Raw genomic sequence first — 57,671 nt, forward strand, 5'->3', positions numbered from 1 at the left:
TCATAAAACCGTAGTTATGAATATTGATTCCCACTCCGGCAGACCAGAAAGGAGCAAACTTCTTATCCTTACCAAAATCAGAAGAACCGTCAAAACGACAAGACGCATCCAACAAATAAATATTATTATACGTGTAGTTCAACCCGGCAAAGAAACCTATCATCCGGTTCAATTGCTCAGTAACTTTCGGCTTCTCGTAAATTTTCTCCGCATAATTAATGGAATTCAATTTCCCCGACGGGAATCCCCTGTACTCGCTGGAAAAACTCTCTGTCTTGTTCCCCAACATGTTCATCCCCGCTGTCAGATTTATATTGTGATTATTAATCAACTGATTATAGGCCAAAAAGATATTGGTATTCCATTTTAAATCCTCCGACTTACCTAAATTATACGAACCGGATGACATATTACCCGTAGACAACATTTCACTCGCATCATTTTGTAAAGACTTCGGATCAATAAACCGCTCCGTGGTCGAGAAACGCCGGGTCACGCTGAACTGCCCTTTCAACAGGAAATGTTCGGCAAATGTCCAATTTACCCCAAAATTATCAATTAACTCCTCGTATTTCGAACCACTGAAATTATTCAAAGTCGACTCGTACAACGGGTTTCTCCGTCCTAAATCTTCATTAGTCACTCCAGAGCTAGAATGCCAACTCGGTAAACTTGAAGCAATCACGCCATCATCATTCTTATACTGATCATAAGGTAACGCCAGCGCGTAATCAGAGAACGCCCCATAAGGAGAATCTTCTGATTTCATCACATTGTAAGAAATCGTATTACTGATGGATATCCCTTTCACCTGATAATTAACGGAAAATCCACCCGCAATTCTCTTACGGAAAGACTCTTTCATTACACCACCGTCATTCCGATAACTGAAATCTATCCCGTACCGGATCCCTTGAGCCCCACCTTGAACATACAAACTATGCTGCGTGTTAAACTCCGTCCGTAAAGGTTGTGACAACCAATATGTGTTCACCCCTTTCGTAATATTCGCTTCCTTAGCCAACAACTCTTCCCGCTTGGAATACAACTCGGCAAAAGTCTTTGCCTCATAAAAACCGGCGGCAATCTCCGTATCCAACAATTCCCGGGCATTCATCAAATTATAGCCACTCAAATCCGGAGTTGAAACAGATCCCGTGAGACTGTACGTCACGGATAATTGTCCCGCCTTCGGGGCCACCGTCGTAATCACCACCACCCCGTTTGCCGCACGAGAACCGTAAATAGCCGTGGCGGCCGCATCCTTCAATATCGTGATATTCTGAATCCGGTTAGGATCAAAATCATACAATTTCTCCGCAGAAATCTCAAACCCGTCCATGATAAACGTCGGCAAATTGGAATTATTCTTCAAATTGGATTTATCCAGCGGATCGGCATCCAACGCCTTCACCCCCGTACTTGAAGTACCGCGGATATTCACCTCCGGCAAAGCATTCGGGTCAGATCCCCACTTGTTGTTCTCCCGGATCCGGAACGAGGGATCAAACACCTGCAAAGCCTGCATCACGTTGGTTTTCGACACCTTCAACAATTCTTCCTTGCTCACACTGATAGCGTTCCCGGTAAAACTCTTTTTATCAATATTACCGTATCCTGTTACAACAACCCCTTCCAAGTCACTTGACATCACTTTCAACTTCACGTTAATCTTCTCGTCACCTTTCACCGTAACCTCTCGTGTTTCGTAACCGATAAACGAAATCAACAGAATCACCGTATCTCTTTCCGGCAAAACTAACGTGAAATTCCCCTGTTCGTTAGTAGTCATACCGATTCTCGTTCCTTTCAGAATAATCGTCGCTCCCGGCAAGGGTTCCCCGTTCTCATCCTTCACGGATCCCGTCACGATTCTCTCTTTCTTATCAGGAACAACTTCTTCCTTCTTCTCGGAAATAATATACACCCCATCCACTTCCTTATACATATAACCGGTTCCCTGCAAGCACCGATCCAGTATCTCCGGGAGAGATTTATCATTCATCACCACGCTAATTTTCAACGACTTATTAATTCGTTCATGATTATACAAAATCTTTCCCCCTGTCTGTTTACTCAAATAGCTTAAAGCTTCTAAAAGAGAAACATGCTCAAATTTCACACTTAATTGCTTTGACTGGGCCGAGACTTCTTCCCTCAGGATTGTCCCGTAAGCCAGTACAAGCATCACGAAAACCGTAAGGATTCTTCGTAATTGAACTACAACTTTTTTCATCATAAGCTCTTGGTTTTGTTAAATAAGATTAAGACACATTTGTATATAGTATTCCCCATTATTGAACATTTACGCTCAATATCAACTCATTTCACACTAAAAATTTCTATTCTTTCTTTTGCGAGATAACCACCTTCCCTTTTTCCAAAGAAAAATCAAGATGAGTTGCAAATTCCAACATATCAAACACTTTTTTGATATCGGTATATTTCGGGACGTTCCCCGTAAAATGCAACTCCTGAATACCCGGATGAGCATAACAAACCTCCATGCCATACCAACGGGATATCCGTTTCATAATAGATTCCAGCTTTTCATTAAAGAAATAAAGACGGTCTTCCATCCAAGACGTGTAAGGTAATATATTGACTTCTTTCACGACCAACGTTTTTTCTCGTATCATAGCCTGTTCGCCGGGAGTCAGTATTCGTTTTTCCTCTCCCAAGGTCACTTCAATCTTCCCGGAAGCAAGTGTTGCCAAAGCGTATTCATCATCATCATAACAACTCACGTCAAAAGAAGTACCCAACGCTTTCACCGAAAAATCGTCACACTTCACGATAAACGGTTTAGTCGTATCCCTCGCCACATCAAAAAAAGCTTCTCCTTCCAAATATACCTCCCGACAATCACCCACGAAATGAACCGGATACCGCAATTTGGACGTTGCCGCCAACCACACTTTCGTCCCGTCCCCCAACGTCAGGCAATACTCGGCCCGGGTAGGAATACTCAACGTATTGTAAATTAACTCATCCGACGTATTATTCTGGTTTTCGTAAACAATCTGATCCCGTCCCCCGTTCATCACGATCTTCATCCCGTTACTCTCCAGCATCCCGGTCGTATCGAGTTGGCTGATATTCACCTTCTCCCCGTTCGACAGGTAAAGCACTATATTATCTTCATTAGCGGCAACAATCACCTTCTGCCCCGCATCCCCCGTGTTCAGCAACCACCAGGCAACCATCGCCACGAAAGGAAGCATCACGGCCGCATACCGCATAAACCTCCGTCGCATGAAACGCACCCGGTCGTGTTTGCTTGTTTCATTCAACACCTTATTCCATACCCCTTTCCGATCGAATGACTCTTTTATATAAAGATCTCGGGCTGCACGGGTCAGGGCCTCCTCGTATAACCGCTGGTGTTCCCCCGACTCATCGAGCCATTTCAGAAACAACGTATCGTTATGAGGACGTTTCCCGTGTAAAACCTCTTTCAGAATATCCATATTTAATCTCTTTTCGTCCATTTTCTAATAGCCTTTCATGAACAAGTCACATCAACTTGAAAAAAGTATTACTCGGATTTCAAAAAAATCAAGAAAAAAATAAATAATTGCTCTCTCGTCAATTTTTCCCGCAAAATCCGATACGCTTTACTCACCTGCACTTTAACCGTATTTACCGACAGATCATACTTTTGCGCTATTTCAAGATAGCTATGCTCCTCCACACACGCCTCCAAGAAAATAATCCTACACTTTTCTGGTAAAGAATCAAGGGCCGAACGAATCTTCTCGCTCAATTCGGCTTGCTCCATTTCACGTTCTATACTAAAGGTATCTTCTAACTCCTCGGATAACTCCGTATTCCTGTATTTTGTCCTCACGGCATTTAAAGAAGCGTAATGTATGGCCGAAAAGCAATAATAACGAAAAGACTTATAAATGGATAACTTCTCCCTATTTACCCACAATTTCACGAAAAAATCCTGAACTATGTCCTCTGCCATACTTTTATTACCGGTAATCCGGTACGCCACGACATACAAATCAGGAGAATATTCATTGAAAATATTCTCAAAACAAGAGCGATCTCCCTGTCTTAATCCCTCGACATCATTCATATCCAACACCATAACGGATTGTATTTATACATTTACATCTTCCACCTAGAAAGAATCGTTTTATATGCCCACCACGCATATAAGCTCACAAAAATCTCAATAGACGATCGTTTAATGATCGGGACGAATTGGAAAATTGATAAAAGAATAATTGTCTGATAATTAGGGAAGAAAAAAATTGAAGGTGTGTCAATAAGTTGTAATTATTAAACGATCCTTTAATCAACACAAAAATAAGAATAATTTATTATATCGAGAGATTTATAAACATTTTAGTATCATTCTAGATATCCGTTCTCCGACCTCGAACAAAATCCCTATTTACAGGGCTTAGAGGAATCCCTCTCTTAGCGTTTAACCCATTTTATGGCATCAGCAACAATTTCTTGTGGCAAACAACCGTACTTTGTTTCAAATTTATCTTTTCTATCCTTATCGCACAATGTAACCTTCGCATCCCCTGAAAAACGATATATCCCAAGAGAAATCCACCCGACCTCATTCCCGCCCACGGAAGCGACAACTTCATGTTCCGCCCTTCCGTCATAAACCGTGTAATGAAATTCTTGTTTAGGGTCCACTATCACATTGCGAGGTTGCGAGTGATAAAAAAACACCTCATACTCTCCCGCTTGAGGCAGTACTACATTCCATTCCACTTTCTGCCTACCAGAACCAGCCCTTTTATAAAACGCACTTTGTACGGGAGTACCGTAAAAATCCTTATCAATAACAGGTACCCAAGTCTCCGGTTCACTGGATCTGGTTTGATATTTTTTATCATTTTTTTCATCCCGAAATAAAGCCACAAGATTAAAACCTTTCGCTTTTACTACTCTAAAACCGGAATCCTCATTATCAACAACAATCTCATTATTATTCTGAAAGAATATAACCGAATCTAACTCAAAAAAACCGGTTGTCGTATCAACAGGCATTCCACCCGGATTCTCCAATCTCATGATAACCTCAGCCGGAAGATTCCGGGCTAAAGGCATTTCCAAAGAGTATATATTCGTCATACACAATACATCTTTTCGATTACGCACCTTGATCTCCCTTCCCTCGCGAGGGGGGATCACCCATCCCTGCATATCACTCGTCATGATAAGCCCCGGTATATCACTCCGGTTAAATACTTTAAAACGACAGAATATATCGGTAGCAGCAAATCGATCCGCTTGTTCCAATTGGAACGCATGGGCATCACGTATATCAAATTGCGGTACCCCCTTGGTGTAGTACCAATCCGCCACAAGCGTATCAAGGCTGAAACCAAATGATTGCCTAAATTTCCGATAGTATTCTTCCAAAGGTATCTCCGTAAAATAATCCTTCGCGATGGAATCCATATAAAATTTATGGAATACTTCCCTTTTCATATTCAACATCATATACATATATAACTCCACACTTTTCTTGCGAACAATATTACGCACTTCTTCCTGAGACAAAGAATTATCATACAAAGCATCCTTCAAACTATGATTCTTTAAATACAGCACGGCTTGTAAATCATCCGTTTTCACCCCGGAATAATGATCTCTATGTACCATATCGAGCAATACGTCATGCATAATAGGATACTCCTCGGAATGAATAAACAACGTCTTACCGAGAAACGTTGGTCTTATGCTGCAACTCCCCTGTCCCAGTATTAAATTAATATCAATTTCCAATTTAGATTGCAGTTTTTTGTTTTCTTCACTCCGGGAATCCTTGTAATGATATTTCTCGATCGAATGCAACTTTTCCGGAATAAACACGATCCCCGCTTGCTCCCTTTCCCCCGTTAACTGTGACAAATTGGGAAAACAATGAAAATCACAAGGTGTCTCCAAAAGCGTTAGCCGCCGATACGGGTAATGTCGAGTCGGATCAAAACCTCTTTTTGCCAGTACCTCTCTCATTAATGCCGCAACATCCAGTGTTCCGTCATTCATGGCATAGACGACATCCTTCTCTTCTTCTGTCAAGCTTTGAGGCAAAACAACACACTCGTGCATCTCGAAGGTACTTTTGGCCTCTACCAATCTTTTGATTAATAGGGTCTCAAGCATATCATACGGTTTCAGAAGGTACTCATGACAAGGCAAATAATATAACTCCAAATGAGTGGTATCATCCGGGATCTTCGAAAATACGGTAATTTCCCGTTTTTTATATTCACCAACACATAAACTTATCCCTGGCATATCATGCGTGAAAGTAAACAACGTTTTTCCTTCCTTCTTATACTCTACATTTCCCTGAGAAATAGCCGTCAAATTAGATGCATGTTCAACAGTCAACGCATATCGAGTGAAATTCACACCCCGATACCTGAACGGACTATATGGTGGTACACACACCGGATACCATATACATTCGGGTGTAAGTAACGTATATTTCTTCCCACAATAAGCAGGCGTGTACCCGAAATGATATATTCCGACACGATTTACATCGGGAGAATCATATTTTCCATTCTCTTGTTCTAAAAAACATATATCTGTTTCAACTGTACCCGCATAACCAATAGAGACATGACACCTCTCCCCCGGTATCAATTCCTTGTTCGGGATAACCGCCTGTCTCTCTCTCTGGAATGAAACCGCTTTCCCATTTATCTCAATGGTACTTATCTTCAATCCCGGATTCAGATACACGATGAGTGGAATCACTTCGGAATTTTTATTCTCAATTTCCATAAGGCTCTCCATCGCTAGTTTCCCATCCTCCAATATCTTCACCTGCAACTCGTTCCGGACAACTCTTGCCGTAGGACGTTTACTATTTTCACGATATACTTGCCGATACAGTTCCCTGTTATGATCAATTGCCACATAATGATTTAAGTACGTAAACGCCAACAAACCCGCAAGAACAAAAAATAAACAAGCAATCCCCAACCACTTTTTCCCCACGAAAGTATGATTCGGAATTCTAGGGTAAGAAATCACAGACAGCAGAAGGCATCCCGTTCCGAACAACAACACGTACCCTCTTTGCAATAAATAATTCTCCAGATTCACGTGCCCCATGAAATCCGAGAACATATTAGGTATATAGCGGGCACAAGGATCCAACAAACCGTGTGCAAAACAAGCTCCTCCAAAAGTCAATCCTCCTAAAAACAGCAATAATAGAATCATACAGATTCCTTGATTACGCACGTAACGAATCACGAATCCGGAAAATCCAAGGAAACAGACTAATGCGGGAAACGTGAGAGTAATCCAATAAAAAAAATAGTACGACAGTTCGAAAGAATTAAAATACAATACCAGATTGAAAAAAATTGAGATCGCAAATGTAATCCAGTTCAATAAAGTCAGGGTTAAAAATTTACCCAGAAAATTCCCGATCACGATATCCTCGTTACATTGCGAATGAGCATACAAAGCCTCTTTCGTACTTACCTTATAGCTTCTCAAATCGTTTACAATCAAGCATACTACAAGTAATAATTGGATAAAATTGAAATAATAAGCACTCTTGAACGGAATGGACGAAGCCAATGCCTGTGATGGCCAATCCATGTAAAATTGTAACAAATTATTTATCGAAACACTTCCCTCCCCCTTCGACAAAAAAGAATACTGGTATACGACAAGCCCAAAAATCGCCAGAATAGCAAATATGCGGAACAACACACTCCTACGCACTCGCTTGAACTCATACCTAGATTCGATAAAAATATTGTCCTTATCCATAACACAATACTTTGATTTTTTATTAATACAATTAGACTCGTGTATCCAAATTCTTTACTATTTCCATTGAAAAATAAAACTAAAAGTATCGTTTATAGACCACTTCACGATCTAAATACTTTCGTTGATTAATTCACTGTCTACTATAAAAAAGTAGACAGTGTAATTACTCTATTTTATAATATTCGTTAGTTTACATGTCATTTACCCTTCGGAATTACGACTAAAGTAAAAGCGGCAAAAACATTACCACGATTATTAAATATTTCTACAAGATAATCTCCCTCATCTGACACTTTTATATCAGACATCGTAATTATTACTTTGCTTTCTCTTACCCAAAGAGAATAATCTCTTTCGACACGTCTTATTCCCTCATCCGTATCCCTTACCAATACAGCATTAGCTTGTGATTCTGAAGCAAAAGTTACCCACACTTCTAAGGTATTTCCCTCATGAATTATAATCTCAGCAGGTGGTTGTGTCAAAATTACGGGCGGAGTATTAACAGAACCTGCCAGTTCTACTAATTTTTCTGTATTTTCTCTAATCTTTTGATCATAATCTACAGTAAAAGACATCAATCCGATCAAAGAGATTAATGCAAAAACTAATAAAAATGTTTTTTTCACAATTCATTTTTTGTAAGTTAATAATATGATTATAACAAATATGAGCTGTTACATTTTTTGTTTATTCTAATGAGCTCTCATATACAAGTCACATCAACTCAAAAAAAGTATTATTCGAATCCCCAAAAAATCCGATATTATTCCCAGTGCACAGAAGTTTCTCCAAGTAGTCACCCATAAAATCCCAAAAGCGATTCCAAAGATTTGACAAAATCGGAGATATTCCTGCAATTATTATGCTCAACCATCATAATGTTCTTTGCGCATACTCTCTCTCCCCATCTCGTACATTTACCCGATTTAATAGGATTATCCCATCGTTTTCCCAAGATTTAACTACTTCATCCCTGCTACCCCTCGCTTACAATTCCGTTTTCACATCGCAATGCCGCATCGGGATAAGGAAAGTGCTAGCGACCCGTGGCAAATACGAAGTAATTAAACTCCAGTATAACCCTTAGTGTAGTTTTAGCTATGACTTCCCCGCCCCTGCCCTATATTCCATATATATCCCACAATGATCCTACTGGGAGTTCATTATCACCATAAAGCATTCATCCTGCATTCATAGAGCATTCAACAACCATTAGAATGCATCAGCAATCATCTTCATATCACGCATACCCTATTCATCGTGATACTAGACAGATTGCAGGATAAATATTAGCTAATAGCACATTATAGCTCATCCCCAGTGATATACCGGAGATACCCCGGACTTACTTCTTCAATGAATCAAACGAAAAAGGCAATAATTGACTGGCTTTTATTACCACGGTTTGCTTTTTTCCCATCATGATCACGTCGAAATCAGCCCCGTACCGACGAATGACTTCGGCCATAACCTGCCGACACGCCCCGCAAGGAGTGACATATTCATCTACCTCCACCCCATGATCACGAGCCGCAATGGCGAGCGCCTTAATCCCGGTCCCCGGGTAAGTCGAGGTGGCATAAAATAAAGCCGTACGCTCGGCACATAAACCGGAAGGATAAGCGATATTCTCCTGATTTGAACCGCAAACAATTTCTCCGGTATCCATCAACACGGCTGCACCCACGGCAAAACCGGAATACGCGCAATAGGCATTTTCCGTGATTTTCAGTGCTGCACGACACAAATCCTCGTACCCCTCCGGGTAAGATTCCTCGTAAACCATGTAATCTATCTTCAATTCCGCTTTTTCCATTCTAATTTTTTTCGTAATTTTACCGCCAATATAAAACATTATCCGAAACTATGAACAAGATTTACGTTATTTTATTTTTGAGTTTTATATGTATCAACATATGTGGTGCCTCGAATGACAGTCGCAAAGCGTTCATCAAAAAATATAAAAGTATCGCCATAGAAGAAATGGATCGCACAGGTATCCCCGCCAGTATCAAACTGGCTCAAGGGATGTTGGAATCCGGATGCGGGACCTCAAAACTGGCTATAAACGCGAATAATCACTTCGGGATCAAATGCCACAACTGGAACGGGGCCAGTTTCACCATGGATGACGATCGACGGAACGAATGCTTCCGGAAATACCGGAACCCGGAAGAATCGTGGGTAGACCATAGCGAATTCCTATGCTCTCGTCCCCGCTACGCTTTCTTGTTCGACTTACCCAAAACAGACTACAAGGGGTGGGCCAAGGGATTAAAGAAAGCGGGGTACGCGACAGCTCCCGACTATGCCCAGAAATTAATTAAAATCATCGAGGAAGAAGAACTGTATCAATTCGACCGGCCGGGTAAAAAACTTCGTCCCATCCCCAACGAATTGAATTATAAACTCAGCGAGAGCAAAAACTACCAAAATCAAGTGGTATACATCAATAACGTCCCCTGCATCAAAGCCAAGGATGGCGACACGTTCGAAAGCATCGCCGCGTATTTCAATATCCCGTTGAATAAATTATTGAAATACAACGATAAAAACGAACTCTCTATTCGCACGGGGATGCACATCTTCTTGAAGAAGAAAAAGAATAAAGCCCCCAAAGGCTACACGTTCCACAAGACGAAAGCGGGCGACACGATGTACATGATATCCCAGATTTACGGGATCAAGTACGCCAAATTATTACAATACAATTACATGGACAACGGCGAGCAACCGCAAGTCGGCGAAATGATCTCCTTAAGGGGACCTGCCCAACTATATTAAAGGAGAAAAATAAATGGAAAAAACAAACGAGTCATTTTTTAAGCAAAATTCCCTATTCGGTTGCCTGATCGGGGCCGCATTCATCTTTGCTTCCCTTATTTTCATTTCGGCAGGTAAAGGCGTTGTCGTGAACCCGCAATTCCACAATATCATCATGATGCTAACCATCTTCGGGGTATTCATCGGGATACGTAAATACAGGGACGAACAACTGGAGGGAATCATCACTTACGGGAAAGCCCTGAAAACGGGGATATACATCCTTAGTATCGCCTCTCTGTGTTACGCGATATACACGTTCTTCCTCTACACGTTTAGTGCTGACCTGTTGGAAGAATTCAAAAAAATGACTCTCACCACGATAAAAGTGGCAGGCCAGAACTCCCCGCTCTTCAAAATGATCGAGGAGAATGCCGATCTATATTTCTTCCCCATCAGCATCGCTTTCGGGGAACTATTCAACCGGATTCTGATCGGTGCGGCATTCACGCTATTTATTGCTGGATTAGTGAAGAGAAGCAAGTTACCGTTTAACCCCCAACAGTTTTAATCATGGATATTTCAGTAGTCGTTCCGTTATACAATGAAGAAGAATCGTTACCCGAACTCACGGCGTGGATTGAACGGGTGATGACAACGAACAACTTTACCTACGAAATAATCTTGGTGGACGATGGCAGTAACGATTCCTCGTGGAAAGTCATCGAGCAGTTGTCGGAGAAAAATAACAACATCCGGGGAATTAAATTCAGAAGAAACTACGGGAAATCCGCCGCCCTGCATTGCGGGTTCGAGGATGCGGAAGGTGACGTGGTGATCACCATGGACGCGGATTTGCAGGACAGCCCGGATGAAATTCCCGAACTCTACCGGATGATAACGGCTGAAGATTACGATCTTGTATCCGGTTGGAAAAAGAAAAGATACGACCCGATTTCCAAAACGATCCCCACGAAACTCTTTAATGCCACGGCCCGGAAGTTCTCCGGGATAGAACTGCACGATTTTAATTGCGGGCTGAAAGCATACCGGGGTACCGTGGTTAAAAACATCGAAGTCTACGGTGAAATGCACCGTTATATACCAATTTTGGCCAAACAGGCCGGCTTTACCCGCATCGGGGAAAAGGTGGTACATCACCAGGCCCGGAAATACGGGGTCACGAAATTCGGTATCAGTCGCTTTATCAACGGCTTCCTCGACCTACTTTCCGTGACTTTTATCACCCGGTTTGCCAAAAAACCCATGCACTTGTTCGGGGCTTTGGGGACCTTATTATTCGTCATCGGTTTCTGCTCGGCGGCATGGATCGGGATCGAGAAATTAATCGCCCTCGCCCACGAAATGCGAGCCCCGCTCGTGACGAATAACCCTTATTTTTACATCGCGTTGGCCTGTATGATTATCGGCACACAACTCTTTCTAGCGGGCTTTCTCGCAGAATTGGTGTCCAGAAGCGCCAGCGACAGGAATGTGTATAGAATTGAGAAAAAAATCTAAAGATTTTCCATATTTTATTTTACCTTTGAGCGTTTGTGTGCAAATTCAAATTTTTTAAATAAATCATTATGGTCGAAAAAATTCAACAAACCCTTCGAGACTCGGCAGCCATGCGCTGGATGGTTCTCTTACTTCTAGCTTTTGCCATGTTCTGTTCTTATATCTTTATGGACATACTCTCGCCCATTAAAGATTTAATGCAGTCCACCCGGGGTTGGGACTCCACAGCATTTGGAACAATGCAAGGATCAGAAACATTTCTCAATGTCTTTATCTTTTTCCTCATTTTCGCGGGAATTATCCTTGACAAAATGGGGGTTCGCTTCACGGCAATCCTTTCCGGAGTCGTGATGTTAGTCGGCGCAACCATCAACTGGTACGCGGTGACCGACAGCTTCCAAGGTAGCGGGTTAGAGGCTTGGTTTAACAACAACTTGAACTACATCCCCGGTTTTGATGAATTGGGTATTTCTCCTTTCTATAAAGGCATGCCTGCATCAGCCAAATTCGCGGCGGTAGGCTTCATGATTTTCGGATGCGGTGTTGAAATGGCAGGTATCACGGTTTCCCGTGGAATCGTGAAATGGTTTAAAGGCCGTGAAATGGCTTTAGCCATGGGATCGGAAATGGCACTAGCTCGTTTGGGCGTTGCCTCTTGCATGATCTTTTCGCCGGTATTCGCCAAACTGGGTGGCAATATAGATGTTTCCCGTTCAGTAGCTTTCGGTGTTATCTTGCTACTCGTGGCTCTTATCATGTTCATCGTCTATTTCTTCATGGACAAGAGACTCGATGCACAAACCGGAGAAGCGGAAGAAAAAGATGATCCGTTCAAGATCAGCGATTTGGGTAAAATTTTATCCAGTATGGGATTCTGGTTAGTAGCTTTACTTTGCGTACTCTACTACTCTGCCATCTTCCCCTTCCAGAAATATGCCGTAAACATGTTACAATGTAACTTGACTTTCAACCCGGTAGATCCCAATTCATTCTGGGCAACCAACACGGTAACTGTCATCCAGTATTGTATCATGCTTGTCGTTGCTGCAGCCGCTTTTGCCAGCAACTTCTCAAAAACCAAAGGCATGAGATACGGGTTACTGGCGTTAGCTGTCGTGTCACTGATCGTATTCTGCTACATGGGTTACATGCGTCAAAGTGCAGAAACCATATTTGCCGTATTCCCGTTGTTGGCCGTGGGCATCACGCCTATCTTGGGTAATTACGTGGATCACAAAGGGAAAGCCGCTTCCATGCTTGTCATCGGCTCCATATTGCTTATCCTTTGTCACCTCACTTTTGCTTTCGTTTTGCCCGTGTTCAAAGGAGATGCCATCGGAGGTGTCATCGTTGCCTATGTCACGATTCTCGTCCTCGGTGCTAGTTTCTCGTTGGTACCTGCCTCGTTGTGGCCTAGTGTACCGAAATTAGTGGATGCCAAAATTATCGGTAGTGCCTACGCATTGATCTTCTGGGTACAAAATATCGGACTGTGGTTATTCCCTCTACTTATCGGTAAGGTATTGGATAAAACTAATCCTCAACTGGTAGCCGATTTGAAAAGCGGAATCATTACCCCCGAAGAAGCCGCCATTTCTTACGACTACACCGCTCCCCTCGTGATGCTTGCTTGTCTTGGTGGAGCCGCTCTTATCCTCGGTTTCGTGCTGAAAGCCGTAGACAAGAAAAAAGGTCTCGGACTGGAGTTGCCGAATATCCAGAAATAAACGAATTATTTCAGAACATACAGAGAGCCTTCGTTGTATCGCGAAGGCTCTTCTTATCTAATATTCAAACACAAGATACGCTATACCATAGTAAAAGTGCTTTCCCCGGGAAGCACTTTTTGCACGAAAATGCTTTCCATAGAAAGCATTTTTCGTACATTTGTTGCAAAAGCAAAAGATATGGAAAACAGGATAACAAAACTTTTCAATATAAAATACCCGGTCATTCAAGGGGGTATGGTATGGTGTAGTGGCTGGCGTCTGGCTTCAGCCGTGAGTAACAATGGCGGGTTAGGATTATTGGGGGCCGGATCCATGCACCCGGAAACCCTGGTGGAACACATCCACAAGACGCAACAGGCAACGAATAAACCTTGGGGTATTAACGTTCCCCTACTCTACCCGGAAATTGACCGTCTCATGGATATCATTATTCAAGAAGGGGTGAAAATCGTATTCACCTCTGCCGGGAGTCCCAAGAAATGGACTCCCACGCTCAAAGCCCACGGGATCACAGTCGTACACGTGATCAGCAGCTCGCTGTTCGCCAAGAAATGCGAAGAAGCCGGGGTAGATGCTGTCGTGGCGGAAGGTTTCGAGGCAGGGGGACACAACGGACGGGAGGAGACAACCACGTTGACCCTGATCCCGAACGTCGTTGAAAGCTGTTCCCTTCCCGTAATAGCGGCAGGGGGCATCTCGTCGGGTAAATCCATGTTCGCCGTGATGGCTTTAGGCGCAGAAGGCGTGCAGATCGGAACCCGTTTTGCAGTAGCCACGGAATCATCCGCACACCCGGCTTTCAAACAACGCGTGCTTGACACCGAAGAAGGCGGAACCATGCTGGCATTAAAAAAATTGGCTCCTACCCGTTTAATCAAGAACAAGTTTTACGAGCAAGTAAAATCTCTGGAAGATACCGGGGCCGACGCCGCAAAACTGACCGAACTTCTAGGTAAAGGAAGAGCCAAAAAAGGCATATTCGAAGGAAACATGGAAGAAGGAGAACTAGAGATCGGGCAAATCGCCTCCATGCTTCACCGGGAAGAAACGGTGGCCGAAATCTTCGAAGATATTATTACCGACTTCAACAAAGCCGCTAAAAAAAGCATTGGTTGGGAAATGTAAACATCCATACACATGATAAAATATACTCGACATATACTAGATAATGGCCTAACCGTCATTTGCAACACAGATACCAGTACCCCATTCGTGTCCGTGAACATCCTTTACAAAGTCGGGGCTCGGGATGAAGATCCCAACCGCACGGGATTCGCCCATTTATTCGAACACCTCATGTTCGGGGGCTCCCGTCATATTGCCGACTACGATTACCACGTGCAGAAAGCAGGCGGGGATAGCAACGCTTTCACGAATAACGACTACACAAACTATTACATCACGATCCCGGCACCCAATATCGAAACCGCCTTATGGCTTGAATCGGACCGGATGTTAGCCCTTGATTTCTCCCAGAAATCACTCGACGTGCAACGCAATGTCGTGATCGAAGAGTTCAAGCAACGCTATTTCAACAATCCTTACGGGGATATCTGGTTAAAACTACGTCCCCTGGCCTACAAGGTACATCCCTACCAGTGGCCGACGATCGGGAAGAATATAGATCACATCGCCGGAGCCTCGCTTGAAGAAGTGGAAGACTTCTTCCATCGTTTCTATGCCCCGGATAATGCCATACTCAGTATCAGCGGGAATATCACGGACGAAAAAGCGTTGGAACTCGTGAAGAAATGGTTCGGGGATATACCGCCCGCCAACTATCAACGAAAAGCGATTCCCGCGGAACCGAAACAAACAGAAGAACGCCGACTGGTATGCGAACACAACAAGGTCCCGGCTGATGCCATATACAAGGTGTATCACATGGGAGACCGCGCCTCGGACGAGTTCTACACGTGCGACACGATATCGGACATTCTCTCTAACGGTCAATCCTCCCGCCTGTACATCAACCTCATCAAGAACGGGAAACTATTCTCGGAAGTGGATGCATATATCACGGGAGACATGGACCCGGGACTTTTCATCTTCTCCGGGAAACTATCCGAAGGCGTGGCAATCGAAGAGGCCGAAGCCGCTATCCAAAACGAGATCAACCATTTTATCGAGGACCCGATTTCCGAACGGGAACTTCAAAAAGTCATCAACAAAACAGATGCCCGAATCTCGTACAGCGAGATCAATTATCAAGGGAAATCGGCCAACCTGGCCTTCTTCGAATACTTGGGTAACATCGACCTAATTAATTCCGAAAGTGCCCGGTACGCGCAAGTATCCCTCGATTCGATAAAACGAACCGCACGAGAACTGTTTGCTCCCGAGAATTGCAGCACGTTATGGTATCTTAAAGACAAATAATTGACCACAAGTTATGAATAGAAATATAGAACCACCTATTACCGAAATATCACGTCCCTCGCTGTGGGAACACCAACGCATCACGCTCCCGAACGGGATAGAGGTCGTGTACCTGCACGACCCCAACCAGGAAGTCTTCAAAATGGACGTGGTACTTCCCGCCGGGGCTTACGACCAACCCCGACCGGTGATTGCCTCAAGCATGCTTAACATGCTTAACGAGGGAACCCGCCAACACACTTCCACCGAAATTGCCGAGTTATTCGACTATCACGGGGCATACGTGGATTTCAACTGCGGAATGCATAAATCGGAATTAAACCTGATCTCGCTGAACAAATACGCATCGCAAACCATCCGGATGCTGGCCGAAATGACGCTCGAAAGCACCTTCCCGCACAAGGAGCTGGAAACCTACATCCGCAACCGGAAACAACAACATCTGGTCAATATCGAAAAGACTTCTTACCTGGCCCGCATGGAATTCATCTACCGCATGTATGGAGAAGAACATCCTTACGCCAACCGCTTCACCCCGGAGGATTTTGATCAGGTCACGCCGGAACTATTAATTGATTTTTACCGGGAAAGGATACAGTCCTCACAATGCCGCATCATGATTTGCGGCAACGTCAGCGATTCCGTCCTAGAGGAAGTCAGCCAGGCCTTCGCTCCCATGAGCAACGCACCACTCCCACCGGAAAAGAGGTTCACGATACACCCCTCGACTCCCGGCAGGTACAACGTGCCCAAACCGGATGCCGTGCAAACCAGTATCCGCATCGGAAAAACCGGTGTGCCATTGCTGCATGAAGATTACACGTATTTCCAACTCCTGAACACGATTCTCGGCGGTTATTTCGGTTCCCGCCTCATGTCGAACATCCGGGAAGAAAAGGGATACACGTACGGGATCGGTTCATACAACGTGACCATGCCGCTGGCCTCCCACTGGATGATCGCCACGGATGTCAACGCGGATAAGGCCGAAGCCACCATCGAGGAGTGCATGAAAGAGATTCGTCGCATGCAGGAAGAACCGGTAGCCGAGGAAGAACTGGGACTCGTGAAAAGCTATTTCAACGGGGAACTGTTACGGGAACTGGACGGTGTTTTCGCTCAATCGGATGCCTTGAAACACAAACTCAACTACGGGCAGGACAATACGTTCTATTTACGTGCCATTGACCGAATCCGTAGTTGTACACCCGATGATATCATGCGTTTAGCCCGGAAGTATTTAAAACCGGAAGAAATGTACGTTATTACAGCCGGGAAATAAGGGGAGGATATGGATGTGTCTAACAAGTCCTTTTTCTAAAAATAACTACCCCCTCCAACTCCCCCTTACACAGGGGGAGTGTTGATTACCAAGCGGTTTCCCCTCCTGTGTAAGGAGGAGAGATTAATGGCAGTGTACAACACTAGTCTCTCACCCGTGTTCCAAGTGACTTTCTCTAGTGCCTCGCTAGTAAGTTAATTGAAAGTTAACTGAAAGTTGATTGAAAGTTAATTGGCTCGAGCGGGAACTTCTGCCTAATTTTGTCCCAACATCTGATCCAGAAACTAACGAGACCGTAGTGAGACACGCTAACGATATACCCGAGTCTCACCTGTAACACGGTTCATGCCACTCCCTTTCTGTTCCGCATGAAACAGACGTATGTATTAAATTTCAAGCTATTATTGTAACTGGAAATTAATCGGCACCGTGTATGAAACGCTCACGGGTTTTCCCCTCTGCGTCCCCGGTTTCCAGTTCGGCATCAATTGCAGGACACGTATAGCTTCCCGATCCAACAAAGGATGCACGCTTTTAATTACTTTAAAATCTTTCGCTTCCCCGGTTTTAGAGATTATAAACTGAACAAACACTTTCCCTTGTATTTTGCTCTTTTGAGCTTCTTGGGGATAACGAATTCTCTTGGCTAGAAATTTCATCACATTTCCATCCTCTCCCATGAACTGGGGCATATCCTCAACCACCATGAAAACATCTGCCTCTTCTGCATCACCACTATACCCGACAACAACTAACTCGTCTAAAACAACATTTTCAGTTAACATTTTCACGTGTAACTTTTTAGCATCCTTCACGGGAATAAACTGGTTGGCTTTCCCCACGTAGGAGAAGATCAACGTTTCCCCCGTTTTCACCTTGATAGCAAATTCCCCTTTCCCGTCTGTAGAAACCCCGACGTTCGTGCCTTTCACGATAACGGTTGCCCCATCCAAAGGTACATCGTTCGAGTCCACAACAACGCCTTTAACTAAAACAGAATCCTGCCCCGCAAGCAACATCGTGCCATTATCCTGATGCACGATTGCCTGAACGTTACTGGACAAGACCAACAATCCCAGTACCGGGACAAGTAGCGCGTACTTGATCAATCCCATCCTGGAAGTTCTTTTTTTATTCATCATCATAATACGTTTTTTTAATGGTGTTACATTAAATTTATTCACTATTTGAGCTGCAGCCAAAGGATGAGACAGGCGAAGAAGGTGGTACTGATAGGCTCTCCGGTCAAACCCGGAATGCACCACTCGCTTGTCTGCCAAGAATTCAAGATTACGACGAATCTCCCGTTTCAACAACCACGCGGCGGGATTCATCCAAAAGAAAGAACATAATACCTCGGAAACCATCACATCCAACGAATGGTACTGGTCGGCATGAGTTTTCTCGTGTACCATGATTTCCTGCAAATCACGGGTATCATATCCTGACGGGTTCACGAATATCCATTTAAAGAATGAGAACGGGGTTACCTGACCGGGTAAAACGATCACGGGCACGGAACAACAAAACGCCCGCTCCCCTTTTCGAACTAATCGCACGATAGAATATATTTGAATGACGATTCGAGCAAGCAGCAGGCATACAATCGTGCAATATCCCCACCTGACGATATCCCACCCGGTAATGGCAACGGACTGTCCTTCCGGGGTAACCTTCACCTCCGGTAGCAAATTTACCGCGTACCGGACCACGGTCTGCTGTATCGCCTCCTTTTGTTCTTCCCCGAAAGAAAATAAAATCAAAGGATAAATAAACGACATTCCCAGAATCATCCACAAGCATCCCCGGCGGATCATGAAAAAAGTATCCCGACTGAAAAGTAACCGGTAGAAAAGATAAAACACGACTAGCGCGATATTTACCTTCATCAAATAAATGAACGCCTCCCCCAGAATCATGGCTTCTATTTCTATTGTTTTTCGATCAATTTAATAATCTCTTGCAGCTCTTCGGCTGATATTTTCTGTTCCTTGACAAAGAAGGTCACCATTTCCTTGTAAGAGTTTTCAAAATAATCACGAACCACACCCGACATGAATTTCGCTTTATATTCACTCTCGTCAATGATCGGAATGTACTCGTATATGTTTCCATGCTTTTTGCTGGACAGGAATCCCTTTTTCTCCAGATTCTTCACGATGGAAGCGACTGTCGTGTAAGGAGGCTTGGGTTCTCCCATGCGATTTAAAAAATCTTTAATCACACCACTTTTTACCTGCCAGATGATCAACATTACCTCTTCTTCCTGATGTGTCAATTTCTCCATACCAATAATTATTTACGATTCTTTCGCAAATCTACGAAAATTTCGTAAATATCCAAATTATTTCATGATATATTTATCCGAGAACATTTTCCGTCACGGAAACGTATATCCAATCAAATTTGTACATCATGAAGAAGATTATTTGGATTTGCATGATCGGGGGTTTGTTATCAACAATAGCTTCCCCGGTCAACGCACAGAAGAGAGTAGCCCGTTTCGAGAAAGAATTTCAGAAAACACTGGCATTAGTAAACAGTGATCAATTTACCGTGAAGTTTTACATTGCCACGCCAACCGTACAAACCCTTTTCACCCCTCCCGGAGCGGGAGCCAATATCGACATAAACCCACAAGCCTGTTATCTAAGCATGAACGATTCACTCGTGACAAGCAAGTTACCCTATTTCGGACGAGCCGCGTGGACATCTAAATCCCAGTTGGATTCCATTTCTATCAACAACGTATTATTCAGCCGCACGGTGAAGATTTACCAAGACGGGAAGAAACAAGCAATCGCTTACCAAATAACCGTACGCACGGGTGAAGACATCTACTATCTCAACATGGATATTCAATACGACGGGACCTGCTACTTGTATTTTAGCGATCGCAAACGGGCTCCGATCAGTTATGTCGGACAAATAACTAAAAGGGACTGACGAGACTTTACCTCGTCAGCCCCCTGACCACACGCTTAATTCACACCTAGCATCCGTTTAACGGAGAATAACATGGCCTGATAATGTACTTTATCAGTCGCATTTGCCGTTGGTATTCGTTTTTCAAGCAAAGCTTTTATTTTCAAAGCGGCATCATAATAATACGTGGTTGATTCATCAATCGCGTCACAGGCCACCACGTTCTGCCACCCGTAACCGTAGCCGAACCCGGACAATTTCATCTGTTCCGTCATATACTCTTTTCCTTCCCGGGCTTCAATCTCTTCCAATTCCCGGGCATAACGGTCAATCGTTCCGGATTCATCCAACCCATAGAGGCAGATTTCCCGAATCGAGGGAGCGTAAGCGATATCTGAAGATATCCGACTGGCATTTGTCAACCCGAATTTATTTCCCCCGATTACCGTCAAGGATTTTGACATCATATCGACCATCGCTTTTTGCAGGAGCTTATCCCCGGAGGTGAGTTTACGCCCGTTTAAAGCACTATCCCAAACACCCGTGTAGAAATCGTTGAAGAACTCGCCCACCGTGTAAGGGTTTTTCTCGGCCACGTAGGAAGAGAGGGTCACGTTCATATAAATCTGGGACAACAAACCCGCAACCGCACGATTGACCGTGGCCGACGCTTTGGTATGTAACCCGAACTTGGAACAAACTTCCCGATTATCTAACCAGTCGTTATTCCGGATTTGGCGAATCACCCAGTTCACGGCCGCCTTCTGTTTTGCCTTGGGCACGGCGACAAACCTTTTGGCCGGAGTCCCGTCCTTGGCTTCCGTCAAATAAATACCCCCGACACAGTACACCACATTTTGCAGGTAACGGCTGTATTGATTCACGATTTGGTTATAAAACCCTTGACGATGTTCCGCCGTCTCGTCATCCAGAATCCACTTGTTCAGATTGGAGAGTATATATTTCAAATTCTTGATCCCATAATCTCCTGCCTTCATGGGGTCATCTCCCAAATCTTCTTCCAAGGCACTCGGATCATACCGACTGGCCATCTGTTGTTTTCCATAACGGTACATGGGATCGCCCGCCTTGGCATCCACCCAGGATTCAAGCTCTTTCGCCTCTTCCCGCATGGAATTCATCCCGGGAAAATACGAATATAACCACTTGATCACGAATTCATCGTACACCCCCAAGTCCGGAGGGGTCAGTTTTACTCCCTTATCCCCGGGTTGCGCCACATAATTAAAACGGGCATAATCCATGATAGAAGGAGTTGTTCCGTATTTTCGCATGAATTTCGCGGAACGCAAGGAGTCCACGGGTATAGCCGCAGAAGCCGCCATATTGTGCATCAGTCCCAAGCAATGTCCCATTTCATGAGAAACCACGTAAGCCAAAGATTCCTTTAAAAGTTCATCGGACAATTGTTTCGACCTGATCCGGGGATCAAGTTGAGCCGTTTGCACGAAGCGCCAGTTGATCAGCATTTTCACGATATCATTGTATACCAAAATGGAAGCATTCAGAATCTCCCCGGTGACCGGATCAACCCACGAAGGTCCCATAGCATTTTGTACCGTGGAAGGTACATACCGGATACAAGAATATTTCAAGTTATCGGGATCAAAATCCGGATCATCCGTCGGGAAATCCAACACCTGTACCACGTTCTTAAAACCAATTTTCTCGAAAGCTTTATTCCAACGCACAAGTCCTTCACGAAGCGGTTGTTTCCATAATTCCGGGAACAGGTCATCCAAATAGAACACGATCGGTTTCACGGGTTCCACCAACTCCCCCCGTTTAAACGCCTCGACATCCTTGGGTTCCAATCGCCAACGATTGGCCAGAGTATAAGTCTGCAAACGATCCTCCTCGCCAGAGATATGTTGTTTGTACGTGAGGAATACCCCAAGCCGGGAATCCGACAAGCGGGGACGCATTCGATCTTCCGGTAATAACAACAACGTGCGGGTAGCCTTGATCGTCAAAGGACGATTGTCATAAAGCATTCTCGTTAATAACTTGGCACTCACTTTATATGATAAAGAAGATTTCACGGAGACATTATCTTCAAAAGCTTTAATCTCTTCCAAAGACGAAAGTGAACGATTGAGCGAAGCCTTGTAAGTCAAGGGATACGATCCTTCGGAAATCGGGGAGACAGACTCATCCCCTCCCGTGAATAAAGCGGTCATTTCAAATACCACGGCAGAACTATCCGGCGTGTAGGCCAACACCTTATAGGCTTCTAGGATCGGGTTGATAAAATTCTGCCCGACCACTTGTTGCACGCGAGAATCTGTCGCGTCGTAACTAATCCGGGCATTCACCTGTCGCATGTGCACGGTACTGTCTGCCAACGTGAAACAGATATGCATCGGCGTTTTAGGCTTGTAACCGTTAATTGCCACCGAATTATCACTTGTCTCCGTGGTCGTGGAAGCTAACAGCATTTCTCGGCCCATCATCTTCACGGGTAGTTCAAAATAGAGTTTCCCATCCACCTTATGCAAGGTCATAAAACCTCCCTTTGCCGTCTCGTGCGATTTACCTTTAAACAGTCGCTCGTACTTACCAAGCTTTTTCACGGGAGTACGAACTACCGGTTCCTCCTTTTTCACTGTTTTTTTCTTCTTCTTCTCATCGGCACACACCGTTTGAAAACAAAAGTTTACCATCATAACAGTGACCAACAATATCATCCATCTTTTCATATTATCGTATTTTTATATATTTCCTTCCAATATTTTATTTGCCATCATAAGCATCGCCCGGTAATGGGGACGATCTTCTGCCGGAGCCAGAAGAACTCTCTCTTCCAACATTTCCCGACACTCCCGCATGAACTTGTAAAAATAGATTCCTTCATTCTCAAGTACCCGGGTTGAAACCACTTCCTGCCACCCGTATCCGGTTCCGAAAGCGGAGAGATTTACCGGGTCTGCCAACAAGGTATTAGCCGACGTGAATTGTTTCCCTCCCATCATCTCCAACCGGAAACGGGATACATCCATCCAATCCACCTGCATCATTCGATCAATCGGGGACAACTTCTCCCCGTTCAAGACGGCTTTCCATACTTCTCGATACACATCTTCCATAAATTCGGCCATCGGGTAGGGTTCATCCGCCAGATGAGCGGAAAGAGCCACGTAAGATTTCCGGGACAACAAGCGGGAAACCACCTTTGAACGAATTCGCCATGATTCCGGCAGACTCAACGAGAATTTATCCAGTAAATCCCGATCGTCCAACCACTCACTTTCCCGCAACTGGCGTAACACCCATTGAGCGGAAGCTTTCTGTATCTCCCGGGGTACCGGACGGAAGCGATCAACAGGAGTTCCGTCTTTGGCCTCGTTCAAGTAGATTCCCCCGACATTAGCGATCGCATTGTTCAAAAGACGTTCGTATTGCTGAGTTATTCCCTCGTACAACGCCCGGCGTTGTTCGGCAGTCGCATCTCGATCTATCCAATCTTTCATCCGGGGAACGATATATTTTAAATTCGCAATACCATAATCTCCCGCTTTCAGGGCATCGTCACCCAAATCCTCGTCTAACGCCGAAGGATCATAAGCACTCATCCACTGCCGTTTCCCGTACCGATAGAGCGAATTGTCGACCTTCTCGTCTACCCAAGATTCCAGCATCCGGGCTTCTTCCTGAACAGAAGCAACCTCCGGTAGTAACGAGTAAAGCCATTTGATCACGAACTCATCATAAACTCCCAAATCCGGGGGTGTCAACACCACCCCTTTATCTTCCGGCTGAGCCACATAATTATAACGCACCTTATCCATGATAGAAGGTGTTATACCATATTTCCGGGTAAATGTCACGGAGCGTAACGAATCCACGGGGAAAGCATGGGAAGCCGCCATGTTATTCATTAATCCCAGACAATTTCCCATCGCTTGCGCCGCCATTTGCTCCAAAGACTCTTCAACGATCGCATCCGGCATTTTCCTAGCCCGCACGGAAGGATCAATTTGAGCCGTCTGAACAAAACGCCAAGTATTTATGGCCTTCACTACATCGTTAAAAATCAATATCCGGGCATTTAATATCTCCCCCGACGAGGGATCAACCCAAAACGGGCCAACACTCTCCTCCAAAGTAAAAGGGAGGTAACGGACACAGGAATATTTCAGATTATCAGGATCAAAAGAAGGATCGTCGGTCGGGAAATCCCGCACTTGTATCACGTTTTTGAAACCAATTTTCTCGAACGCACGGTTCCACCGTAATATTCCCTTCTTGATCGGGGCCTTCCAATTTTCAGGGAAATGATCATCCACGTACATCACGATCGGTTTCACGGGTTCTGTCAATTCACCCCGCCGATAAGCCTCCATATCCAGAGGTTCTATTTTCCAACGACGCACAATTGAATAAGGCTGTATCTCTTTCCCATCCGCGGGAATGTGCTTTTTCTCGGTCAAGAAAACACCCAAACGGGAATCCGACAAACGAGGGCGCATCTTTTCCTCGGGCAACATCATCAACGTACGGGTAACTTCCACCGACACGGGCACTTGCTTCATCACTTGAAAAACAAAGAAATAAGCATTTACCGAATAAGATAAAGATGAGCCGATCGTGACATTATTCTCGAAAGCCTTGATATCTCCCAGTAAAGAAAGCGAGGGATTCATACTTCCCTTGATCCGGTATTGCCCGGAAGCCGGGACAATCGGCGATAGAGTGGCAACATCGGAAGTGAACAGTGAAGTAACTTCAAAAACGATAGCCGAACTATCTCGGTTGTAAGCCAACACTTTATATCCATACAAAACCGGGTCATCATATCCCTGTTCCACCACCTGACGCATTCGCTCGTTTTCCTGATCCACGGTGACAGAAGCCGCAACCTGCCTCATCTGTATCGTACTATCTTGCAAAACGAAACGAAAATGTATCCCCGCACTCGGTGAATAGCCGCACACGGCAGCCAGGTTATCACTCGTTTTCGTGACCGTAGAGGCCAGTAACATCTCTTTCCCTAGCCATTTCAACGGGAGTTCGAAATACAATTTCCCGTCCATCTTGTGCAACGTCATAAAACGGCTTGAAACGGTCGTGCAACTCTTATTTTGAAACAACTTCTCGTACTTTCCCGGTTGCACGGTCTCTTTTTTGTCTTTTCGCTTTTTTCTCCCGACCGATGAAGCCGAAAGGTCGAAACATCCCAACAAAAAGACAAGAACCAGATTATATATTATCCATTTTCGCATAATCAATTCTTTTGTGCCTGTTTACCCAAAACTTGTTTCACGGCGAAAAGCATCGCCTGATAATGAGGCTGATCTTCCCCGACAAAAGTTTCCATTCGGGATTCCAACAAGTCCTTTATTTTCATCAACATCTCCAAATAATAAGCCGGAGCCTCTTCCATGGCTTGCGTGTCCAAGACCCGTTGCCAACCGTACCCGGAACCGAAACCTGTTAAACTCTCTTCCCGCTCCACGGCTCTCAAAGAACCGATATACCGGTCCGTCATTCCAGTCGGGTCCAACCCGTAACAATATATATCCGCCAGGGATAATCCCACCCGTTTACCCCCGATCGTTTTTACTTGCTCGCTTAAAGGAGCCAGCGATTGAGACTGTAATATCATATCAATCGTGGTCAATCGCCTGTTTTGAATTGCACTTTCCCACACATCCCGGTAGAGATCATCGAGATACTCCTCCACGGTATAAGGGTCATCAGAGAGGGAAGCCGAGAGTGTTACCTGCTTGTAAAGTAAGAATAACTGTTTCCCCAATGTCTCCGCAAGCGTTACCGAAGGTGTCATCCCTAAAGGCAATTTTCGCAATACCTCCGGATCATCTATCCAGGTCGAATTCTTTAGTTGAGACAACACCCACGCGACAGAAGCTTTCTGTATTTCCCTAGACACGGATTGATGTCGCTTATACCGGGAATCTTCCTTTGCATCAGAAAGATATACCCCCCCGATATTATACATCACGTTCCGTATATAACGATAATATTGACTCACCATCTGATCATACAATTGTCGGCGATACTCTGCTGTCGGATCATCCGTGATCCATTCGTTCAACCGGGAAAGGATGTATTTCAAATTCTGTATCCCGTATTCTCCCGCTTTCAGAGGATCATCTCCCAAATCCTCCTCTAAAGCCGAAGGATCGTAACGCCCCATGACTTGTTGACGACCGTAACGATACATCGGGTCATTTGCCTTTTCATCCACCCACGCTTCCAGAGTTCGAGCTTCATCCCATATCGTCGCGGAGGTCTCAAAAGAGGTGTATAACCAACGAATCACAAACTCATCATAAACCCCAAAATCGGGAGGAGTCAACTTCACCCCTTGATCCCCCGGTTGTGCCACGTAATTAAAACGAGCGTAATCCATAATCGAGGGGGTTGTCCCATATTTCCGGGTAAAACTCGCAGAACGTAACGAATCTACCGGATAGGCAGCAGAAGCCGCCATGTTGTGCATCAGACCGAGACAGTGCCCGATTTCATGAGAAACCACATAACTCAATGACTCGTTCAATATCGCCACCGGGAGTTCTTTTCCCCTCACGGAGGGGTCCACTTGTGCCGTCTGAACAAAACGCCAGTTCCGGATCATCTTGATCACGTCATTATATATCAACACGCTGGCATTCAAAATCTCTCCCGTTGAAGGATCAACCCACGAAGGTCCCATAGCATTTGCCACGGCCGTCGGCACGTAGCGGATACAGGAATATTTCAAGTTATCCGGATCAAAGGAACGATCATCCGTGGGAAAATCCCTCACCTGCATCACATTTTTAAATCCAATCTTCTCGAAAGCCTTATTCCACTTTAACACCCCTTCCCGTATCGGATTTTTCCACGCTTCCGGGAAAAGTGGATCAATATAAAAAACGATCGGTTTCACGGGTTCCGTCAATTCGCCAGATAAATACGCCTCCTCGTCTTTCGGCTCCAAACGCCAGCGATTGGCGTACGAATATTTTCCAATGGCTTCCCCACTCTCAGACAAATAACGTTTTATGGTTAAAAACGTTCCTATCCTTGAATCGGATAAACGAGGTTTCATTTTCTGTTCCGGCAGCAAAAGCAATGTCCGGGTAACCTCCACGGTCAACGGTTGATCTTTCACAAGAGCCAACCGATCACGGGCTACCGTGTAAGTATAATTCAATTGTGACTTCACGGACATATTGTCCTTAAACGCTTTCACCTCTTTAATCGAAGACAAATTACTCGTATAAGCTGCAGTCACCCTCATCACCCCGCTTTCTTGCGGGATCGGGGATAGCTGAGGTTCTTCATTCAGGAATATCCCCGTCATCTCGAATACCACGGCAAGGCTATCCGGCGTGTAGGCCAATATCTTGTAAGTGGCAATCACTGGATCATTAAAATTCTGCCGTATAGCCTGACGAACTTCCGCTTTATCCGATTCGGTCTCATACAAAGCGTTGACTTTCCTTAACTGTATGGAACCGTCCTTTAAGGTAAACCGGATATGCAACGGGGTATTTTCCTTGAACCCATTCGTACACACCGTATGATCCGTGGAAGAGGTTGTTGTCGATGCCAACAGTAACTCCCGCCCAAGCAATCTTAACGGGTATTCGATATACAATTTCCCATCCATTTTATGAACAGCCACGAATTCCCCAACCGCACTTTCATACCTTTTCCCCTTGAATAATTTATCGTATTCGCTTAATTCAACTTTCTCCTCTTTAGGCACACGCTTCTTCTTTTCCCGAACTGCCCCTTCAAGGGTGCAAGGAAAAGAGAGGACACCTACCAAGAGGACACACCATACAATCCATTTTTTCATACATACTATTTTATATTTATCGTAACAAACATCCCTCTCTACGACACAAAGATTCCTATTTTCAAGGTGTTATCACGAGGATAACACCTTGAAAAACACATCACATCAATAAATCCACCACTATTTTAACCGGGCTTTCATATCCGCCACCACTTTCTTCATCAAATCAAATTTCCTCAACACGTAAGGATAATTTTTATACTTTTCTTTAAAAGCAACATCGTCATTCATGTAGACTTCGGTCACGTAATCCATTACGTCTCGCTTTTCAGATACAGTCATACAAGAGTATGCATTATTCATTTCAAGTCGATTTATAGACAAAAAACCGTAATTCTCAACCGGAGCCATTTTAGGTACTGATGATGCAGTTAATCTAAAATTATATGTCGAACTATTGGGATTAATCTCTTTCCGACACACGTTATAAAAATTCTCCAATTCCACTCTACAACTATCTGCTAAATAGGATCCAATTTGTTCACCCACGACCTCCATAGCTAATCGACGTAATTGCAATTCATCCATATTCTTCAATTTTTCCACGTGGGAAACAAGTGTTGTCATCATTCCTTGAAAACAATTTGCCTCATACGAAGAAACATTCGACCGTGTTAACTTATTCACAAGTAGGAAACAACGCGGATACATCAAAGGAGAAATCAATTCAGGAATGATCCGATCCTGTATAAATCTCACTCCTATTAATAAATCCTCACGCTGATCACTCAACTCATAAGTTGACACACGAAACATAGATGTTATCGTGTAGTCGGGATGAAGCACTTCATGATAAATGACCGGATCTCCAAAAGCATCTACACCCCGATTCTGACTTCCAATAGTATCATTATAAAAAATCGGGATACCGGTTTCTTTGTATATCAAATATCTCTGGTGATCCAAAGGATCGTCCGAATCCTGAAGAACATACCAGTTCTCATCAAAATATGACTGCTTTAATTCACTCTCATGATAACACCCTCCCAAGAAGAATATCATGACTATATATCCTAAATATAATATTTTCGTTTTCATATTCTACCTATTAATCGTTTCCAAGACCTATCTTTCCGGACGAACATTATTTACCAACGCTCCTTCATTTGCAATAATAGCATCCGCAGGGAAAGGCATCAACCACCCTCCATCACCGGGATACTCATCAAGCACATACGTTTTAACAAGTGTTGCACTTCCAGTCCATTCGTAATAAGGATGCTCAATCTTCGTTTTCTGCGGATATTTTGAATGGACGGCATAGCGCTTCAAATCAAACCAACGTTGTCCCGTGAAACAAAGTTCTCGACGGCGTTCATCCCGGATAAATTTCATTAAATCCTCTCCTGTTAAATTAATCGTTCCCACATCACTCATTCGCTTTTCACGTAATTTTTGTAACACTTCAATAGCTTCATTAGGTTTATCTAACATCGCTAGAGCCTCTGCCTTATTCAAATACACCTCCGGAAGTAATAGACTAATTGTATGTACTTCATTATTCCCAGCCTTTACCTGACCAAAGTAATTTCCCAAATAGTATTTGAAGAAATGCGAATCTTTTCCCGTGTTGAAACGTAAATCATTAATTGCGTCATAACAGGCCAATAGCCCTGAAGAAGCCGCTATAGATTCTTGTGAATACTGAAATACTGTCGGCCCATAACTATTAGTAAAAATACATTCGCTTGATGTTTGCTTACGTTGTAAAGTAGCATAAGCACTAATAGCTATCGTGTTCAAATCAATCAAAACCAAATCTCCCGGTGCTTCTAGGATAGAATCACACTGCTCCACGACTAATTGATTTTCACCCATACATAAATAAGTCTTAGCTAGTAAAGCCCGAGCGGCATTCTGATTGGCTCTCCGGGTCGACGGTTGCACAACTCCTTCCAAACAAGCAATAGCTTCCTTAGCATCCTTAGCTATTTGTTCATAACATTCCTTTACGCTATTCCGATGAAAACCCTTATCTTCTATGTAATCTGTTAATTTAATTGGTACACCCAAATCTGTTGAAGCCGTAGCAATATTATAGGGATGCCCCCAAATACTAACTAAATAAAAATAGTAAAAACCTCTTAGGAATAAAGCCTCTCCTTTTATCCGGTTATATTCTTTTTCACCCTTAAATCGATCAATTTCACCCAAGATGACATTAACAATTGCTATACACTCATAGATCCTAGCCCACCCCTTAGATCCATCATAAAAATTAGGTCGATCATCATTAAAAGGATAAGAACTCCATTTATAAAATTCTCTTGTACTATTGAACATTACCGTCGCAAACTCCGACGGTGCTTTTGATAAAAAATGCGTTACATCATCATCCATCACGTCTAACCAAGCAAAACGATATGGATCTCCTGTTCTCTGTTTTTGCAAGTATCCATTTCCAATCAGTAATTCATCAAAATCTTGCGTGGACTCAACATAAGTCAAATTCTGAGAAGCTTCTTCCAAAAAATCCCCACAAGACGAGACTACTAAAAGTAAAGCAATCACGTATAAATATATCTTATTCATATTCCAATTCTTTAAAATGAAACATTCAAACTAAACGAATAAGTCGGACGTATCGACATTGAAATCGTAGAAGCACTTCCCGATTGCGTGGTCGGATCCTGACCTTTTAACTTCTTATTACAGAAGGTATGCAAATTCGTTCCGACCAGAGAAACATAAGCAGACCTCATCCGAACTTTTTTACAAATAGCCTCTGGTAAATTATAACGTAACGAGATATTCTGAATTTTCAAATAATCTCCACTTACTACCCGAATATCCGAGTAATCATACATCTGCCAAATATTCTCAGCTATTATCTTTCGATTCACCGTTTCATTATAAGCAGATTTTTTCCACCAAGGGAATGAACCAACCGTAAGCATAAACTCAGAATTATCCAATATTCCTGGAATTTTCGTATTTAGTTCATCTCCAGGCTTCCTCCAACGATCCAAAAACTCATTACGAGCGTTTTCCATCGGACTAGGGGCTAATGTCGAATTACTCCCAGAAACATTCGGATATAATTTTAATAATCTAATTTTAGAACCAATACTATATGACAAATTGATTGAAAGGGTAAAACGATTATACGAAAAACTATTTAATATACCTCCTTGCAAAAAAGGAACCCGTGTCCCGGAATACTTCATAACAGACATATAACGCTCTTCATTAGTCATTAATTTAAACTGTTCTCCATAGTCAACGGCATCATCACCTTCACCAATCACTTGTTCTAAATTAGGAAACATCGGCCGACCATCTTTCGGGTCTAGCCCTAAAAAACGATAAGAGTAAAAACCGTTCAAAGAACGTTTTACAGTCTGTACCGTACCATTCAAATAATCAGAATAAGTGATATCATCATCATCCCGAACGGATTTATCTTTAGTTTTCACAGCTTTATCAATTAATTTATTCATCACTTGTCCTAGCTGAGGATCAAAACGCCATCTAAAGCCTTTACCATCAGCACCCATTGTATTGATTGGCGTAAAATTCAATGAAATTTCAACACCTTGATTTGTGATTGTTCCTTGGTTTACGATGTATCCCTTGACTCCATTCACCTCCGAAACACTTTTTTGCATGTATGCATCCGTTGTTTTTCTATAATAATAAGATACTGATCCATTTACTTTTCTTTTCAACAACGAGAAATCAACACTTACGTTCGTATTCGAAGTTTTCTCCCATTTCAAGTCTGGGTTCGGGAATTGAACAACAGAAGAATACAACTCATTGAAAAGACTACTCGTACCCGCTCTCTTAATCACTAATCTAGGTGACACCTGGGGCACATTCCCCTGATATCCAAAAGAAGCCCGTATAGAAAGATCATTAATCCATGATACGTTTTTCAACACATTCTCCGACAAATTCCAACGTCCTGAAATTGCCCATATCGGGAAGAACTTCTCTTTCGCCCGACTTCCAAATTCATTTGAAAAATCGGCACGAGCGTTAAAACTGAAATTATAAATATTTTTATAACTGTATCCGGTGGTCAAAAACACAGAAACATCACGAGAGGTCTGAGTTATATATTGGCCCAAAGCAGCCGTCGTCCTCATCCACTCTAAATATGCTGGATATTCGGCAAAATCAACAGACGCAACGATCATACTTCTATCTTTCATATAGCCTCGTGTTGTTTTAGCATACGTATTATACTTATTGGATTTAATCTCACCTCCCGCATTTACATTAAAAATATGATTTTCATCCCTATCTAACGCTTCTTTATACTCGACTTGCCCCCGCACCGTATAGGCATTACGATCCGTACGACTTTCTTTCATTTCTCCCCCTATAGGCAAAACACTATATTTCTTAAAATTAGCTTCCGTATTACCGTAAGACTTGGCTAAACTTCTCACATAATAAGAATTCTCTCCATGCCAGGTTGCATTTGTCGAATTCGAAAAAGCATACGACAATAGTACACCGACCTTTAAAGTCGGAAAAATCTGATAATCTACAGTCGTCTGGAAGGTTAAACCATTCTGGTTAATTTCCTGAGAAGCGTTATCCCGATCTTCCAGCATATTCACTGGAAAATATGTCGGTAATTCAGACTCATCAATAACTTTTTCTTTAGAATAATACCAGTAACTTCCATCCGGATTATAGGCAGGAACGGCTCTACTTGTATTATACGCAAATTCAGTAATCCCTACATCATTTGGAGTATATTTCTTCTTTGAAACATTTCCTTGCAAACCAAAAGTCACCGTGAATTTATCGAAATTACCAGAAATATTAACACTAGTCGTATACCCTCGATTCAACTCTCCCCGGACATTACCTTCTGTACTATTTAAGCCCAAAGAAGCATAATAACGTAAAGAAGAAGAACCTCCAGAGAGACTCAATGTATGTTTATGAGAAAAAGCATCCTTCATCAAAATATCAAACCAATCTGTATTTAATGTCTCATAATATCCAACCTTTTGCTCAAATTCATCATAACTAAGCCGACCATTCATATAGTCCCTGTAGGCCGCTTCATATCCTACCCATGTATCAACCGACGGGAAACCCATACGTTTCTCGATCATCTCCCGAGAAAGATCAATTCTTTGCTTAGAATTCATCATATTCACGCTCTTGTCATTATAACTCGGACGTTGAATAAATGAACCGGAAAGCGAATAGGTAACTGTCGGCGGGCCTTGTCTTCCTTTCTTGGTCGTGATCACGATAACACCGTTAGCCGCCTCCTTGCCATAAATCGCCGTGGCTGAAGCATCTTTCAGAACGTCTATCTGCTCGATATCTTCAGGATTCAAACCAGAAATAGCATTACCCAATAAATTCACAAAATCCAAATCATTGATATCTTTCGGATCCACATTTACCGGATCCTGCACCACAACTCCATCCACCACCCAAAGCGGTTCCTGAGATCCCAACACCGTAGAAGTACCACGAATTCTCAAACGAGGGGCAGCACCGATCTGTCCGGTATTTTGCATAAAGATCATACCCGGCACGTATCCTTCCAACATCTGGTCGATCGTCTGCAAACCGGGAGTAATAATATCCTCGGCCTTGATCGTGGTGATAGCGCTCGTACTCTTGCGGGCATCAATCTTCTGGTAACCGGTATTAATCACCACCTCTTCCAGCATCGCCACAGATTCCTTCAACACCACATCAATCGTATCTTTCCCCGTGTATTTAATCTCTTGTGACTCCATCCCGATAAAAGAATAGACTAATATCATATCCCTATCCGTTTCTAAGAAACGAATCGCGTATTTCCCATCCTTATCCGTAGCCGTACCCATTTGCAAACCTTTCAATTGCACAGTAACCCCGGGTAGCGGGTGTTTCTTCTCGTCCGTCACCTGTCCTACCACCCGAATCTCCTTTCTTGCCTGATCGGCCTCCTTTGCCGGACGTACGATAATCAAATCTTTATTAAATTCATATACGAATCCCGTGTTAGCGAAAATTCGCTTTAACACACTCTCCAGATTCTCATCTTTTGCTTTCACCGTAAACAAACCCAACTTTTGTGTTTGTTCCGCACTAAACACAAAATAAAGATCGGTCTGTCGTTGTATCTCCTCAAATAAAGTTTTGATAGATACATCTTTTAAATTCAAATTCACCTTTTCCTGTTGAGCCCGCACGTTAGCAGTCAACGTAAAAGTAAAAAAGAACAATAGAGATAAACATAACTTCATAACCAGAAAAATTTTTCGTCCTATCCTTGGAAACAGATGAGGACATAATCGACTTTTTTCCATATATTTGTAAATTAATCATTAGTATTCGCCTTCGGGATTGGTGGAACAATACCAAGGCATTCTAGAATAACGGGAAGTGGTGGAACACTTTCCGTTTTTCATTTCATCACCGTAATTGTTTTATCTTTAATAATAAAATTCACCTCCATAATTTTACTTATTGCATCCAATATTGTATTTATATTCTCGTATTTCTTCATGTGTCCCGTGAACTTGTGTGCTTTCAGCTTTTCGCTGGCATAAAACACGTCAACATCATACCACAACGACAATGTACTCATGATTTGTTCCAGACTCTCGTTCTCGAAAATAAATTGTCCGTCTCTCCAAGCTATATAAGGCAAGACATTCACCTTTTCCTGACGAATAAATTTCCCATCAGACGTGAATTCAACCAATTCAGAAGGAGCCACTTTATAAAGCCCGGATTCATTTCCCTTTACCCCGATTTTCCCGGAAATCAAAACAGTTTGAACCTGATTATTATAGTGCGTGTTTACATTAAAAGACGTACCGTAAACCTCAATCTTAACAGCATCTATCACCACGTAGAACGGACGTTTGGAATCCTTTGCCACTTCAAAATAAGCTTCCCCCGAGAGATAAACCTCCCGGCAGTCCTTATCAAACACGACCGGATATTTCAAATCGGATGCGGCATTCAAATATACTTTAGTCCCATCCGAAAGCGTCACGTTATACTCTCCCCCACGAGGAGTTTTCAATCGGTTAAAACTCGTTATCCCGGATGTGTTAATCGTATCGGTATAAACAATCCCGTTCATCGTGTTACGAATTCGGGCCCCGGATTGTGAAATTGAAAATCCTTCATCACCTACACGATTTAACGGAATCCCTGCCCCATCCTCCAACGTCAAGGTCGCTTGCATACGCCCCGGTTGAATAGCCACGGGGGCTTCATGCAAAACTTTCTCCTCATCATTCAACCATTGCCAAGATAAAACAGCCAAAAGCGGAATCATGACAACAGCAGCATACTTTACCAAACGACGTACGATTACCCTTCTCTGATAACCGATTTTTTTCTCAAAATGATTTAAAGCCTGCTGCTTGTTCGTCTGCTTCCAAACCCGTTCCCGATCTTCCAAGTTCTCGCCTTGACGAATGGCATCGAATATCTCTTGATGTCGGTGAGAACCAGCCAACCACTCTCTCAACTCTTGCTCTTCCCCCGGAGTAAGGTCATCGGCAAAATATCGCTGTATTAATTTTACTATCTTATAATCGAAATCGTACATAGTTCCTCTTTTTATAAATGAGACGACATCCATTATAAAAAGGGGGATTGACAATCACTTTATTTAACTTTTTTAAACAACCTATTCTTTAGAAACCTAGACTCCCAACATGAACGAAACCGCATAAAAAGCATTCCCTAGCCGCATTTTGAAATATCGGACAGACTCTTTCTTAGCAGTCTTAACCGTTTCTACCGATATACGTAATAATCTGGCAATCTCCTCGTTCTTTTTCCCCTGCAAATGTAACTTAAAAATTATTTTACGCCGTTCCGGCAACTCTTCCAGTATTTTCAAAAACAAACGATAAATCTCTTCTTCTGTAATCCTTGTCTCCAATTCCTCTTCCGATTCGGGATGCTCCAAGGTATAAGAAATATATTTTCCTTCCACGCTCTTATGTTTCAAATAATCCAATGCGGCATTTCTTACCGAAGTATAAAGAAACGTCTTGAAACTAGTAAACGAAGCATATTGCGTTTTGCTTTCCCACACGTTCGTAAAAAGCTCTTGTACCAAATCCTCCGCAATCTCCATCCTTTCCACGTAGCGCATACCGAAATAAACCAATGAATTATAAAACTCGTTGAACACCTCTCGAAAAGCCGCCGGCTGTTTCGAATTAATCAGCTTTATAAACTGCTCATCCCTATTTTGCACCAAGTACAATCATTAATTATTTGACTTAACAATTATAATACAAAAAAGCCACTTATATAGTGAAATCTACAATGATTTTATTTCGATTTACGCAAAAAAGATATATGCCATCACCAAGGCAGCTATCACCCCGGCCAAATCAGCAATCAACCCGCAAGGAATTGCGTAGCGTGTATTTTTTATTCCTACCGCACCAAAGTACACGGCTATAATATAAAATGTCGTATCCGTGGCTCCTTGGAATGTACATGCCAACCTTCCGGCAAAGGAATCTGCCCCGAACGAGTTCATCGTATCAATCATCAAGCCCCGGGCACCACTCCCGCTAAGAGGTTTCATCAACGCTGTCGGCAGGGCAGGTATAAAATCGGCATCCAGACCGCAAGCCAGGCACAAACGTTCCAACCCGTTCATCAACATATCCATGGCACCCGCGGCCCGGAATACACCAACAGCCACGAGAATCGCCACCAAGTAAGGGATAATCTTGATCGCTATCGAGAAGCCTTCTTTCGCCCCATCAATAAAAGCGTCGTACACGTTTATCTTACGCCAAGCCCCCATGCCGATAAAGGCTACAATAATAGAAAAAAGGATCACGTTACTAGCCACAGTTGAAACCGTTGTAATGGTCTCTTTATCCAGCCCGGAGAAATACCAGATCAGGCCACCCACGGCCAATGTTCCCCCTATCAAATAAGCCATCACGACCCGGTTGAACAAATTCAACCGTTGATAAATAGCCACGGCAATCAACCCGACCAACGTGGAAACATAAGTAGCTAATAATATAGGTATAAATATATCCGCTGGATTTGCTGCCCCCATCTGCGCCCGGTAAACCATAACGGAAACCGGAATGATTGTCAACCCCGAGGTATTCAATACCAAAAACATGATTTGTGCATTCGAAGCCCGATCTTTGTGCGGGTTCACTTCTTGCATTTGTTGCATGGCCCTTAACCCAACGGGAGTAGCGGCGTTATCCAACCCCAGCATGTTAGCGGCAATATTCATCATGATAGAGCCATATGCCGGACTATCCGGAGGTAATTCCGGAAATAATTTCCGAAAAAAAGGACTAATCAACCACGACATCACTTTCACGGCCCCTCCTCGCTCTCCAATCTTCATGATTCCCATCCATAACGTCAATACTCCTGTCAATCCTAACGAAATCTCGAATCCCGTTTTTGACATATCGAAAGTAGCCTTCACGATGGCCGAAAAGACCTCCGTATCCCCCATGAAGAGCAATTTACAAAGAGCAACCAAGAATGCCGCCCCGAAAAAGAATATCCAGATATAATTAAGAACCATGAATCAATTGAAAAGGCAAAATTGAGAATTGAAAATTAAAAATAAAAGATCATTTCTCATTTTCAATTTTCAACTCTCAATTTTCAATTATTAATGTTTGGCTTTACAAGCCTTTATCGTGTTTTGTAACAGACTCACGATAGTCATCGGTCCCACACCACCGGGCACCGGAGTAATATATGAACATTTAGGCGCCACGTGATCATAATCCACGTCACCCACTAGCTTCCAACCATTCTTTGTTGTCTCGGAAGGAATACGGTGAATTCCCACATCCACAACAACAGCCCCCTCTTTCACCATATCTTCTTTCAGGAAAAGCGGAACTCCTATCGCCACGACTAAAATATCAGCCAAACGAGTGATCTCCTTCAAGTTCTCGGTTCTACTATGACACAACGTCACGGTACAGTTGGCATTTTTAGCCTTCCGGGACATCAGTACTGCCATGGGAGTCCCCACGATATTACTTCTACCGATCACAACGCAATGTTTACCTTCTGTCGGGATATTATAACGTGTCAACAATTCAACAATACCCGCTGGAGTTGCCGGCAAATAGGTCGGCAAACCGAGTACCATCCGCCCCACATTACAAGGATGAAAACCATCAACATCCTTATCCGGATGGATACGGTTCAAAACTTTCTCTTCGGAAATATGCTTTGGGAGAGGCAATTGCACGATAAACCCATCCACATCAGGATCCTCGTTCAACTTGTCAATAACTTCCAGTAATTGCTCTTCCGTAATATCATTACCATAACGCAATTCCGAGCTTTTCATCCCTACTGCCTGACAGGCTTTCACTTTACTAGCGACATATGTCTCGCTAGCCCCGTCATTTCCGACAAGTACAGCAACCAAATGAGGCACTTTCTTCCCCTCTGCCACGAAACGAGCCACCTCGTCCGCAAGTTCTTGCTTTACTTGTGTTGAAATTTTTTTACCGTCAATAATTTCCATCTAATTAATTTTAAATTATTTGATTCTGAGATTGGCGATTCAATGATTCAGTGATTAGAATCATCAATCACAAAATCGTCAATCACCCAATCACTGAATTTCTAAATTCTTAGCGTCTTCTCATCGGAGCATTACCCATCATCTTACCACCTTTGGACAACATCCGCATCATCTTCTTGGATTCCTCGAACTGTTTCAACAAGCGATTCACATCTTGAATAGTGGTTCCGCTACCAGTTGCTATACGTTTGCGGCGAGAACCGTTAATTAAATCCGGATTCTCCCTTTCCGCAGGTGTCATCGAATAAATAATAGCCTCGACACCCTTGAATGCATCGTCATCAATATCCACGTCTTTCAACGCTTTACCGACACCGGGAATCATAGACGCCAAGTCTTTAATATTACCCATCTTCTTGATTTGCTGAATCTGGCTCAGGAAGTCATTAAAATTAAATTGATTCTTGGCTATCTTTTTCTGTAACTTCTTTGCCTCTTCCGCATCAAACTGCTCTTGTGCTTTTTCCACCAAAGACACGATATCACCCATACCCAAGATACGATCGGCCATACGATCCGGGTGGAACACATCCAGCGCTTCCAGTTTCTCTCCCGTTCCGACAAACTTGATCGGCTTGCTCACCACCGTACGGATTGATAAGGCAGCACCACCACGGGTATCACCATCCAACTTCGTTAGAATCACCCCGTCAAAATTCAAACGATCATTAAACTCTTTCGCCGTGTTCACCGCATCCTGTCCGGTCATGGCATCCACCACGAAAAGCGTCTCTTCCGGATCAATCGCTTTCTTGATCGCAGCGATCTCGTTCATCATCTGTTCGTCAATAGCCAAACGTCCTGCCGTATCGACAATCACCACGTCCTTTCCCGTGGCCCGGGCTTCCTTCACCGCATTCAAGGCAATCTTCACGGGATCATTATTCCCTTCTTCACTATACACGGGTACCCCGATCTGCTCCCCAAGCACTTTCAATTGTTCGATTGCAGCCGGACGATACACATCACACGCAACCAACAGGGGATGCTTGCCTCGCTTCGTTTTCAGCAAATTAGCTAGCTTACCGGAAAACGTCGTCTTACCGGAACCTTGAAGACCCGACATCAAAATAACTGCCGGATTACCTTTTATATTAATATCAACATGACTTCCTCCCATCAACTGGATCAACTCATCGTGAACGATTTTCACCATCATTTGACCCGGCTTCACGGCTGTCAGCACGTTCATACCCAAAGCTCTTTCCTTGACCGTATTCGTAAACTCTTTCGCAATCTTGTAGTTTACGTCGGCATCCAACAATGAACGTCTCACCTCTTTAAGCGTCTCCGCCACGTTGATCTCGGTGATCTTTCCCTGTCCTTTTAAAATCTTAAACGATTTCTCTAACCTCTCCGATAGATTCTCAAACATAGTCTTTATCAATTGAAAGTTGAAAATTGGAAATTGGAAATGAAAACACCTCCAAATCTCATATTTTCATTATTAAACTCCTATATTACTCATTCCTCGCAAAATTAGTATTTTTAACGGAAAACTCATCTATTTCATTTTCAATTTTCAACTTTCAATTTTCAATTACTTCCGGCTAATATTTTTTAATACCACGAACGTTTTATCAATTAACGAGTTATCCACGACAACAGTAAACTCGTTGGTGGAAGAAATGACCTCTGTCAAATTAATGCCTTCCCAAGATAATTCTTTCATAATACAGTAATAAAAACCAGGTTGTAGGATATTTCCCTTGGGAAGTTTCAAGGTCACTGACGACAATCCGTTCTTCTTGAAAACACATTGTTCATCCTGAAAATAATCGTCCACCACACTCTCCATCACCTCGCTCACGACGAGGTTCGTTTCAAAAACACCTTGTACCATCGTGTAAAACACCTCATCCCTCCGAGCTATAGACTTCAACACCCGGATATGGCAATCCATCAACGTGTTCGAGTTCTTGAATGTATAGTCGCACAAATTACTACGCAGGATAATATCCCCCATATTGTTCAGCAATTTGTTCAACTGCACCTGCTCCCGTACCTGTAAGTAAGGGGCCAACCGATTCAAAGCCATCACGATCGCTCCCGCGTTCACCGGTTTCCCTAACAATTTCTCAACCTCTTCTTGAATCTGCCGGGCCAATGCCGAGATATTTATAATTCCGGCTGCCAGAGATTCCGACAAATAAGGCTTGTGTTTCACTATTCCCTCTACCGCCTGGGCTACACTCATCATATCATTTGAAAATTAAAAATTGAAAAATAACTCGCTCATGAAAAATAACTAATATAATTCTATCCATTCGTAATCATTCCCCACGTAATCCATGTAACGAATGAAATCTTCCACTTTTATCGCTAACGAAGCATGATTATCATTCGGGTGGAATGACAACTTTTTCGCTTCCTGCAAATGTTTATCCAAAAACACATACACATGATGCTCGGTATCATTCAACAAACCGAAAGGACTCACTGATCCGGGACGCACTCCCAGATACTTTTCCATCCGAGCTTCCGAGGCAAAACTCAACTTACCCTGTTTCAACATCTTCTCCATATCGTGAATCGCAAAACTATGATCACACTGAAGAATCACCAAATAATGGCGATTTCCCTTATGATTCCGGAAAAACAGATTCTTACAATGCGTACTATCCAAATTCTTCCAGTACTGTTTGGCTATCTCTATCGTCGGAGCTGCAGGATGCTCCTCGTAATCAAATTCCACCCCCAAAGCAGCCAATGTTTCATATACCTTTTCTTGTCCTACTCTATCCATTTTTAATTTTAGATTTTTGATTGAATCTATTATCTTCTAACTTTTATCTTTCTTTTCCCTGCCACGTATCCAACTCCTCCAAGCGTTTATCCAACTTCGCCGTAAACTCGTGATTTTTAATTCCCCATTGCGGGGCAATTAAATATTCCGCCGGAGACTGGTTCACGAAACGTTCCAGATAAACCTCCGGTCGTACCCGTTCGATAACCTTCACGACAAAATCCAGATACTCCTCCAACGTGTAAAGTTGAAAAAGAGCCGGATTATTGACATATTGTTCCGCCATGCGGGTCCCCTTCACGATTTGTAATTGATGCAATTTCAACACATGAATCGGCAATTCGCACAAACGAACTGCCCCCTCCAACATGGATTCCCGGCTTTCTCCCGGTAACCCGAAGATCAAGTGTGCACCAATAGTGATACCCCTACCTGCCGTTGCCCGAATAGCCCGTTCCGCAACAGCAAAATCATGCCCCCGGTTCACGCGACGCAAAATCTCGTCATTCACAGACTCCACGCCGTATTCCACGCAAACATAATATCGCTTCGCCAACTCCTCCAAATAATCCAACACCTCCTCATTCACCACATCGGGACGCGTCCCGATCACCAAACCCGATATCATTGGATGCGACAGAGCCTCTTCGTAACGCTGCTTCAACACCTCCAAAGGTGCATATGTATTGGAATACGCCTGAAAATAAGCAAGATATCTCTGCCCCTTATACTTACGGCTAAAAAAACGAATTCCCTCCTCAATCTGTCCCGAAATCCCTTGTACCGCCCGACAATAATCGGGATTGAAACTCTCATTATTACAAAACGTACATCCCCCGACACCCTTACTCCCATCCCGATTCGGACAGGTAAAACCACCATCTATCGACAACTTCTGAACTCGTTCATCAAAAAGAGTCCTGAAAAAAGTCGGGTAGTCCTTATATCGTTTTCCTCCGGGTTTAAATCTCATATTAAAACAAAATATTAACAACTCGCGAAAATAAGCATTTCTTTGTTTAGAATTTAACAACAACCCATGATTTTTTATACACACCCATATTTTCCCCCTAAAAGTTATCAATTTCATACGTTTGCGTAAATTTTAACTATTTTTCCCTATTTATATATTCAAGAAAAAAAACTATCTTTGCACCCCAAGACAAGAATTTTGAGAAAAGAATGATCTATAAACAATCACTCCTGAATGACAGGAGGTAAACGCAAAAATCTAACAGAACTATGAGTACGAAGTACGTTTACACCTTTGGTGACGGAAAAGCAGAAGGAAAAGCAGACATGAAAAATCTGCTCGGAGGCAAGGGCGCCAATCTTGCCGAAATGAATCTCATCGGAGTTCCTGTTCCGGCAGGATTCACGATCACGACAGAAGTTTGTACCCTTTACAATCAAGAAGGAAGAGACGCCGTGATCAAATTAATCGAAAATGACGTTAAAGCCGGTATTACCGCAACAGAGAAATTAATGAACGCCAAATTCGGATCAAAAGGAGAGGCTTTCCCTCTTTTGGTTTCCGTACGTTCCGGAGCCAGAGTATCCATGCCGGGTATGATGGACACCGTGTTGAATTTGGGTATGAATGATGATGCTGTTAAAATCGTGGCAGAGAAATCAGGCAACGCCAGATTTGCATGGGATTCCTACCGTCGTTTCGTACAAATGTATGGAGATGTCGTGATGGGTGTTGCAGCCGGAAAAGGCGAACACAACCCGTTTGAAGTTGAAATCGACAAATTAAAATCTGAAAAAAATATTACTAACGACACAGAATTCTCGGCAGAAGACTTGCAAGAGCTTGTTCGCCGCTTCAAAACAGTCGTTAAAAACAAAACCGGTAAAGATTTCCCGACTTGCCCGTGGGAGCAATTGTGGGGAGCCATCTGCGCCGTGTTCGATTCATGGATGACAGAACGCGCTGTTTTGTATCGTCAATTAAATCAAATCCCGGAAGAATGGGGAACCGCAGTAAACGTGCAAGCCATGGTTTATGGAAACATGGGTAACAATTCCGCTACCGGAGTTGCTTTCACACGTGATGCTGCTACCGGAGAAGACATCTTCAACGGAGAATATTTGATCAACGCCCAGGGAGAAGACGTGGTTGCAGGTATCCGTACCCCACAGGAAATCACGATCGAAGGTTCTCGCCGTTGGGCTAAAATGCAAAACGTTTCTGAAGCAGAACGGGTAGCTAAATACCCCTCATTGGAAGAAGCCATGCCGGGTGCTTACGCAGAATTGAACGCTGTACAACAAAAATTGGAAGATTATTTCCACGATATGCAAGACCTTGAATTTACGATCCAAGATGGTAAATTGTGGATGTTGCAAACCCGTAACGGGAAACGTACCGGTACTGCCATGGTTAAAATGGCCGTAGACATGCTGGCACAGGGCATGATCGACGAGAAAACCGCATTACTTCGTTTGGAAGCTGCAAAACTGGATGAATTACTTCACCCCGTATTCGATAAAGAGTCCCAATCAAAAGCAAAAGTATTGACAAAAGGTCTGCCCGCATCTCCGGGCGCCGCTTGCGGACGTGTCGTATTCTTTGCTGATGAAGCTGAAGAGTGGAAAGCTAAAGGAGAGAAAGTAATCCTGGTTCGTTTGGAAACTTCTCCGGAAGACTTACGTGGAATGAACGTATCCGAAGGTATCCTTACTGCCCGCGGAGGAATGACCTCTCACGCAGCAGTCGTTGCCCGCGGAATGGGTAAATGCTGTGTATCCGGAGCCGGAGAAATCGTGGTAGACTACCACAAACGTACATTCACGGTGAAAAATGTTACTATTAACGAAGGTGACTGGATTTCATTAAATGGCTCCACGGGAGAAGTTTACCTTGGCAAAGTTGCCACCACGGAAGCTGCCTTGGACAAAGACTTCAAGACCATCATGGACTTGGCCGAAAAACACACCCGCATGTATGTAAGAACCAATGCAGATACCCCCCGCGATGCGAAAGCCGCTCGTGAGTTCGGAGCTAAAGGTGTTGGACTTTGCCGTACGGAACACATGTTCTTCGAGGGAGACCGTATTGACGCCATGCGCGAAATGATCCTTTCCGACACGGAAGAAGGACGTCGTATCGCTTTAGCCAAAATACTCCCGATGCAAAGAAGCGATTTCGAGGGGATCCTTGAAGCCATGGACGGACTTGGAGTTACCATTCGTTTGCTAGACCCGCCTTTACACGAGTTCACCCCGAATGAACCGGAATCTCAAAAATACATGGCAGAGAAATTAGGCATTTCGGTTGAAAAGGTAAAAGAAAAAGTAGACGCTTTACACGAATTCAACCCGATGTTAGGTCACCGCGGTTGCCGTTTGGGGATTACTTATCCGGAAATTACCGAGATGCAAACCCGGGCAATCATCGAAGCTGCCTGCAACCTGAAATTAAAAGGCTTGAACCCGAAACCGGAAATCATGGTTCCGCTTGTAGGCACTGTGAAAGAATTAAAACAACAAGCAAACATCATCCGTTGCACGGCAGATGTCGTATTTGCAGAGAAAGGTGTGAAAGTGGATTACATGGTCGGAACCATGATCGAGATTCCTCGTGCCGCCTTGACTGCCGATCAAATTGCTGAAGTTGCCGAATTCTTCTCATTCGGTACGAACGACTTGACCCAGATGACATTCGGATACTCTCGTGATGATGCGGGTAAATTCTTACCGGAGTACATCAAGAAAGGTATCTTGAAAACCGATCCGTTCGCCGTATTGGATCAAGAAGGCGTTGGTCAATTGGTTCAAATGGGAGCCCAAAAAGGACGTTCAACCAACAGCAAGCTCAAATTGGGTATCTGTGGAGAACACGGAGGAGAACCCTCTTCTGTTATCTTCTGCGACAAAGTGGGTATGGACTACGTTTCATGTTCTCCGTATCGCGTGCCCATCGCTCGCTTGGCTGCGGCGCAGGCTGCAATCATGCATGCAAAATAAGGTCGTACTTAATAAATTAAAGAGCTGTTTCAAATATGAAACAGCTCTTTTTTCATATATCCTTTATCCCAACTCTTCTCTGTAATTCTCCCCACAAGCTAACTTGTAAAAAACTCTTATTCTCTTCCTCACAAATAGCAAAAATATGTTATTCCGCTGTAATGTTACCTCGCCACATTCCAACGCATAGAGCCATCCATTAGAAGAAAATCTATCCATATAACTATTTACATTGCCCCATCGTTTGTTAAATTCATTATAAATAACAAACTTAACATTATACATATTATTTTACACAACACAAATAATATACCACAATATTCAAAACTAAAATCGTTCTAAAAGCAAACAATACAATCGACATAATAATAAGTATATAGCAACATTCTCACAAATATCAAAAAACGATCGTTTATTCACATGACAAAATTACAACATTTATTGTTATAACATTTTTTTGAAAATATATTTTTCATCACTGAATATTACGAAGTTATATTTTTTTGTATTGTACGGTAATGGTTAAGTAATTTAACATCATTAAATGATCGTTTTTTGATATTAATGATAAATCAGAATTATTACAAAATCATGAAGCCGTATACAATACTTACTTTAATAATGCTCTTAACAGGAAGCCTGAAACATGTATGTGCCCAAGAGCATCAACACGAAATAGACTCCGTCAATCATATTGTATTATATTTCAAAATTGACGAAGCTATTTTGGACAGCACGTATATGGGCAACTGCGAATCCCTAAAAAAACTGGATATCTTCATCAAGAAAGAACTAATCATATCCTGCTTGGATTCAATCACCATTGTTGCCACCTCTTCCCCCGACGGGAACGAGAAGTATAACCTAGACTTGTCTCAAAAAAGAGCCGAGAGTGTTAAGGCTTATATCACGGAAAAATATCCCATGATTAAAAACGAACTTGTTCGGGCACGATATACAGGAGAGAATTGGACTGATTTCGAACGTATGATTAAAACAGATAAAAACGTCCCATACCAAGAAAAATTAATTCAAATCATAAATTTAAATCGCGAAAATGGGGCAAAGAAATGGTTAATTAAAACACTAGCAAAGGGAGAACCTTGGTACTATATCAAAAAAAATATCCTGCCACGACTACGCACAGGCGCCCTCTGTATAATTTATTATAAACGAGAACTCATCAAAAAGGAGATCAAAGAGGAGATAACGGAAGAAAAAGTGATTACCACACCTCAAGAACCAGAGGCACCCGTTTTACCCGTAATCATCACGAAACCTTTATTCGCAATTAAAACAAATCTACTCAACGATGCTCTTTCAGCTGCAAACTTAGAACTAGAAATTCCCATCGGGAAACAATGGTCCGTGGCCGCTGAAGGAATCTTCCCGTGGTGGAAATCCTCACATGCAGATTGGACTATGCAGCTATTGGCGGGACACGCTAGCGTAAAATACTGGCTCGGCAACCGAAAAATAAAAGAAGTCCTCACAGGATGGAACATCGGCTTGTACGGTGGTGCGGGAAAATACGATTTACAATTTTTTGCCGAGGACGGGGAACAAGGAGATTTCTTCGATGCAGGCCTCCAAGCTGCTTACGCTCATAAAATCGGCAAACACTTTCACATGGAATATAGTCTCGGTATGGGATATTTACAAAGAAATTGCAAGAAATATGATAACGAATACGATACGATGTACGGGGATATAAAAGTTTTTAGATACCCGTGGGAAATAAAGAAGAAACAATGGGTAGGTCCCACATTCGCAAAGATTTCTCTCGTATGGTTGCTAAATAAAAAATCAGTAAAAAAATAAGGAGGTGTAACATGAAAAATATAACATATATCGTAAGTCTTTGTTTCGCACTTGCCTGCACCTCATGTAACAGGGACAAATTGTATTACGCCACGGAAAAACGAGGATTTATACGCTTGAATATCAACTGGGAACCATCACAATTAGAACCTAACGGGATATCGGCTTACGTGTTTGACAGCGAAAGCGGGAACTCTGTATGTAAATGCCTGATCAGTAACGATCCGAATACAATAGACATTCCCCTTTATCCGGGAAAATTCGACATCATGGTTATCAACAATACAGAAGAAGAACTGACAGCGATTGATTTTGTTGACATTGAAAATTTGAACACGTTCAAAGCCGTCATTTCGGCAAACAAAGAGGCGAAATATGCGAATCTATCATCACAAGCAGAAGATCATGATTCCTATTTAACGGAATGTGACATCTTAGCCAACGCTCTAGCCAAATCCATCGAGATCAAGCCAAAAGACATCTATTATTACACGGGAAAACCCGAAAATGGAGTACACGAGATAAACAAAACCATCGAAGTCTCCCCAGAACGGCAAACGGAATTAATCGACATCGAGGTAAAAGTAATGAATATTACAGCAGCAGCAGGTGCCCCTCGTTCACACCTAACAGCCATGTGCGAAGGTATCAACCTAGGAAAAACAACAAAATTCGGACACAATATCACGCACGAATTCGTGTTGAACAACAAACGTGTTGATCCGGATAACTACAAGCTTGCCACCATCACAAAAACACTCGTCACGTTCGGACCGGAAAAAATAAATAACCAGTGCATCAATAATCATCAACTAGTCATGTATTTTATTCTTGTGAACGGGGAAACTTACACAGTCTCCCTCGACGTGAAAGATTTGCTAGAAACCTCACATGACGGAATACAAACTGTTCACAAAATTCGGGCAGAGATCACGCTCCCGGAAACCATCGGTAACGGTGACGGAGTATTCCAACCCGACATTGAAGAGTGGGAAGAAGTCGAAGCCGAATTACCTATTTAAATTGAAAATAAAACAATCATTCATTTTTTTTAATTTATTGATCATGAAAAAAAATCTATTGTACATGCTTATCGCGGCAGCCATGATTAGCGGTTGCACGAAAAACGATGTTGTTGACTCGGAGATCAACAAAGACAGCAACCTGATTGGGTTCTCTACCTACAAAAATATTTCAAGAGGGAATCCGGTGGATAACAACGAGGAATTCTTAACCGCAAACAACACTTTCGGGGTTACGGCTTTTATCAAACAAGAGGAAACCTTGCAAGAATCCCCTTACATGGGAACGACAACCGAAGGAGTCGTAATCATTTCTGACGGTTCCAAGTGGAACTACAAACAAGCATCAGATCAAGCTTACTGGCCAACAAAGGGCGAAATACTTGATTTTTACGCTTATACACCATTAGACAACTCTATCATCACGAATCCCACATTCAATGCCACAAAGGGTTTAACATTAACTTACACTGTTCCTAACAACGAAACAGCCCAAAAAGATTTAATGTATGCCGTCGCTTTAAATCAACAGAAACCAGAGAACAGTAACAGTGTAACCATGCCATTCAAACATGCCTTGACACAGGTACATTTCAAAATCGGAACAAGTGCTGAAAATCTGTATGTGGATGTTGCTGAAAACGGTATCCGGATTTATAATTTGAAGAGCACGGGAACCCTCACCACTAAAACCGGCCTCGAAACAGAGGTATGGAACAACCTAAGCGGTCAAGCCCAATACTCAGTTATTTCCCAAGTCGTTTCCGAAGCAGGTTACGAAATGACAGATGACGGTACACAAAAATTCACCTCAATCGGTTCCGCGGATCAAGCCTTGATGCTGTTACCTCAAAAGATCGAGGCCTGGAGTGAGTCAAATACAACAGGAGCCTATTTAACAATCTCTTGCAAAATCTATCAAAAACTTGCAAATGAAACAAAAATTTATTTACACGGTAGTGCCGACACTTATGCAGAAGTAAAGGTCGGAATTTCCAACAACTGGGTCAGAAACCAAAAAATCACTTACAACTTGAACATCGGTGCTACTGCGGGAGTCTTGACCCCCATCGAATTCGTAACAGAGGTTGAAACGTGGAGCCCTATTGACAAAGAAATTGTGAAATAATCCACTTGCTGATGCAACCATAATCATAGCCTAACGGCTCACTCGTGAGCGGTTGAATGTCCGCTCACGGGTACTAAATACAAACACAAAAAGTCAAACGATGAAAAGAAAAGAATACATTTTACTGTCGGCAGCACTATTGATCGCGTTTACATCGTGCGACAAAAGTAGAAACAATCCGGAACTTGTGAAGGAAAACGACAAAATTGATTTCGTCACCACACCATTCCACGAATCCTTCATCCAAGCCAATCAAGCCCGGGGAAGCGAGACCGGAAACGATGACATGCAAAATTTCGGGATATACGCTTACTACACAACCGACACATTCACCCCGGGGACCAGTTCCCCGAATTTCATGTGTAACACCCGGGTGCAAAAAGCGAATGAACAATGGACTTACGCACCCCTGATGTACTGGCCCAGTAGCGGTAACTTGTCGTTTTTTGCCTATTCTCCTTACGCAGAAGCCAACGACCTGTACTCCGCATTAACTTCCACGAACACCACGAGCGGTTATCCCCGGTTAACTTACACCGTTCCGGATGCCATTATAACACAACGGGATTTACTCGTATCGCTTCCCCTGATCGACCAGACGAAAGCCAACACGAATAGCAACGGGAAATTACCGTTAACATTCAAGCACGCCCTCTCATCCATCGTGTTCAAGGCCAAGATGAGCAGTTCATGCGATTTTCCTGTAAGAGTAACCTCCATCACACTAGGAGATTTCAAACACAAGGCCACCCTCTCTTATGTCAATTCTCCTGAAATATTTTCATGGACAACAACCCAAGATGCGGAGGATAAATCTTACACGTTAAGCACGAACAACACGGATCCCGGGTTGGAAGACACAGATCTATCAAAGATCACGAACGAATACACGTCCATCACCTCTACCAATTCGCATTTGATGTTATTGCCACAAGAAATTGACGCATCTGACGAGATTCAAGTCTCCGTCGAATACCGATTTGCAGCCGAGTCTATCCAAACCAGAGTTATAACGGTTTCATTAAAACAAATCATAAACTCCCTGGAAAGCGGGAAACGCTACTCAATAAACATCCTTGTATCAGCACTGGCAAATATCACATTAACCTGCACGGTAGCTCCGTGGATCCCAGAAACAGTTAACGTGCCTGAATTTAAATAAAAGGAAATATGAAAAAATATATATACCACGCATGTATCTTGATTCTATTAATAATCGCCTGTCAAGACGATAAATTCAAAGGTAATGAAAACAATGGAAACGCAACGTTAACGTTGAGATTCAACTCTTCCGGTAATACCATATCGCGAGCCGTGTCGAACGATGAAGAGGAACAACTGATCAGCAACGCTTACGTGTTCGTTTTTAATCAAGACGGTAGTAAAGTGTTCGGACAATTTTATGCAAACATATCCCAACCGACAACCTTTCAAACTCAAATAAAGGATATCCCTGCCGGAAACGATAAAACAATTGCCGTTGTCGCAAACATCAACACTCCGATTCACGAACTGAACGAGGAACAATTGAACAATGTAGCAAACAAAGCAGAATTATTAGCCTTGACCTCTCGCCTGCAAGACAACTTTCTTGAGAGAGGTACCCAATTTTTGATGAGCGGGATAAAAGAAGAAACAGATTTAATCGCCAATCAACAGAATGTTATTGACATTCCTTTAGTGCGAACAGACGCCAAAATTCGCTTCAACGTGCAAACAAAAGAAGGGGTAACTTTCACTCCGCGAGATTGGCAAGTTGCGGTCATACCTCAAAAAGTGAGCGTGTTCCCGAACACCACCCAAGGACAATTTGAATTTGAAAATAACTATTTTAACAGTATTTGGAACAACTTTGAAACCTCGTCCACGGGGAAGATCACGTTTGCATTCTACACACCTGAAAACAAGATAAATCCCAGAGAAGCAATCCCCGCCGAAGGAACATTTGCCGCCCAATACGCCCTGCGCGAGAAACAAAAAAAACACCCAATCCTGATGGCAGTGAAACGAACGGAGATTACCAATACGCTGATCAACGGGCAACCTACGTGAAATTAAGAGGGAATATATCTTACGCCATCGCCGGAGGGCAAGAAATTTCAGCAGACGTGACCTACACGATCCATCTGGGAGGAGTGAATGGTGTGAATGATTACAACAGTCTCAGAAATCATTTTTACACGTACAACGTAACCATTAATAGCGTTGATGACATCATCGTTGAGGTCAAATCAACAACAGGCGATGAACCTTCTCCCGGAAGCGAAGGAGACGTTGTTATCGCAGAAAAAATCATGAGATTCGATGCCCATAATGAAATTTTCACGACAACTTTCATGCAAAAGAATATCGACAATTCTCTGACATGGAATGTCTATACCCCTTTCTCCAATGGAGCGGAAAATGAAAATCCCCAAGACTACAATTGGATATATTTTAACATTAACACAAAAGGAGGTACTACTTACAGTGGGAATTTTGTACCATATCAAGGAGACAACGAAGTTTACTCGGACACGGAATTCAATGCCCCCAACTTCACTCATCCTCTGGATCGTTACATAGCTGACATAAATCAAGGAAAGCAAAAAATGCTAAATATCAAACAACTCGTCAGCATTTTAAAGGAATGTAAACGTAGATTTTTAAAAGAAGCACCAGGAGAACATTTATTTGACAGTGGAGACAAAATCATATTTACCACCTATCTCAAGGAATATTACTACGAGGTGAATCCAGAAAATCCATCCGAAACCGTGGAGAACGGATTATGGAAAAAATTCGTCAACACCCAGGAAAGAGTACTCAATATCTTATCAAACCTTCAATACAGCAAAGACCAAATGAGTACCATATCCACCGCATTATACTCCATCCGGCAGGCTTCCATTCAAACAATGTACAATAAAGAGGCGACAGAAAATTTCACGGCATGGGGTTCCGAAGCCATACAGGATGAAACTCCTCTCCTATTCGAAACAGCACGCACAAAAACGAATCGCACATACAACAACTACTACAACGGTCGACAAAACTCCATCAACATGTGGATCGGGGAAAATTCTGTAAGTTGGGCAATCTACATTGATCCCACCACATGGAACATGAAATCAGAATATGAAGCGGCTAAATATAAATGCATGCGCCTCAATCGCGACATGAACGGGAACGGGCAAATCGATAAAGAAGAGATTCAATGGTACCTGGCCAGCATCAACCAACTCACAGACTTGTGGATCGGAGAAAATTCTTTTGACCCGCAATCCCGACTATACAAACTCAGCACATGGAAAATCGACAAACAATGGTACGCAAGCAGCACGATTCTTAATAAAGATCGCCAATGGGAAAGTAGTATAATAGATCCTATTTATAGTTACAGGGATGATCCCGAAGTATTGTGGTCCTCAGAAGGTTCTTCTGTCGGAGCATTAAGTGGTACCACCAGAGGCATTAATCACTCAAAAGTTTATTACAGGTGTGTCAGGAACTTGGGATTAGCTAAAAACGCACCGGAAGCAAAAACCCCCGATGACTTCGTCTCTTACGACGCCCAAAATAGGACAATCACCTTAACAAGACTGGATGCCAAATCATTACGAGGATTCAAAACCGAAGAAGAACTATCCGACCACAACGAACGTGATGTCCGTGGATATAACAAACCTTGGAAGGCTTTCGAAATACATAAAAACACATTCGACAACACTCTAACGTGGGAAACCGTTAGAGGCCGTTCTCAACCCGGGGGGAAGAATCCGATATGTCCCAATGGATGGAGAGTCCCCAATCAAAGAGAACTGGCACTAATGTATTCCAGAATGCCAAGAAACTCGACATCTTGGCCCTTGAAGAATCATTTCTCCAGAAGTAGTTTCAGTTTTAACCCGTCCAACGGTGAACGTGTTGGATTTTCCGTCGACAACAATGGAGAAGTATATTATTTGATCAACAATAAAAATACGGATAAGGGAGGTGTTCGTTGTGTAAAAGATATTAACTAACAAGGAGAAACAAACCATGGATAAACGAGAACTAACATCACTAGTTGCCGAACGTACTGGCTTGAAAAAAACAGATGTTTACAAAACCTTACAAGCCACAATCGAATGTATCACACAAGCATTACAATCTGGACAACGAGTTACCTTCATGGGTTTTGGTGCTTTTTACACCCATGAACGCCCACCCCGAATAAGTTACAACTTATACACGGGAGAACGTAAACAGATCGGTTCCCGGAAAGTAATTAAATTCAAATCAGCTCTTCCCTCTTCAGGAGAATAATGCAACCAGAGCAGCACCGTCTTAACAGGCGGTGTTTTTTTTATTTTCATTCCCTTATTACCACATAAAAAGCTATCTTCGCGTATATTAATTTAAAACGATATGCAACAAGATATAGTACATCCTGAAAATGACGCATGCTATGAAGGATTAGCTGTCAACAAGGGAATCGAACAACCGGATCCCGTGAATCCGGCAATAGCCGAAAGGTTGAAACACCTGAAGAAAAAATCGCTAAGCACGGACGAATATGTTTCCGGGATATTCCGGGGAGATATCAACATATTAAGCCAAGCGATCACGTTGGTTGAGAGTGCCCGCATTGACCACCAAGCCATGGCGCAAGAGGTCATTAATCGCTGTCTGCCCAACACGGGCAAATCGGTACGCATCGGTATCACGGGAGTTCCCGGTGCCGGGAAAAGTACATTCATCGAGGCTTTCGGGAAATTCCTCACGAACGAGGGACACAAAATCGCCGTGCTAGCCATCGACCCAAGTAGCGAACGCTCCAAGGGAAGTATCCTGGGAGACAAAACCCGTATGGAAGAACTGGCCTGTGACCCGCTAGCTTACATCCGTCCTTCCCCCTCGGCAGGTTCGCTGGGTGGAGTTGCCCGCAAAACAAGGGAAGCCATGCTTCTATGCGAGGCTGCCGGATTTGATATTATATTGATTGAAACAGTCGGTGTAGGACAAAGCGAAACCGCCGTTCACTCCATGGTCGACTTCTTCCTACTCGTGCAAATCGCAGGAGCCGGGGACGAATTACAAGGGATCAAACGAGGTATCATGGAAATGGCCGACAGCATTATCATCAATAAAGCCGACGGTAATAACATTACCCGTGCAGAATTGGCCAAGGTACAACTACAAAATGCACTTCACCTCTTCCCCCCTCACGAATCGGGAGTGGAGCCCAAAGTGATGACTTGTTCCGCTTATGAAAAGACCGGGATCAAGGACATCTGGGAAAATATATTGCATTACTGTAGCGAAACCCAACAAAATAAGTATTTCGACATCCGCCGCAGCGAGCAATCCAAATACTGGATGTACGAGACAATCGACGAACAACTCCGTAATCGCTTCTATCAAAGTCAAAAAGAACAAATCAAGCTGGCGGAAGAGAAAGTTCAAAACAACGAAGAAAGTTCTTTTGCTGCGGCCTTCCGACTTTTGGACAACTATTTCAAGGAAGACACGAAATAAGAAATTACAACCTCCTCTCCCACTTCCCCTCATGCAAGGGGGAGTGGGAGGACTCTACACAATTTTAATTGATTTAGAAAAAATATCAACACGGGATTCTACCCCGATTTATGACTCTTCTTAGACAATTGCATGACAATTCCTAGACGAGCTAGCCATGAGCTTCGCATTTTAACGGGAACTAAGGAGATGATACCCAACGTTCCAGTCTCTCGTAATTATTTAATTTACAAACAATTTCACCTCGTAAATGCAAGCATCATGTAAAAATTGATTATTATTTCTCAACGCCCATTCCACACGTTTCATTTAATAATAAATATTATTGATACAAATGAATATACCTCGTTTCCGCCAAGAGATCAACACATTACAACATTCTACCAAAAGAAAGAAAAATGTTAGAAATCGAACGTTTAATAATCGTCATTTCTCCGTTTTCGTAAATAAATGTAACGTGTATTTGAAAAATGCGAGTATTTGATTCTCAGGACAAAAAAATATACGCAAATCGAGGATAAGTTATAAAAAAAATGTATTTTTGGCTGTCATTAAACGTTCATTTAATGATCATAATGTGGTAAGATTAGAATCGTCATTTACTGATATATTAAAGTCCGCCTCAATCATGGTTGCAAATCTGTTTGGGAAGACACATGTTCATATTCCGGCATCGTCAACACGGTGCCGGGAACATGTTCATAAACCTAACATTATCCTTCGAAATCAGGGATTTCTGGCAAACCCCGAAACTGGTTCGTCCCGGAAATCTCCCCGCAATAATGCTCACATCCATTGGTAATAGCCACGAAACGGGCCGAAATTGAAAGATTATACTGGAAAGCCTGATCAAAAACGACTTGGGAAAGAGACACGGAAGGCGCTTTACACTCCACAATCAAATAAGGTGTCGCCTGCCGGTCGTAACACACGATATCAAAACGCCGCTTCATCCCGCACACCTGAATTTCTTTTTCAACAGCGATTAATTGCGCCGGGTATCCTTTACGCTCAATCAAAAAATGAATAAAATGCTGCCTTACCCACTCCTCCGGGGTCAACACGACATATCTTTTCCGGATTGAATCAAAAATCCAGACCTGACCGTTCTGTTTCTTTACTTTATATTCGAAAGGAGGAAGATTCAGACTTTTCACGCTATACCTTTTTATTATTTCTTATTTTCAACAAACAACTATCACCGTAACTCAAGAAACGGAAATCATGGGCCAACGCATAATCATACACCTTGTGCCAATCCTCCCCAATAGCGGCCGCCACCAAAAGCAATAACGTGCTCTGGGGTTGATGAAAATTGGTAAACATGGCGGTGATTACCCGATACGTGTATCCGGGCACGATGATAATCGTAGTTTCAGCCTTCAACAACTCGGCCTCTCGTTCATCAAACCAAGCCAACAAAGCGGCCATAGACTCTTTCAAAGTATAGTCAGCAGGTAACGAATAAGCCTCCCATTGTCTCAACGAATTGAAATCCTCATCCCCTAATATCCGTTTTATCCCCATCCAGTACAGACTTTCCAGAGAACGAACCGAAGTCGTTCCCACGGCAATAACATTTTCCGGGTGAGCGTACAAATGCTCGACAACTTCCCGTCTCACGGAAATATGTTCCGTGTGCATATCGTGTTCCCCGATCGTCTCGCTCTTCACGGGCCGGAATGTCCCGGCACCCACGTGCAAAGTCAATTCTTCGATAGCGACACCCTTTTCACGCAAAGCCCGCAACACCGGAAGACTAAAATGCAACCCGGCAGTAGGAGCCGCTACCGATCCCTCGTTTTTCGAGTAAACCGTCTGATAGCGAATCTTGTCGTTTTCTTCCGACTCTCGGTTCAAGTAAGGAGGAATAGGTATCCGCCCACAACACTCCAATACCTCACTGAAACTTATCGGAGCATCCCAGGTAAACTCCACGATCACATCATTCTCTTCCCTATATTTTTGCGTGGCAGCCAGCCGATACTCTTGTCCCTCGAAATGATAATGACAATAGATCGTTCCCTCTTTCCATTTCTTCAGGTTCCCGACCATGCATTTCCACTCGCATCTACCGTAAGCGGCGAAATTTTGCACGTAATCAGACGGTTGATAAGGCTCCAGGCAAAAAACCTCGATCATGGCCCCCGTGATCTTCTGAAACAAAATCCGGGCATAAATCACTTTCGTGTTATTGAATACTAACATCTTGTCGGATTCGAGTATTCCCGGCACCTCGTAAAAATGTTTCTCATCAATCTTTCCGTTATCATAAATCAACAATTTCGAGGCCTCCCGTTGCTCCAAGGGAAACTTTGCGATCCGTTCATCCGGCAGATCGTACGTGTAATCTTCTATCCTGATTCCTTTTAAATCCTCAATCATCCCGCGAGAATTTTCAACCGGTATTTTCTTTGTCATTCGGTAATAATATCTTACTTTTAAGGCTGCAAAAGTAATGATAAATAACGAAAAAGTCGGGTACATGAAAACGAAAAAAGATATTGTTGAAGACTGGCTCCCCCGCTACACGGGACGGGCATTGGAAGATTTTTCAAAGCATATCCTACTGACAAATTTCGACTACTACCTGGAGTTGTTCGCCGAAAAGTACAACGCCCCCATCATCGGAGAAGATAAAAACATGCCCAACGTTTCATTCGGCGGGATCACAATGATCAATTTCGGGATGGGTAGCGCAAATGCTGCTACGATCCTCGATC

At 43.1% G+C, this 57,671-nt stretch carries 42 protein-coding genes (2 of these 42 cut by a window edge); 18 read left to right on the top strand and 24 right to left on the bottom strand.

The window, feature by feature from the left end; genetic code table 11:
* From DWW52_RS06000 to cdd, 6 genes are all read right to left on the bottom strand, one after another.
* Window positions 1-2,239 carry the 5' portion of a SusC/RagA family TonB-linked outer membrane protein gene (locus tag DWW52_RS06000; RefSeq protein WP_118714565.1) on the bottom strand. It extends 1,151 nt beyond the left edge of the window, so 2,239 of the gene's 3,390 nt are visible here — the first part of the coding sequence; its start codon is at window positions 2,237-2,239; its stop codon lies beyond the left edge, outside the window.
* A gap of 103 nt (window positions 2,240-2,342) precedes the next feature.
* Window positions 2,343-3,491, bottom strand: a complete 1,149-nt coding sequence (locus DWW52_RS06005; RefSeq protein ID WP_118714566.1) for a FecR family protein — start codon at window positions 3,489-3,491, stop codon at window positions 2,343-2,345.
* A 47-nt stretch (window positions 3,492-3,538) separates the two neighbouring features.
* Window positions 3,539-4,099, bottom strand: coding sequence for an RNA polymerase sigma factor (locus DWW52_RS06010; RefSeq protein ID WP_118714567.1), 561 nt, complete (start codon window positions 4,097-4,099; stop codon window positions 3,539-3,541).
* Window positions 4,100-4,434: 335 nt separating this feature from the next.
* Complete coding sequence (locus tag DWW52_RS06015; RefSeq protein WP_118714568.1) at window positions 4,435-7,782, bottom strand: hypothetical protein; 3,348 nt, start codon at window positions 7,780-7,782, stop codon at window positions 4,435-4,437.
* 200 nt (window positions 7,783-7,982) lie between these two features.
* Window positions 7,983-8,414: an immunoglobulin domain-containing protein gene (locus DWW52_RS06020; protein ID WP_118714569.1), complete on the bottom strand. Its 432-nt coding sequence runs from the start codon at window positions 8,412-8,414 to the stop codon at window positions 7,983-7,985.
* 719 nt (window positions 8,415-9,133) lie between these two features.
* Window positions 9,134-9,604 (bottom strand): cytidine deaminase, encoded by a 471-nt coding sequence (cdd, locus tag DWW52_RS06025; protein WP_233556720.1) that lies wholly within the window; start codon window positions 9,602-9,604, stop codon window positions 9,134-9,136.
* A gap of 50 nt (window positions 9,605-9,654) precedes the next feature.
* Here cdd and DWW52_RS06030 point away from each other — a divergent pair, with 50 nt between their 5' ends.
* The 7 genes from DWW52_RS06030 to DWW52_RS06060 all read left to right on the top strand — a co-directional run bounded on the left by DWW52_RS06030 (window position 9,655) and on the right by DWW52_RS06060 (window position 17,463).
* Window positions 9,655-10,572 (top strand): glucosaminidase domain-containing protein, encoded by a 918-nt coding sequence (locus DWW52_RS06030; protein ID WP_118714571.1) that lies wholly within the window; start codon window positions 9,655-9,657, stop codon window positions 10,570-10,572.
* Between the two features lie 13 nt (window positions 10,573-10,585).
* Window positions 10,586-11,122: a DUF4199 domain-containing protein gene (locus DWW52_RS06035; protein ID WP_118714572.1), complete on the top strand. Its 537-nt coding sequence runs from the start codon at window positions 10,586-10,588 to the stop codon at window positions 11,120-11,122.
* Between the two features lie 2 nt (window positions 11,123-11,124).
* Window positions 11,125-12,072 (top strand): glycosyltransferase family 2 protein, encoded by a 948-nt coding sequence (locus DWW52_RS06040; RefSeq protein WP_118714573.1) that lies wholly within the window; start codon window positions 11,125-11,127, stop codon window positions 12,070-12,072.
* A gap of 68 nt (window positions 12,073-12,140) precedes the next feature.
* On the top strand, window positions 12,141-13,799 hold the full coding sequence (locus DWW52_RS06045; RefSeq protein WP_118714574.1) for an MFS transporter: 1,659 nt from the start codon (window positions 12,141-12,143) through the stop codon (window positions 13,797-13,799).
* Window positions 13,800-13,928: 129 nt separating this feature from the next.
* Entirely contained in the window at window positions 13,929-14,927 is a 999-nt protein-coding gene (locus tag DWW52_RS06050) for a nitronate monooxygenase family protein (RefSeq protein WP_118714575.1), read from the top strand.
* A gap of 12 nt (window positions 14,928-14,939) precedes the next feature.
* Window positions 14,940-16,181 carry a pitrilysin family protein gene (locus tag DWW52_RS06055; protein WP_118714576.1) on the top strand — a complete coding sequence of 414 codons (1,242 nt, stop codon included), beginning with the start codon at window positions 14,940-14,942 and terminating at the stop codon, window positions 16,179-16,181.
* 13 nt (window positions 16,182-16,194) lie between these two features.
* A complete protein-coding gene (locus DWW52_RS06060; RefSeq protein ID WP_118714577.1) occupies window positions 16,195-17,463 on the top strand; it encodes a pitrilysin family protein in 1,269 nt (422 codons plus the stop codon).
* Between the two features lie 401 nt (window positions 17,464-17,864).
* Here DWW52_RS06060 and DWW52_RS06065 read toward each other — a convergent pair whose 3' ends face one another.
* Window positions 17,865-19,382, bottom strand: a complete 1,518-nt coding sequence (locus DWW52_RS06065; protein ID WP_118714578.1) for a M56 family metallopeptidase — start codon at window positions 19,380-19,382, stop codon at window positions 17,865-17,867.
* An 11-nt stretch (window positions 19,383-19,393) separates the two neighbouring features.
* Entirely contained in the window at window positions 19,394-19,750 is a 357-nt protein-coding gene (locus DWW52_RS06070) for a BlaI/MecI/CopY family transcriptional regulator (RefSeq protein WP_118714579.1), read from the bottom strand.
* A gap of 128 nt (window positions 19,751-19,878) precedes the next feature.
* Between DWW52_RS06070 and DWW52_RS06075 the strand changes: the two genes are divergently transcribed.
* Window positions 19,879-20,409: a DUF4251 domain-containing protein gene (locus DWW52_RS06075; protein WP_118714580.1), complete on the top strand. Its 531-nt coding sequence runs from the start codon at window positions 19,879-19,881 to the stop codon at window positions 20,407-20,409.
* 35 nt (window positions 20,410-20,444) lie between these two features.
* Here the strand turns inward: DWW52_RS06075 and DWW52_RS06080 are convergent, their stop codons facing one another.
* The 14 genes from DWW52_RS06080 to DWW52_RS06145 all read right to left on the bottom strand — a co-directional run bounded on the left by DWW52_RS06080 (window position 20,445) and on the right by DWW52_RS06145 (window position 42,478).
* Window positions 20,445-23,108, bottom strand: coding sequence for a zinc-dependent metalloprotease (locus tag DWW52_RS06080; RefSeq protein WP_118714581.1), 2,664 nt, complete (start codon window positions 23,106-23,108; stop codon window positions 20,445-20,447).
* A gap of 12 nt (window positions 23,109-23,120) precedes the next feature.
* Entirely contained in the window at window positions 23,121-25,631 is a 2,511-nt protein-coding gene (locus DWW52_RS06085) for a zinc-dependent metalloprotease (protein ID WP_118714582.1), read from the bottom strand.
* Between the two features lie 2 nt (window positions 25,632-25,633).
* Window positions 25,634-28,219, bottom strand: coding sequence for a zinc-dependent metalloprotease (locus DWW52_RS06090; RefSeq protein WP_118714583.1), 2,586 nt, complete (start codon window positions 28,217-28,219; stop codon window positions 25,634-25,636).
* Between the two features lie 120 nt (window positions 28,220-28,339).
* Entirely contained in the window at window positions 28,340-29,257 is a 918-nt protein-coding gene (locus tag DWW52_RS06095; protein ID WP_148315335.1) for a hypothetical protein, read from the bottom strand.
* Window positions 29,258-29,284: 27 nt separating this feature from the next.
* Window positions 29,285-30,751: a RagB/SusD family nutrient uptake outer membrane protein gene (locus DWW52_RS06100; protein ID WP_118714585.1), complete on the bottom strand. Its 1,467-nt coding sequence runs from the start codon at window positions 30,749-30,751 to the stop codon at window positions 29,285-29,287.
* Window positions 30,752-30,762: 11 nt separating this feature from the next.
* The gene (locus DWW52_RS06105) at window positions 30,763-34,431 is read right to left on the bottom strand and encodes a SusC/RagA family TonB-linked outer membrane protein (protein ID WP_118714586.1); all 3,669 of its coding nucleotides are present in this window, start codon (window positions 34,429-34,431) and stop codon (window positions 30,763-30,765) included.
* Between the two features lie 161 nt (window positions 34,432-34,592).
* The gene (locus DWW52_RS06110; protein WP_158582501.1) at window positions 34,593-35,753 is read right to left on the bottom strand and encodes a FecR family protein; all 1,161 of its coding nucleotides are present in this window, start codon (window positions 35,751-35,753) and stop codon (window positions 34,593-34,595) included.
* 96 nt (window positions 35,754-35,849) lie between these two features.
* Window positions 35,850-36,413, bottom strand: coding sequence for an RNA polymerase sigma-70 factor (locus tag DWW52_RS06115; protein WP_158582502.1), 564 nt, complete (start codon window positions 36,411-36,413; stop codon window positions 35,850-35,852).
* Window positions 36,414-36,500: 87 nt separating this feature from the next.
* Window positions 36,501-37,733: a nucleoside recognition domain-containing protein gene (locus tag DWW52_RS06120; protein ID WP_118714589.1), complete on the bottom strand. Its 1,233-nt coding sequence runs from the start codon at window positions 37,731-37,733 to the stop codon at window positions 36,501-36,503.
* Between the two features lie 90 nt (window positions 37,734-37,823).
* Complete coding sequence (gene folD / locus DWW52_RS06125; protein ID WP_118714590.1) at window positions 37,824-38,699, bottom strand: bifunctional methylenetetrahydrofolate dehydrogenase/methenyltetrahydrofolate cyclohydrolase FolD; 876 nt, start codon at window positions 38,697-38,699, stop codon at window positions 37,824-37,826.
* Window positions 38,700-38,808: 109 nt separating this feature from the next.
* Entirely contained in the window at window positions 38,809-40,134 is a 1,326-nt protein-coding gene (ffh, locus tag DWW52_RS06130; protein WP_118714591.1) for a signal recognition particle protein, read from the bottom strand.
* 165 nt (window positions 40,135-40,299) lie between these two features.
* Window positions 40,300-40,959 carry an aspartate kinase gene (locus tag DWW52_RS06135; protein ID WP_118714592.1) on the bottom strand — a complete coding sequence of 220 codons (660 nt, stop codon included), beginning with the start codon at window positions 40,957-40,959 and terminating at the stop codon, window positions 40,300-40,302.
* 48 nt (window positions 40,960-41,007) lie between these two features.
* Window positions 41,008-41,505: a prolyl-tRNA synthetase associated domain-containing protein gene (locus DWW52_RS06140; RefSeq protein ID WP_118714593.1), complete on the bottom strand. Its 498-nt coding sequence runs from the start codon at window positions 41,503-41,505 to the stop codon at window positions 41,008-41,010.
* A 43-nt stretch (window positions 41,506-41,548) separates the two neighbouring features.
* Window positions 41,549-42,478: a TIGR01212 family radical SAM protein gene (locus tag DWW52_RS06145; RefSeq protein WP_118714973.1), complete on the bottom strand. Its 930-nt coding sequence runs from the start codon at window positions 42,476-42,478 to the stop codon at window positions 41,549-41,551.
* Between the two features lie 269 nt (window positions 42,479-42,747).
* Here DWW52_RS06145 and ppdK point away from each other — a divergent pair, with 269 nt between their 5' ends.
* The 9 genes from ppdK to meaB all read left to right on the top strand — a co-directional run bounded on the left by ppdK (window position 42,748) and on the right by meaB (window position 54,948).
* Window positions 42,748-45,477, top strand: coding sequence for a pyruvate, phosphate dikinase (gene ppdK / locus DWW52_RS06150; protein ID WP_118714594.1), 2,730 nt, complete (start codon window positions 42,748-42,750; stop codon window positions 45,475-45,477).
* Window positions 45,478-46,068: 591 nt separating this feature from the next.
* Window positions 46,069-47,298, top strand: a complete 1,230-nt coding sequence (locus DWW52_RS06160) for a DUF3575 domain-containing protein (protein WP_158582503.1) — start codon at window positions 46,069-46,071, stop codon at window positions 47,296-47,298.
* Window positions 47,299-47,309: 11 nt separating this feature from the next.
* Window positions 47,310-48,320: a DUF5119 domain-containing protein gene (locus DWW52_RS06165; protein ID WP_118714597.1), complete on the top strand. Its 1,011-nt coding sequence runs from the start codon at window positions 47,310-47,312 to the stop codon at window positions 48,318-48,320.
* 43 nt (window positions 48,321-48,363) lie between these two features.
* On the top strand, window positions 48,364-49,449 hold the full coding sequence (locus DWW52_RS06170) for a fimbrillin family protein (protein WP_158582504.1): 1,086 nt from the start codon (window positions 48,364-48,366) through the stop codon (window positions 49,447-49,449).
* A gap of 100 nt (window positions 49,450-49,549) precedes the next feature.
* Complete coding sequence (locus DWW52_RS06175) at window positions 49,550-50,611, top strand: fimbrillin family protein (protein WP_118714599.1); 1,062 nt, start codon at window positions 49,550-49,552, stop codon at window positions 50,609-50,611.
* A gap of 8 nt (window positions 50,612-50,619) precedes the next feature.
* Window positions 50,620-51,501 carry a fimbrial protein gene (locus tag DWW52_RS21205; RefSeq protein WP_233556722.1) on the top strand — a complete coding sequence of 294 codons (882 nt, stop codon included), beginning with the start codon at window positions 50,620-50,622 and terminating at the stop codon, window positions 51,499-51,501.
* Window positions 51,498-53,453 carry a hypothetical protein gene (locus tag DWW52_RS06180; RefSeq protein WP_233556724.1) on the top strand — a complete coding sequence of 652 codons (1,956 nt, stop codon included), beginning with the start codon at window positions 51,498-51,500 and terminating at the stop codon, window positions 53,451-53,453. Before DWW52_RS21205 ends, DWW52_RS06180 begins: the two co-directional genes overlap by 4 nt.
* Window positions 53,443-53,736: an HU family DNA-binding protein gene (locus tag DWW52_RS21360; RefSeq protein WP_370449491.1), complete on the top strand. Its 294-nt coding sequence runs from the start codon at window positions 53,443-53,445 to the stop codon at window positions 53,734-53,736. Before DWW52_RS06180 ends, DWW52_RS21360 begins: the two co-directional genes overlap by 11 nt.
* A gap of 114 nt (window positions 53,737-53,850) precedes the next feature.
* Window positions 53,851-54,948, top strand: coding sequence for a methylmalonyl Co-A mutase-associated GTPase MeaB (gene meaB / locus DWW52_RS06190; protein WP_199691969.1), 1,098 nt, complete (start codon window positions 53,851-53,853; stop codon window positions 54,946-54,948).
* Window positions 54,949-55,661: 713 nt separating this feature from the next.
* Here meaB and DWW52_RS06195 read toward each other — a convergent pair.
* The gene (locus DWW52_RS06195; protein WP_118714602.1) at window positions 55,662-56,105 is read right to left on the bottom strand and encodes a type I restriction enzyme HsdR N-terminal domain-containing protein; all 444 of its coding nucleotides are present in this window, start codon (window positions 56,103-56,105) and stop codon (window positions 55,662-55,664) included.
* A gap of 1 nt (window position 56,106) precedes the next feature.
* Window positions 56,107-57,369 carry an S-adenosylmethionine:tRNA ribosyltransferase-isomerase gene (locus tag DWW52_RS06200; protein WP_199691961.1) on the bottom strand — a complete coding sequence of 421 codons (1,263 nt, stop codon included), beginning with the start codon at window positions 57,367-57,369 and terminating at the stop codon, window positions 56,107-56,109.
* Window positions 57,370-57,433: 64 nt separating this feature from the next.
* Here DWW52_RS06200 and DWW52_RS06205 point away from each other — a divergent pair, with 64 nt between their 5' ends.
* Window positions 57,434-57,671, top strand: the 5' portion of a protein-coding gene (locus DWW52_RS06205; RefSeq protein WP_118714975.1) for an AMP nucleosidase. It continues 533 nt past the right edge of the window; only the first 238 of its 771 coding nucleotides appear in the window; the start codon lies at window positions 57,434-57,436; its stop codon lies beyond the right edge, outside the window.

The organism is Odoribacter sp. AF15-53 (genome assembly GCF_003479425.1).
Classification (GTDB): domain Bacteria; phylum Bacteroidota; class Bacteroidia; order Bacteroidales; family Marinifilaceae; genus Butyricimonas.

Bases quoted from the DNA above. Each gene is read 5' to 3' on its own strand.
- DWW52_RS06160 (WP_158582503.1), top strand. From the start codon at position 46,069: ATGAAGCCGTATACAATACTTACTTTAATAATGCTCTTAACAGGAAGC.
- DWW52_RS06170 (WP_158582504.1), top strand. From the start codon at position 48,364: ATGAAAAAAAATCTATTGTACATGCTTATCGCGGCAGCCATGATTAGC.
- DWW52_RS06200 (WP_199691961.1), bottom strand. From the start codon at position 57,369: ATGACAAAGAAAATACCGGTTGAAAATTCTCGCGGGATGATTGAGGAT.
- DWW52_RS06055 (WP_118714576.1), top strand. From the start codon at position 14,940: ATGATAAAATATACTCGACATATACTAGATAATGGCCTAACCGTCATT.
- DWW52_RS06140 (WP_118714593.1), bottom strand. From the start codon at position 41,505: ATGGATAGAGTAGGACAAGAAAAGGTATATGAAACATTGGCTGCTTTG.
- DWW52_RS06005 (WP_118714566.1), bottom strand. From the start codon at position 3,491: ATGGACGAAAAGAGATTAAATATGGATATTCTGAAAGAGGTTTTACAC.
- DWW52_RS06015 (WP_118714568.1), bottom strand. From the start codon at position 7,782: ATGGATAAGGACAATATTTTTATCGAATCTAGGTATGAGTTCAAGCGA.
- DWW52_RS06135 (WP_118714592.1), bottom strand. From the start codon at position 40,959: ATGATGAGTGTAGCCCAGGCGGTAGAGGGAATAGTGAAACACAAGCCT.
- DWW52_RS06050 (WP_118714575.1), top strand. From the start codon at position 13,929: ATGCTTTCCATAGAAAGCATTTTTCGTACATTTGTTGCAAAAGCAAAA.
- DWW52_RS06175 (WP_118714599.1), top strand. From the start codon at position 49,550: ATGAAAAGAAAAGAATACATTTTACTGTCGGCAGCACTATTGATCGCG.
- DWW52_RS06120 (WP_118714589.1), bottom strand. From the start codon at position 37,733: ATGGTTCTTAATTATATCTGGATATTCTTTTTCGGGGCGGCATTCTTG.
- DWW52_RS06105 (WP_118714586.1), bottom strand. From the start codon at position 34,431: ATGAAGTTATGTTTATCTCTATTGTTCTTTTTTACTTTTACGTTGACT.
- DWW52_RS06110 (WP_158582501.1), bottom strand. From the start codon at position 35,753: ATGTACGATTTCGATTATAAGATAGTAAAATTAATACAGCGATATTTT.
- DWW52_RS06145 (WP_118714973.1), bottom strand. From the start codon at position 42,478: ATGAGATTTAAACCCGGAGGAAAACGATATAAGGACTACCCGACTTTT.
- DWW52_RS06030 (WP_118714571.1), top strand. From the start codon at position 9,655: ATGAACAAGATTTACGTTATTTTATTTTTGAGTTTTATATGTATCAAC.
- DWW52_RS06100 (WP_118714585.1), bottom strand. From the start codon at position 30,751: ATGAATAAGATATATTTATACGTGATTGCTTTACTTTTAGTAGTCTCG.
- DWW52_RS06010 (WP_118714567.1), bottom strand. From the start codon at position 4,099: ATGGTGTTGGATATGAATGATGTCGAGGGATTAAGACAGGGAGATCGC.
- folD (WP_118714590.1), bottom strand. From the start codon at position 38,699: ATGGAAATTATTGACGGTAAAAAAATTTCAACACAAGTAAAGCAAGAA.
- DWW52_RS06045 (WP_118714574.1), top strand. From the start codon at position 12,141: ATGGTCGAAAAAATTCAACAAACCCTTCGAGACTCGGCAGCCATGCGC.
- cdd (WP_233556720.1), bottom strand. From the start codon at position 9,604: ATGGAAAAAGCGGAATTGAAGATAGATTACATGGTTTACGAGGAATCT.
- ffh (WP_118714591.1), bottom strand. From the start codon at position 40,134: ATGTTTGAGAATCTATCGGAGAGGTTAGAGAAATCGTTTAAGATTTTA.
- DWW52_RS06040 (WP_118714573.1), top strand. From the start codon at position 11,125: ATGGATATTTCAGTAGTCGTTCCGTTATACAATGAAGAAGAATCGTTA.
- DWW52_RS06060 (WP_118714577.1), top strand. From the start codon at position 16,195: ATGAATAGAAATATAGAACCACCTATTACCGAAATATCACGTCCCTCG.
- DWW52_RS06095 (WP_148315335.1), bottom strand. From the start codon at position 29,257: ATGAAAACGAAAATATTATATTTAGGATATATAGTCATGATATTCTTC.
- DWW52_RS06165 (WP_118714597.1), top strand. From the start codon at position 47,310: ATGAAAAATATAACATATATCGTAAGTCTTTGTTTCGCACTTGCCTGC.
- DWW52_RS06075 (WP_118714580.1), top strand. From the start codon at position 19,879: ATGAAGAAGATTATTTGGATTTGCATGATCGGGGGTTTGTTATCAACA.
- DWW52_RS06070 (WP_118714579.1), bottom strand. From the start codon at position 19,750: ATGGAGAAATTGACACATCAGGAAGAAGAGGTAATGTTGATCATCTGG.
- DWW52_RS21205 (WP_233556722.1), top strand. From the start codon at position 50,620: ATGAAAAAATATATATACCACGCATGTATCTTGATTCTATTAATAATC.
- DWW52_RS06085 (WP_118714582.1), bottom strand. From the start codon at position 25,631: ATGCGAAAATGGATAATATATAATCTGGTTCTTGTCTTTTTGTTGGGA.
- ppdK (WP_118714594.1), top strand. From the start codon at position 42,748: ATGAGTACGAAGTACGTTTACACCTTTGGTGACGGAAAAGCAGAAGGA.
- DWW52_RS06090 (WP_118714583.1), bottom strand. From the start codon at position 28,219: ATGAAAAAATGGATTGTATGGTGTGTCCTCTTGGTAGGTGTCCTCTCT.
- DWW52_RS06065 (WP_118714578.1), bottom strand. From the start codon at position 19,382: ATGATTCTGGGGGAGGCGTTCATTTATTTGATGAAGGTAAATATCGCG.
- DWW52_RS06035 (WP_118714572.1), top strand. From the start codon at position 10,586: ATGGAAAAAACAAACGAGTCATTTTTTAAGCAAAATTCCCTATTCGGT.
- DWW52_RS06080 (WP_118714581.1), bottom strand. From the start codon at position 23,108: ATGAAAAGATGGATGATATTGTTGGTCACTGTTATGATGGTAAACTTT.